Origin of the sequence: Brenneria sp. L3-3C-1, from assembly GCF_016456245.1 — a bacterium.
Taxonomy (GTDB): domain Bacteria; phylum Pseudomonadota; class Gammaproteobacteria; order Enterobacterales; family Enterobacteriaceae; genus Brenneria.
Genome location: NZ_JAEMHF010000006.1, coordinates 1 through 57671, shown reverse-complemented (window position 1 = coordinate 57671; position 57671 = coordinate 1). Strand labels below are relative to the sequence as shown.

General features: G+C 54.2%; 50 protein-coding genes (1 of these 50 running past the window's edge). 17 read left to right on the top strand and 33 right to left on the bottom strand.

Features of this window, described 5'->3' with window-relative positions; genetic code table 11:
* Positions 1-123 carry the 5' portion of a trp operon repressor gene (gene trpR / locus JG725_RS13045; protein ID WP_172290806.1) on the bottom strand. It extends 219 nt beyond the left edge of the window, so 123 of the gene's 342 nt are visible here — the first part of the coding sequence; the start codon lies at positions 121-123; its stop codon lies off the left edge, out of view.
* Between the two features lie 67 nt (positions 124-190).
* Positions 191-2119 (bottom strand): murein transglycosylase, encoded by a 1929-nt coding sequence (gene sltY / locus JG725_RS13040; RefSeq protein WP_172290807.1) that lies wholly within the window; start codon positions 2117-2119, stop codon positions 191-193.
* Between the two features lie 391 nt (positions 2120-2510).
* Between sltY and ettA the strand changes: the two genes are divergently transcribed.
* Both ettA and JG725_RS13030 read left to right on the top strand, forming a co-directional pair.
* A complete protein-coding gene (gene ettA / locus JG725_RS13035) occupies positions 2511-4178 on the top strand; it encodes an energy-dependent translational throttle protein EttA (RefSeq protein ID WP_172290808.1) in 1668 nt (555 codons plus the stop codon).
* 132 nt (positions 4179-4310) lie between these two features.
* Positions 4311-5312, top strand: a complete 1002-nt coding sequence (locus JG725_RS13030) for a zinc-binding alcohol dehydrogenase family protein (protein ID WP_199378368.1) — start codon at positions 4311-4313, stop codon at positions 5310-5312.
* A gap of 41 nt (positions 5313-5353) precedes the next feature.
* Here the strand turns inward: JG725_RS13030 and serA are convergent, their stop codons facing one another.
* On the bottom strand, positions 5354-6586 hold the full coding sequence (gene serA / locus JG725_RS13025; protein ID WP_172290810.1) for a phosphoglycerate dehydrogenase: 1233 nt from the start codon (positions 6584-6586) through the stop codon (positions 5354-5356).
* Between the two features lie 298 nt (positions 6587-6884).
* Positions 6885-7541: a ribose-5-phosphate isomerase RpiA gene (gene rpiA / locus JG725_RS13020; RefSeq protein WP_199378367.1), complete on the bottom strand. Its 657-nt coding sequence runs from the start codon at positions 7539-7541 to the stop codon at positions 6885-6887.
* A 217-nt stretch (positions 7542-7758) separates the two neighbouring features.
* Here rpiA and JG725_RS13015 point away from each other — a divergent pair, with 217 nt between their 5' ends.
* A complete protein-coding gene (locus JG725_RS13015) occupies positions 7759-8652 on the top strand; it encodes a LysR family transcriptional regulator ArgP (RefSeq protein ID WP_172290812.1) in 894 nt (297 codons plus the stop codon).
* Positions 8653-8663: 11 nt separating this feature from the next.
* Here the strand turns inward: JG725_RS13015 and JG725_RS13010 are convergent, their stop codons facing one another.
* From JG725_RS13010 to tkt, 7 genes are all read right to left on the bottom strand, one after another.
* Complete coding sequence (locus JG725_RS13010) at positions 8664-9389, bottom strand: oxidative stress defense protein (RefSeq protein ID WP_172290813.1); 726 nt, start codon at positions 9387-9389, stop codon at positions 8664-8666.
* Between the two features lie 166 nt (positions 9390-9555).
* The gene (gene argO / locus JG725_RS13005; protein WP_199378365.1) at positions 9556-10170 is read right to left on the bottom strand and encodes an arginine exporter ArgO; all 615 of its coding nucleotides are present in this window, start codon (positions 10168-10170) and stop codon (positions 9556-9558) included.
* A gap of 174 nt (positions 10171-10344) precedes the next feature.
* The gene (gene mscS, locus JG725_RS13000; protein ID WP_172290815.1) at positions 10345-11199 is read right to left on the bottom strand and encodes a small-conductance mechanosensitive channel MscS; all 855 of its coding nucleotides are present in this window, start codon (positions 11197-11199) and stop codon (positions 10345-10347) included.
* A gap of 133 nt (positions 11200-11332) precedes the next feature.
* Positions 11333-12409, bottom strand: a complete 1077-nt coding sequence (gene fbaA, locus JG725_RS12995) for a class II fructose-bisphosphate aldolase (RefSeq protein WP_172290816.1) — start codon at positions 12407-12409, stop codon at positions 11333-11335.
* Positions 12410-12536: 127 nt separating this feature from the next.
* Positions 12537-13700, bottom strand: coding sequence for a phosphoglycerate kinase (gene pgk / locus JG725_RS12990; protein ID WP_172290817.1), 1164 nt, complete (start codon positions 13698-13700; stop codon positions 12537-12539).
* A 74-nt stretch (positions 13701-13774) separates the two neighbouring features.
* Positions 13775-14791: an erythrose-4-phosphate dehydrogenase gene (epd, locus tag JG725_RS12985; RefSeq protein WP_172290818.1), complete on the bottom strand. Its 1017-nt coding sequence runs from the start codon at positions 14789-14791 to the stop codon at positions 13775-13777.
* A gap of 362 nt (positions 14792-15153) precedes the next feature.
* Entirely contained in the window at positions 15154-17148 is a 1995-nt protein-coding gene (tkt, locus tag JG725_RS12980) for a transketolase (RefSeq protein ID WP_199378363.1), read from the bottom strand.
* Positions 17149-17512: 364 nt separating this feature from the next.
* On the opposite strand from tkt, the gene JG725_RS12975 reads away from it, so the two are divergent.
* Positions 17513-18265: a M48 family metallopeptidase gene (locus tag JG725_RS12975; protein ID WP_172290820.1), complete on the top strand. Its 753-nt coding sequence runs from the start codon at positions 17513-17515 to the stop codon at positions 18263-18265.
* 543 nt (positions 18266-18808) lie between these two features.
* Complete coding sequence (locus JG725_RS12970; RefSeq protein ID WP_172290860.1) at positions 18809-19357, top strand: LuxR C-terminal-related transcriptional regulator; 549 nt, start codon at positions 18809-18811, stop codon at positions 19355-19357.
* Positions 19358-19410: 53 nt separating this feature from the next.
* On the opposite strand, the gene speA is transcribed toward JG725_RS12970, so the two are convergent.
* On the bottom strand, positions 19411-21390 hold the full coding sequence (gene speA / locus JG725_RS12965; RefSeq protein ID WP_172290821.1) for a biosynthetic arginine decarboxylase: 1980 nt from the start codon (positions 21388-21390) through the stop codon (positions 19411-19413).
* The gene (locus JG725_RS12960) at positions 21383-21541 is read right to left on the bottom strand and encodes a hypothetical protein (protein ID WP_172290822.1); all 159 of its coding nucleotides are present in this window, start codon (positions 21539-21541) and stop codon (positions 21383-21385) included. Before JG725_RS12960 ends, speA begins: the two co-directional genes overlap by 8 nt.
* A gap of 552 nt (positions 21542-22093) precedes the next feature.
* Between JG725_RS12960 and metK the strand changes: the two genes are divergently transcribed.
* The 7 genes from metK (at position 22094) to ruvX (ending at position 27563) form a co-directional block, all read left to right on the top strand.
* On the top strand, positions 22094-23245 hold the full coding sequence (metK, locus tag JG725_RS12955; protein ID WP_172290823.1) for a methionine adenosyltransferase: 1152 nt from the start codon (positions 22094-22096) through the stop codon (positions 23243-23245).
* A gap of 104 nt (positions 23246-23349) precedes the next feature.
* Positions 23350-23862, top strand: a complete 513-nt coding sequence (locus JG725_RS12950) for a SprT family zinc-dependent metalloprotease (protein ID WP_172290824.1) — start codon at positions 23350-23352, stop codon at positions 23860-23862.
* 96 nt (positions 23863-23958) lie between these two features.
* Positions 23959-24657: a deoxyribonuclease I gene (gene endA, locus JG725_RS12945; protein WP_199378361.1), complete on the top strand. Its 699-nt coding sequence runs from the start codon at positions 23959-23961 to the stop codon at positions 24655-24657.
* Positions 24658-24788: 131 nt separating this feature from the next.
* A complete protein-coding gene (gene rsmE, locus JG725_RS12940) occupies positions 24789-25523 on the top strand; it encodes a 16S rRNA (uracil(1498)-N(3))-methyltransferase (RefSeq protein ID WP_199378358.1) in 735 nt (244 codons plus the stop codon).
* Positions 25524-25533: 10 nt separating this feature from the next.
* Positions 25534-26493, top strand: coding sequence for a glutathione synthase (gshB, locus tag JG725_RS12935; protein ID WP_172290827.1), 960 nt, complete (start codon positions 25534-25536; stop codon positions 26491-26493).
* A gap of 84 nt (positions 26494-26577) precedes the next feature.
* Positions 26578-27141 (top strand): YqgE/AlgH family protein, encoded by a 564-nt coding sequence (locus tag JG725_RS12930; protein WP_172290828.1) that lies wholly within the window; start codon positions 26578-26580, stop codon positions 27139-27141.
* A complete protein-coding gene (gene ruvX / locus JG725_RS12925) occupies positions 27141-27563 on the top strand; it encodes a Holliday junction resolvase RuvX (RefSeq protein WP_172290829.1) in 423 nt (140 codons plus the stop codon). Before JG725_RS12930 ends, ruvX begins: the two co-directional genes overlap by 1 nt.
* A 97-nt stretch (positions 27564-27660) precedes the next feature.
* Here the strand turns inward: ruvX and fbp are convergent, their stop codons facing one another.
* The gene (gene fbp / locus JG725_RS12920; RefSeq protein WP_172290830.1) at positions 27661-28665 is read right to left on the bottom strand and encodes a class 1 fructose-bisphosphatase; all 1005 of its coding nucleotides are present in this window, start codon (positions 28663-28665) and stop codon (positions 27661-27663) included.
* 168 nt (positions 28666-28833) lie between these two features.
* Here fbp and mpl point away from each other — a divergent pair, with 168 nt between their 5' ends.
* Positions 28834-30219 (top strand): UDP-N-acetylmuramate:L-alanyl-gamma-D-glutamyl-meso-diaminopimelate ligase, encoded by a 1386-nt coding sequence (gene mpl / locus JG725_RS12915; RefSeq protein ID WP_199378356.1) that lies wholly within the window; start codon positions 28834-28836, stop codon positions 30217-30219.
* Positions 30220-30315: 96 nt separating this feature from the next.
* Here the strand turns inward: mpl and JG725_RS12910 are convergent, their stop codons facing one another.
* The 11 genes from JG725_RS12910 to nnr form a co-directional block, all read right to left on the bottom strand.
* On the bottom strand, positions 30316-31614 hold the full coding sequence (locus tag JG725_RS12910; protein WP_172290832.1) for an adenylosuccinate synthase: 1299 nt from the start codon (positions 31612-31614) through the stop codon (positions 30316-30318).
* Between the two features lie 99 nt (positions 31615-31713).
* Positions 31714-31914 carry a DUF2065 domain-containing protein gene (locus JG725_RS12905; protein ID WP_172290833.1) on the bottom strand — a complete coding sequence of 67 codons (201 nt, stop codon included), beginning with the start codon at positions 31912-31914 and terminating at the stop codon, positions 31714-31716.
* A 207-nt stretch (positions 31915-32121) separates the two neighbouring features.
* Complete coding sequence (gene hflC, locus JG725_RS12900) at positions 32122-33111, bottom strand: protease modulator HflC (protein ID WP_172290834.1); 990 nt, start codon at positions 33109-33111, stop codon at positions 32122-32124.
* Between the two features lie 3 nt (positions 33112-33114).
* A complete protein-coding gene (gene hflK / locus JG725_RS12895) occupies positions 33115-34380 on the bottom strand; it encodes an FtsH protease activity modulator HflK (RefSeq protein WP_199378354.1) in 1266 nt (421 codons plus the stop codon).
* A gap of 91 nt (positions 34381-34471) precedes the next feature.
* The gene (gene hflX, locus JG725_RS12890; protein WP_172290836.1) at positions 34472-35752 is read right to left on the bottom strand and encodes a ribosome rescue GTPase HflX; all 1281 of its coding nucleotides are present in this window, start codon (positions 35750-35752) and stop codon (positions 34472-34474) included.
* A 92-nt stretch (positions 35753-35844) separates the two neighbouring features.
* On the bottom strand, positions 35845-36141 hold the full coding sequence (hfq, locus tag JG725_RS12885; RefSeq protein ID WP_048637380.1) for an RNA chaperone Hfq: 297 nt from the start codon (positions 36139-36141) through the stop codon (positions 35845-35847).
* 100 nt (positions 36142-36241) lie between these two features.
* Positions 36242-37183 carry a tRNA (adenosine(37)-N6)-dimethylallyltransferase MiaA gene (gene miaA, locus JG725_RS12880; protein WP_199378352.1) on the bottom strand — a complete coding sequence of 314 codons (942 nt, stop codon included), beginning with the start codon at positions 37181-37183 and terminating at the stop codon, positions 36242-36244.
* Entirely contained in the window at positions 37176-39107 is a 1932-nt protein-coding gene (gene mutL / locus JG725_RS12875; RefSeq protein ID WP_199378350.1) for a DNA mismatch repair endonuclease MutL, read from the bottom strand. The genes miaA and mutL overlap by 8 nt, the downstream gene beginning before the upstream one ends.
* 51 nt (positions 39108-39158) lie before the next feature.
* A complete protein-coding gene (amiB, locus tag JG725_RS12870; protein WP_199378348.1) occupies positions 39159-40847 on the bottom strand; it encodes an N-acetylmuramoyl-L-alanine amidase AmiB in 1689 nt (562 codons plus the stop codon).
* Positions 40844-41323 (bottom strand): tRNA (adenosine(37)-N6)-threonylcarbamoyltransferase complex ATPase subunit type 1 TsaE, encoded by a 480-nt coding sequence (gene tsaE / locus JG725_RS12865; protein WP_199378346.1) that lies wholly within the window; start codon positions 41321-41323, stop codon positions 40844-40846. Before tsaE ends, amiB begins: the two co-directional genes overlap by 4 nt.
* On the bottom strand, positions 41320-42846 hold the full coding sequence (gene nnr, locus JG725_RS12860) for a bifunctional ADP-dependent NAD(P)H-hydrate dehydratase/NAD(P)H-hydrate epimerase (protein WP_199378344.1): 1527 nt from the start codon (positions 42844-42846) through the stop codon (positions 41320-41322). Before nnr ends, tsaE begins: the two co-directional genes overlap by 4 nt.
* Positions 42847-43014: 168 nt before the next feature.
* Between nnr and queG the strand changes: the two genes are divergently transcribed.
* On the top strand, positions 43015-44154 hold the full coding sequence (gene queG, locus JG725_RS12855; protein ID WP_199378342.1) for a tRNA epoxyqueuosine(34) reductase QueG: 1140 nt from the start codon (positions 43015-43017) through the stop codon (positions 44152-44154).
* 575 nt (positions 44155-44729) lie between these two features.
* Here the strand turns inward: queG and ahpF are convergent.
* From ahpF to JG725_RS12825, 6 genes are all read right to left on the bottom strand, one after another.
* Complete coding sequence (gene ahpF / locus JG725_RS12850) at positions 44730-46298, bottom strand: alkyl hydroperoxide reductase subunit F (protein WP_172290843.1); 1569 nt, start codon at positions 46296-46298, stop codon at positions 44730-44732.
* A gap of 72 nt (positions 46299-46370) precedes the next feature.
* The gene (gene ahpC / locus JG725_RS12845; RefSeq protein ID WP_172290844.1) at positions 46371-46934 is read right to left on the bottom strand and encodes an alkyl hydroperoxide reductase subunit C; all 564 of its coding nucleotides are present in this window, start codon (positions 46932-46934) and stop codon (positions 46371-46373) included.
* 283 nt (positions 46935-47217) lie between these two features.
* Positions 47218-48345 (bottom strand): ABC transporter ATP-binding protein, encoded by a 1128-nt coding sequence (locus tag JG725_RS12840; protein ID WP_172290845.1) that lies wholly within the window; start codon positions 48343-48345, stop codon positions 47218-47220.
* A 69-nt stretch (positions 48346-48414) separates the two neighbouring features.
* Positions 48415-49785: an aminopeptidase P family N-terminal domain-containing protein gene (locus JG725_RS12835; protein ID WP_172290846.1), complete on the bottom strand. Its 1371-nt coding sequence runs from the start codon at positions 49783-49785 to the stop codon at positions 48415-48417.
* 13 nt (positions 49786-49798) lie between these two features.
* Positions 49799-51289, bottom strand: coding sequence for a M81 family metallopeptidase (locus tag JG725_RS12830; protein WP_199378340.1), 1491 nt, complete (start codon positions 51287-51289; stop codon positions 49799-49801).
* A gap of 34 nt (positions 51290-51323) precedes the next feature.
* Complete coding sequence (locus JG725_RS12825) at positions 51324-52487, bottom strand: ROK family transcriptional regulator (RefSeq protein WP_199378338.1); 1164 nt, start codon at positions 52485-52487, stop codon at positions 51324-51326.
* Positions 52488-52830: 343 nt separating this feature from the next.
* On the opposite strand from JG725_RS12825, the gene JG725_RS12820 reads away from it, so the two are divergent.
* The 3 genes from JG725_RS12820 to JG725_RS12810 all read left to right on the top strand — a co-directional run bounded on the left by JG725_RS12820 (position 52831) and on the right by JG725_RS12810 (position 56089).
* The gene (locus JG725_RS12820) at positions 52831-54117 is read left to right on the top strand and encodes an ABC transporter substrate-binding protein (RefSeq protein ID WP_199378336.1); all 1287 of its coding nucleotides are present in this window, start codon (positions 52831-52833) and stop codon (positions 54115-54117) included.
* 239 nt (positions 54118-54356) lie between these two features.
* Positions 54357-55265 (top strand): carbohydrate ABC transporter permease, encoded by a 909-nt coding sequence (locus JG725_RS12815; RefSeq protein ID WP_199378334.1) that lies wholly within the window; start codon positions 54357-54359, stop codon positions 55263-55265.
* Positions 55262-56089, top strand: a complete 828-nt coding sequence (locus JG725_RS12810) for a carbohydrate ABC transporter permease (protein ID WP_199378332.1) — start codon at positions 55262-55264, stop codon at positions 56087-56089. The genes JG725_RS12815 and JG725_RS12810 overlap by 4 nt, the downstream gene beginning before the upstream one ends.
* Positions 56090-56352: 263 nt before the next feature.
* On the opposite strand, the gene JG725_RS12805 is transcribed toward JG725_RS12810, so the two are convergent.
* Positions 56353-57294 carry a sugar phosphate isomerase/epimerase gene (locus JG725_RS12805; RefSeq protein ID WP_172290851.1) on the bottom strand — a complete coding sequence of 314 codons (942 nt, stop codon included), beginning with the start codon at positions 57292-57294 and terminating at the stop codon, positions 56353-56355.
* A gap of 174 nt (positions 57295-57468) precedes the next feature.
* The coding region (locus JG725_RS12800) for a Gfo/Idh/MocA family oxidoreductase (RefSeq protein WP_255556159.1) at positions 57469-57671 on the bottom strand (203 nt) is incomplete at its 5' end.

Sequence of the window (57671 nt, the reverse complement as noted above, 5' to 3'; positions counted from 1 at the left end):
TAGCTGCAATAACGGCTGCTGAAGATCTTCATTGATTGACTGTTGCAATAGCGCCACAAAGCGTAACCAGTCTTCATTGCCCTGTTCGGAGAGTGCGGGATCGGTGTGCGATAACGGGGTCATAACAGGCTGCCATACTATTTAACTAGTACAGCAGCATAACACAAGTTATGAAAAATGATCCGTAATCTCAATAACGCCGCAGCCATTCCTCATCAGTCAACACCGTGGCAGGCTGGTGCAGGAAATGACGATAAAAAACGTCATAAGCCAGAACATTTTTCACGTATCCGCGCGTTTCAGAGAATGGAATACTCTCGATAAACGCCACCGCGTCGATACGTCCGGCGCTGTTTCTCAACCAGGTATTTACCCGGGATGGCCCGGCATTATAAGCGGCTGAAGCCAAAATACGGTTGCGGCCGAACGTCTGATAAACATACTCCAGATAACTGGTTCCCAACTGGATGTTGGTCTGTGGGTCAAACAGTTGGCTGCTGTTGCTGTATCCCGTGATATTGCTCATCTGCGCCGTCTGTTGCGCCGTCGCCGGCATCAATTGCATTAGCCCCGAGGCCCCGACCGGCGAACGGGCCTGCGGATTCCAGGCGCTCTCCTGCCGGGCTATCGCCATCGCATAACTCTGGCTGATGCCTTTATCCTGAGTGGCGCGCAGGAATTCATCGTTCCAGGCCAGCGGGAAACGCTCTTCCAGATGATCCCATAGCTTGCCGACGATGGTGGCCTGCACGCTTAAATCCGGCCAGCGCTGTTCGAACGCATATCGGGCCAGCGCTTCCTGCTGTGGCTGACTGCTGTTGGCGACCAAGCCGACCCACTCGCTGCGCGCCAGATTGTCCATCTGCCAGAACATCAGTTCCCGAACCCGGACAACTTCCGGCAACTGTGATAATGCGCGCTCCGGCCTGACCGCCGTTTTTATCGTTATCGGATAGGGTTCATTCAGCTTGCGCGCCGCCGCCATGGGATAAAAACCACGTTCTTTCATCAGTTCGCGCAGCAGCGCTTCGCCTTCCTGACGTTGTCCCTGATCCAGCAGCAAAGCAGCCCGCCAATAACGCCATTCATCTTTCTGCCGCACCTCTGCCGGTAATCGCGCCAGCCAGGTCGCCAGCCCTTGCCGATCCCCGGCGCCCAGCGCCATACGCACCCGCCGCTCCAGCAACGTCGTCGAAGCGCTGCGCTGCACCACGGCATCACGCCAGTTCGCCTGTTCTGAAGTGGTATCGTTTCCCATCAGACGCCAGGCGATGGTTTCCTCCATCGTCTGACGTTCCGCCGCGCTCATCTTTTGCAGACGCACAATCACCGGCAGCATTGAGCGAGCGTTATCGGCGTCCTGACGGGCCACGCGGCTAAATGCCGACAGCGTAACCTTACGGGTAAAATCAGTCGGCCCCGCCGAGCGGGCGAAACTTTCCAGCGTATCGGGCGCATTTTGTAACGTCACCAGCGCCTCGCTGATGGTTTTATAATCGTCGGGAAGCTGTTTGGCCAGATAGGTCACCAACCCGGCGCTGCCTTCATTCATCGCCAGACGCATCCTCTCCAGCGTGGTCAACGGCGTTTGTTCGCCCGCCCGTTGCCAGACGGCAAACAGCTTGTCGCACGCCGAGGGGAGCGAGCGCCCGGTCAGCCAAATATCGCGCGTCGCCTCCCATACGCCCTCGCGCTGCCCGGTAGCCCATTGGGCGTAATAAAAATTGCAGCGCGCCGCTACCGGTTTCGGCGGCTGCGGGCTGAAAGCCAATAGCCCGTGCCAGTCCTGTCGCCGCGCCAGTTCATTAACAAAACTGGTGTTCAGATTTCGTGCCGGCGGCAGCGTGGGATGCGTCGCGATAAACTGTTTAACCTGCGACGCGCTGACCTGACGCAGATCCTGCGTCAACGCGCGGTATTCCAGATAAGGATAAAGCGGATAGTCGCGTAACGTAGGCATAAGCTGCGCCACGGTGTCCAACTGGTTACTATCCCATGCCTGCCTGACCTGTTGATAGCGCTGACGCTGTTCATCCAGAGAATCCGCCAGTACATGACCCGAAGCCCCTGCCAGACATACCGCCGCAATGGCGTACCACCAATGACCCGCTTTAACCATAACCTGCGTTAACCTCATCCATTATCGATTCTGCTAGCGACATGACGTAAACATATCGATAGCGCCGGACTGCCCTTGCCAAACATTATGACCCTGTTTTGCCTGATTAAGTGTGGCACATCATACAAGACAACGACATGCCAATCGGGACGAACGCCGAATCAGGCGCGCCTTTTCCCCAATAAAGGTATCGACGCCGCATCCTGACCAGGGCAAATAGCCGGATAGCTGGGATCGGGCACCGAAACCAGCTACACTCCGGGATCAGAACGATCGATCCGCCGGCGAGGGTTCGCCCTCTGCGCTAATCAGCCCCGGCGCGCCCACCACCGCGGGGTGCATAAATCATCGTGTCACTAACAACACAAACAGAAAGAGGCGAAGTCGCAACGTGGCTCAATATGTTTATACCATGCATCGCGTCGGTAAAGTCGTTCCGCCGAAGCGTCATATTCTGAAAAATATCTCCCTCAGTTTCTTCCCCGGCGCCAAAATCGGCGTACTGGGCCTGAACGGGGCCGGTAAATCTACGCTGCTGCGCATTATGGCCGGCATTGATAAAGACATTGAAGGGGAAGCGCGTCCGCAACCCGGCATTAAAATCGGCTACCTGCCGCAGGAGCCGAAGCTCAACCCGGAACACACCGTGCGCGAATCGGTTGAAGAAGCCGTTGCCGAGGTGGTCACGGCGCTGAAACGCCTTGATGAAGTGTATGCGCTGTACGCCGACCCGGACGCCGATTTCGATAAGCTGGCCGCTGAGCAGGGCAAATTGGAAGAGATCATCCAGGCTCACGACGGCCATAACCTGAACAACCAGTTAGAGCGTGCGGCGGATGCCCTGCGGCTGCCGGAATGGGACGCTAAAATCGCCAACCTTTCCGGTGGTGAACGCCGTCGCGTCGCGCTGTGCCGCCTGCTGCTGGAAAAACCGGACATGTTGCTGCTCGACGAACCCACCAACCACCTGGATGCTGAATCGGTGGCCTGGCTGGAACGCTTCCTGCACGACTTCGAGGGCACGGTAGTGGCGATCACCCACGACCGTTACTTCCTCGACAACGTCGCGGGCTGGATTCTGGAACTGGACCGTGGCGAAGGCATTCCGTGGGAAGGCAACTACTCTTCCTGGCTGGAGCAGAAAGATCAGCGTCTGGCGCAAGAAGCCTCTTCCGAAGCGGCGCGCCGCAAATCTATCGAGAAAGAGCTGGAATGGGTTCGTCAGGGAGCCAAAGGACGCCAATCCAAAGGCAAAGCGCGTCTGGCTCGCTTTGAAGAACTGAATAGCACCGAATACCAGAAACGTAACGAAACCAACGAACTGTTTATTCCACCGGGTCCGCGTCTCGGCGACAAGGTGGTCGACGTCGTCAACCTGAGCAAAGCCTATGGCGATCGGCAGTTGATCGACGGATTATCTTTCTCCGTACCGAAAGGGGCGATTGTCGGGATCATCGGCCCGAACGGCGCCGGTAAATCAACACTGTTCCGCATGATGTCGGGTCAGGAACAGCCGGATAGCGGCAGCATCGAGCTGGGCGAAACGGTGAAGCTGGCGTCGGTCGATCAGTTCCGCGATGCGATGGACAACAGCAAAACCGTGTGGGAAGAAGTTTCCGGCGGACAAGATATCATGCGCATCGGCAACACCGAGATGCCGAGCCGCGCCTATGTGGGCCGTTTCAACTTCAAAGGGGTCGATCAGGGCAAACGCGTGGGCGAGCTGTCCGGCGGCGAGCGTGGTCGTCTGCATCTGGCGAAACTGTTGCAGGTTGGCGGCAACGTGCTGCTGCTCGACGAACCCACCAACGACCTGGATATCGAAACGCTGCGCGCGCTGGAAAACGCCCTGCTGGAGTTTCCCGGCTGCGCCATGGTTATCTCGCACGACCGCTGGTTCCTTGACCGTATCGCCACCCACATTCTGGATTATCAGGATGAAGGTAAAGTGGAATTCTTCGAAGGTAACTTCACCGAGTATGAAGAGTACAAAAAACGCACTCTCGGCGCCGAAGCATTAGAACCACACCGTATCAAATACAAAAAGATGTCCAAGTAATACCCGCCGGCCCGCGCTCGCGGGCCGTTTTTGTTCTCCCTCCCCGCGAGTAGGCAAAAATGCGTTATCTCCTCGACAGAACGCTGTTCTAAACTGTGTAGTAGCAAAACAGACAATAAGAGGAACCACACCATGACCGTTCATGCGATAGCCGTAGACCCCCAACATCCTGAAAACTTCATTGCCGTCGATCAGGAAATGCCCGAGCCGGGGGAATACGATCTTCTCGTTGAGGTAAAAGCCGTTTCAGTGAACCCGGTGGATACCAAGGTACATGCGGGCTTGCGCAACAAGGGTTTGCAGCAGCCCCGCATTCTCGGCTGGGACGCCAGCGGCGTGGTACTGAAAGCGGGCCGCGCCGTCAGCAATTTCAGAGTAGGCGACGAAGTTTGGTATGCCGGAGACATTACCCGCCCCGGCAGCAACAGTACGCATCAGTTGGTCGATGCCCGTATCACGGCGCATAAGCCTGAATCGCTGGATTGGGCTGCCGCGGCGGCGCTTCCTCTTACCTCGCTGACCGCCTGGGAAGGGTTATTTGAACATCTGAAAATCCAGCAGGCGGATGATGAAAAAACGCTGTTGATCATCGGCGGCGCCGGCGGCGTAGGTTCACTGGCGATCTCACTTGCCGCCCTGCGCAGTCCGGTAAAAATCATTGCCACCGCATCGCAACCCGACTCCGCGCAATGGTGTCGCCAGCGTGGCGCGCATCTGGTCGTCGATTATCGCAATCTGGTTGCCGAGTTGGAAAAAGAAGGCATCAAACAGGTGGATTATATTTTTTGCCTGAATGATACCGACGGCCACTGGCCGGCAATCGGCAAACTGATTGCTCCGCTGGGGCACGTCTGCACGATTGTGGAGAATCAGCATCCGCTCGATCAAAATGAGTTAAAGCTCAAAAGCGCCGCCCTGCATTGGGAGTTTATGTTTACCCGCAGCATGTTCAGCACGCCGGATATCGGCCAGCAGGGAAAAATTCTGCATGAAGTCGCCCAGTTGGTTGATACCGGAAAATTACAGGGAACGGCAAGCGAAACCCTACAAGGATTGAGCGTCGAAACGCTACGGCAGGCGCACAAAAAAGTGCTGGACGGCCACATGCGCGGTAAGGTGGTTATCGCTTTCTGAGAACGGGAAACACCAGCCCCAACAAAGGGGCTGGTCACCGATCAATACAGCAGGCGGGCACGGATCGTGCCGGGGATCGCCTTCATCAGTTGTAATGCGGTGTGCGCGCCGTCGGTTTCAACATCAATCACCACATAACCAATCTCCGGCGTGGTTTGCAAATACTGCGCCGCAATATTGATGCCTTGCTCGGCAAAAATCTGGTTCAGACGAGTCAGCACGCCAGGACGATTTTCATGAATATGCAGCAAGCGGCTGGCGCGTTCGCCATGCACTGGCAGCGAAACCTCAGGGAAATTGACCGCAGACAGCGTAGAGCCATTATCCGAGTATTTCGCCAGTTTTCCCGCCACTTCATCGCCGATGTTTTCCTGCGCTTCCTGCGTTGAACCACCAATATGCGGCGTCAGCAACACGTTATCAAACTCACATAGCGGTGACAGGAACGGATCGCTGTTGGATGCGGGCTCCTGAGGGAAAACGTCAATCGCCGCGCCCACAAGATGCTTACTGGCTAATGCATCGGATAAAGCGGGGATATCAACCACCGTGCCGCGTGATGCGTTAATCAGAATAGAACCCGGCTTCATCAGCGCCAGCTCTTCAGCCCCCATCATATTCTGGGTGCTGACCGTCTCCGGCACATGCAGACTGACCACATCACTCATATTCAACAGATCTGAAAGGTGGCGAACCTGCTGAGCGTTCCCCAGCGGGAGCTTGCTTTCAATATCGTAGAAATAAACATGCATCCCCAGGCTTTCCGCCAGAATGCCCAGTTGAGTACCGATATGACCATAACCAATGATGCCGAGCTTCTTACCGCGCGCTTCAAAAGAGCCGACGGCCAGTTTGTGCCAGACGCCGCGGTGTGCTTTGGCATTCGCCGCCGGAATGCCGCGCAGCAACAACAGCATTTCACCGAGCACCATTTCTGCGACGGAACGTGTATTGGAAAAAGGTGCGTTGAATACCGGGATCCCGCGTTTTGTCGCAGAGGGTAATTCAACCTGATTAGTACCGATACAAAAACAGCCGACCGCAATCAGTTTTTCAGCGGCGGCAAAAATTTCTTCCGTCAGGTGCGTGCGCGAACGAATACCCACGAAATGCGCATCACGGATGGAGGCTTTTAACGCTTCCGGATCCAGTGCGCCTTTGTGATATTCAATGTTGGTGTAACCTGCGGCACGCAGATTTTCCAGTGCGCTTTGATGCACGCCTTCAACTAACAGAAATTTAATCTTATCTTTTTCTAATGATACCTTTGCCATTTCACGACCTTATTTTCAGACTTCAGATGCGACAGTTTGCTAAACAGCCTCTGCCAACATAACAAAAATTACGCAGTCAGCAATACAAACGATTGCTCCGTCTGTATTACGCATTAGAGATGAACTCAAGATTTCTGGCGAAAAATATTGCTAAATAAACGCATCGCCATATCGACGACAAACAAAATAAGAAAATGTGATATTAAGTACCAAAAATGAGCCGTTAACGACAAACGTTTTTTTATACAAAAAATTTTCAGGCGCGGCAATCCGCTCGCGCCCGGGACGATGCTATATCTTACTTGACCGTTTTCACCCCTTCAGGCGTACCGATCAGCGCCACATCCGCGCCACGGTTGGCGAACAGCCCCACGGTCACGACACCAGCAATACCGTTAATGCGATTTTCAACGGCTATCGCATCCATAATGTTCAGATTGTGGACATCCAGAATGATATTGCCGTTGTCGGTGATGACGCCCTGACGATATTCCGGTTGCCCGCCCATTTTCGCCAGTTCCCGGGCGACATAAGCCCGAGCCATGGGGATCACTTCAACCGGCAGAGGAAACCGCCCCAGCACATCAACCTGTTTTGACGCGTCAACAATGCAGATAAACTGACGGGCGATGGCGGCAATGATTTTTTCACGAGTCAGCGCCGCGCCGCCGCCTTTTATCATCTGCATATGTCCGTTGATCTCGTCTGCGCCATCGACGTACACATCCAGAGAATCCACCTCATTACAGTCAAAAACCGGGATGCCCAGGCTTTTCAGCTTTGCCGTTGAGGCATCAGAACTGGATACCGCCCCAGTAATCTGATGTTTGATCGAACCCAGCGCATCGATAAAATGGGCCGCCGTCGACCCCGTCCCGACCCCAACAATGGTATCGGGGCGAACGTAGTCAAGCGCCGCCCAGCCAACCGCTTTTTTCAGTTCATCTTGTGTCATAGTCTGTTTCAGGCCCATAAATACGAAAACGTGTGCGTATTATAGAACATGCATTCAGAGAAATGGCGCAAATTCACTGCGCCGCCCGCGCATTATTTCATGCTCTGCCAACGCTTTTCATGAACAATAAAACGGGGAATAAGATTTCTGCATGGTAAAACGGCAAAATGTGGCATAGTGAAAAAAACCGACTTCGTTCAGAGGAATTTTTACTTTCATGAAACGCCCGGACTATCGAACGCTTCAGGCTTTGGATGCCGTCATCCGTGAGCGGGGTTTTGAACGTGCCGCCCAGAAATTATGCATTACGCAATCAGCCGTATCGCAGCGAATCAAACAACTCGAAAACCTGTTCGGTCAGCCGTTGTTAGTCAGGACGATCCCTCCCCGCCCGACAGAGCAAGGGCAGAAATTACTGGCGCTGCTGCATCAGGTTGAGCTGCTGGAAGAAGAGTGGCTGGGTAATGAAACCAGCAGCGATATTCCGCTGCTGCTGTCGCTGGCGGTTAACGCCGACAGTCTGGCGACCTGGCTGCTGCCGGCCCTGCAACCGGTGCTGGCGGACTCGCCTATTCGTTTGAACTTACAGGTGGAAGACGAAACCCGCACTCAGGAAAGACTGCGGCGCGGTGAAGTCGTGGGCGCGGTGAGTATTCAGCCGCAGCCGTTGCCAAGCTGTCTGGTGGACAAACTGGGGGCGCTGGACTATCTGTTTGTCGCGTCGCCGGCCTTTGCCGAGCGCTATTTTCCCAACGGCGTGACACGTTCGGCGCTATTGCGCGCGCCGGCGGTGGCTTTCGATCATCTTGATGATATGCATCAGGCGTTTTTACAGCAAAACTTCGATTTATCGCCCGGCAGCGTGCCGTGCCATATTGTGAATTCTTCCGAGGCGTTCGTGCAGTTGGCCCGACAAGGCACCACCTGCTGCATGATCCCGCATCTGCAAATCGAAAAAGAGTTGGCCAACAACGAACTGATTGATTTGACGCCGGGGCTGCTTCAGCGCCGGATGCTTTACTGGCACCGCTTCGCCCCGGAAAGCCGGATGATGAGGAAAGTCACTGATGCCCTGCTGGCGCACGGACATCAGGTACTGCGGCAATCTTAAACGCCGCTCGCTCAGGGATTGCGCTGAAGTTCAAATACCACGTCGACCTGATCGTCAAAGTGAATAGTTTGCTGCTCATACGTTTGCGCGGCTTCACTTTGTGCCGCCACATCCGCCGTTTTAAACATTCGTGCCACCGGCATTGGCTGATAGTTTGCGACGTGATAACGAATACTGTAGATCGGCCCCAGTTTGGCATTGAACCCTTGCGCTAAGGATGCAGCCTGGCTGGTTGCCTGTTCAATGGCCTTTTTACGCGCTTCGTCACGGTAGGTCTCCGGGTTGGCAACGCCCAAATCGACGGTACGAATTTCATTCAGACCTGATTTCAATGCGCCATCAAGCAGTTCGTTCAGCTTATCCAACTGACGCAGCGTCACCTCGACCTGACGCACCGCGCGATACCCTTTCAGCACCGAGCCGCCGGTTTTCAGGTAATCATATTCCGGCTGAGTACGCAGATTAGCCGCGTTGATATCTTTTTTCTCAATGCCATTTTTGCCCAGAAAATCAAAATATTGAGCAACCCGGGCATCTACCTGCTTTTTCGCGTCCGCAGCATCTTTGGATGACACGCTAACCTCAATCGCTAAACGCGCAATATCAGGCGTCGCATCCACACTGGCGGTTCCCGACGTCACAATATGCGGGCCGTCCGGTAATTCCGCGGCCAGCCCAATCGTCGGTAAGGCACTTAAACCCACCATAGCGGCTAATGCCAATACTTTTAGCTTCACAATGTCTCCTTTATTGATGTCTTGTCGCCGAGGCGGAAACCGGAACGGCCTACCACTGCCCTCTTTCCCGCACCGGCGATAAATTCTGTATGCCGGCTAACATAACGCATTGCCGACACAACAAAATATAGGTGAATTTCTGAAACCAGGTGTAAAGCTGCGTAATTTATTGCGAGCCATGCTGCGCCAACTGTAATGCAATCCCCCACATCACCGTCCCGACGAACAGGTTAATCACACGCTGTACGCGCGACGTATTCAGCCACGGCGCCAGCCAGGCCGCCAGCAGGGCCAGGGCGAAGAACCAGATAAACGAGGCGGTAATCGTGCCCAGCGCAAACCATCCGCGATCCCGATCGGCAAACTGACTGCCCAGACTGCCCAACACCACAAAGGTATCCAGATAGACATGCGGATTAAGCCAGGTGACGGCCAGCATGGCGGCAATAATGCGCCAGCGGCTCTGCTTCATCACCTCAGCCCTGGCCCGCGCCACATCCTGACTGAACGCCGTCCTAAACGCGCCCCAGCCGTACCACAGCAGGAATGCGACGCCCCCCCAGGTCATCAACCCCATAAGTAACGAAGATTGGCTGAGCAAAGCGCTGCCGCCGAAGATCCCCGCGCAAATCAGCGCGACATCGCTGAGCGCGCATAGCAACGCAATCATCAAGTGATACTGCCGACGAATCCCCTGATTCATCACAAAAGTGTTTTGCGGCCCCAATGGTAAGATCATTGCCGCGCCAAGGATAAATCCCTGTAAATATACCGCCAACATTACCGTCTCCCTGCATACACGATGGTTGCGATAGGCGGCAGTGTATGAACAGCGCATCATTAATGGAAATTTAACTTTCTAATAAATCATTAGGAGATCTAATAATGATGAGGGTAGAACGCAGAAAGGAAATCAGGCCCGGAGAACGACGCCGGGCCCGGTAGTGATAATGTATTACGCTTTCTCTGGCTGTGATGCCTGATACAGATGCACGTCCATCTGCGGATAGGGGATACCGATACGGTTCTCATCCAGTACCCGCTTGATGTTTTCCAGCAGATCCCAGTAAACCGCCTGCGCATCGCCATTGCTCGTCCACACCCACACCACGAAATTCAGCGAGGACGCCGCCATCTCATTCAAACGAATGGTTACGCCTTTATCGTGATCGATACGGGTGTCCGCGGCGACGATATCGCCCAGCAGCTTTTTAACCACATCGATATCCGCATCATAGGCCACGCCGACGACGATCTCGGTGCGACGATCCGGCTCACGCGAGCTGTTGATGATATTCCCGGCGATGATCTTGCCGTTCGGCACGACAATCATCTTGCCGTCTCCGGTACGCAGCGTGGTGGAGAAAATCTGAACCTGCGTCACCGTGCCGGCAATGCCGCCCAGATCGACCGACTCGCCGATCCGGAAAGGCCGGAAAGTCACCAACAACACCCCGGCGGCAAAGTTCGCCAGCGATCCCTGCAAGGCCAGACCAACGGCTAAACCCGCGGCGCCCAGCACGGCGATGACCGATGCCGTTTGTACGCCCACCCGGCTCAATACGGCAATCAGCGTAAACGCAATAACGCCGTAACGCACTATCGCCGCCAGGAAATCCGCCACTGTTGAATCAATGGAACGGCTCACCAGCAGGCGATTCAGCGTTCCGGACACGATACGGGCGATAATCAGACCAACGATAAGAATCAGTAACGCGGCAACAATATTAACAACGTACTGCAATAATACATCCTGGTGACTGACCAGCCAGCCCGTCGCCTGTTCTACACCAACATTCAGTTCTTCCATTTAACGACTCCTGTTTCTTACGCTCTCTAATCAGAGCATCACTTTCACACCAAAAACCGCAATCTGCGGCGAAATCTGTATAAAATTAAGGCTCCCGAAGGAGCCTTGGCAAATAAACCTTTACGAATCTGGCTTAGAGAACGTCGACCGCGTTCAGTTCTTTAAAGGCTTGTTCTAAGCGCGCAACCATCGTGGCTTGTGCGGCACGCAACCAGGCGCGCGGATCATAGTATTTCTTGTTAGGCTTATCGGCGCCTTCCGGGTTACCCAGTTGGGCTTGCAGATAGCCTTCATTTTTCTGGTAGTAGTGCAGAATACCTTCCCAGGTTGCCCATTGGGTATCGGTATCGATATTCATCTTAACCACACCGTAGCCTACCGCTTCTTCAATCTCAGCGGCAGAAGAACCAGAACCGCCGTGGAACACGAAATTCAGGCTGTTGTGCGGCAGGCTGTATTTTTCAGAAACGTAGTCCTGAGAATTACGCAGGATTTTTGGCGTCAACTGTACGTTGCCTGGCTTGTAAACGCCGTGCACGTTACCGAATGAAGCCGCGATAGTGAAACGCGGGCTGATGGCATTCAGTTTTTCGTAGGCATAAGCCACATCTTCAGGCTGAGTGTACAGCGCGGAGTTATCCAGATGGCTGTTGTCCACGCCATCTTCTTCACCGCCGGTGCAGCCCAGTTCGATTTCCAACGTCATATCCAGTTTCGCCATGCGAACCAGATACTTGCTGCAAATCTCAATATTTTCTTCCAGCGACTCTTCAGACAGATCGATCATGTGAGAAGAGAACAGCGGCTTACCGGTCGCGGCGAAATGCTTTTCACCGGCATCCAGCAGCCCGTCCAGCCATGGCAGCAGTTTTTTAGCACAGTGGTCGGTGTGCAGAATAACCGGCACGCCGTAGTGTTCCGCCATCTGATGAACGTGATGCGCACCAGAAATCGCACCCAGAATAGCCGCCTGCTGACCTTCTGCTTTCAGACCCTTACCAGCGATAAATGCAGCGCCGCCGTTAGAGAATTGAACGATCACCGGCGCACGTACTTTGGCTGCGGCTTCCAGCACAGCATTAATTGAGTCGGTACCGACGCAGTTAACAGCTGGCAGGGCGAATTTGTTTTCTTTTGCTACTGCGAAAACTTTCTGAACGTCATCACCAGTGATGACACCAGGTTTTACGAAATCAAAAATTTTAGACATGTTACGTGTCCTGTTTCGTTGGCCGTGGGGGTTAAAAAACTCTTATTTCATCAACGGCTGTCCGCCACAGACGGGCGGGACAGCCAAGGCAGAGGCAGCGAACGACAGCTACGCTCCGCCTAAAGCATTACTGCTTGGCGCGTTCTTCCAGCATCACCACCGCAGGCAGTTTTTTCCCTTCGACGAATTCCAGGAAAGCGCCGCCGCCGGTAGAAATGTAGGAGATTTTGTCAGCAATGCCGAACAGGTCGATCGCCGCCAGCGTATCGCCGCCGCCGGCGATAGAGAATGCATCGCTTTCCGCAATGGCTTTGGCTACGATCTCAGTGCCTTTACGGAAATTCGGGAATTCAAATACGCCGACCGGACCATTCCACAGAATAGTTTTGGCGCTTTTCAGGATTTCCGCCAGGCGCTCGGCAGAAACATCGCCCAGATCCAGAATCTGCTCGTCATCTTTAATCGCGGTGACGGATTTCAGGGTTGCTGCGGCGGTTTCAGAAAATTCAGTCGCCACGCGGACGTCGCTCGGCACAGGAATATCGCAGGTTTCCAGCAGTTTCTTCGCTTCAGGGATCAGATCCGCTTCGTACAGGGATTTACCTACGTTATGGCCTTGCGCCGCCACGAAAGTATTGGCGATGCCGCCGCCCACAATCAGCTTGTCGGCAATTTTGGACAGCGAGTCAAGCACCGTCAGTTTGGTGGAAACTTTTGAACCGCCGACGATGGCGACCATCGGGCGAGCCGGGTTGCCCAGCGCTTTACCTAATGCTTCCAGTTCGTTGGACAGCAGCGGGCCGGCGCAAGCGACAGGGGCGAATTTACCCACGCCGTGGGTGGAAGCCTGAGCGCGGTGCGCCGTACCGAACGCATCCATGACATAGACATCACACAGTGCGGCGTACTTCTTGGACAGCACCTCGTCGTCTTTCTTCTCGCCTTTGTTGAAGCGCACATTTTCCAGCACAACCAGTTCGCCTTCGGCGACGTCTACGCCATCCAGGTAATCTTTTGCTAAACGAACCGGAGAAGACAATTTTTCTTTCAGGTAGTTAACCACCGGCAGCAGAGAAAACTCTTCGTTGTATTCTCCTTCGGTCGGACGCCCCAGGTGGGAAGTCACCATCACCCGGGCTCCCTGTTTCAGGGCCGTTTCGATGGTCGGCAGAGAAGCGCGGATACGCGCATCAGACGTCACTTTACCTTCTTTTACCGGCACGTTCAGATCCGAACGGATCAGTACGCGTTTGCCAGCCAGATCCAGATCGGTCATCTTAATTACAGACATGGTGAATCCTCTTGGTTGATTCTCTTTTTAAAGTTGCTTGAGCGAGGTATCGATCGCCGACCAATACCGTCGTACTAGAAACCGCAGGCCGCCATCGCCCGTGTTGTATCCAACATTCGGTTGGCGAAACCCCATTCGTTATCGCACCAGACCAGTGTTTTAATCAGATGCTGACCACTGACCCGCGTCTGCGTGCCATCAACAATAGCGCTGTGCGGATCGTGGTTAAAATCGGCCGAAACTAGCGGCAATTCGGTGTAGTCAACTATACCACGAAATGCCCCATGCGCTGATTTTTGCAAAAGTGCGTTAATTTCATTCACATTTACGGCTTGTTTCACGCTAACGCTTAGGTCAATCGCCGTGACGTTAATCGTCGGCACCCGAACCGATATCGCTTCAAAACGATCGACAAACTGCGGGAAAATCCGGGTTATCCCTACCGCCAGTTTGGTATCCACCGGAATGATGGACTGGCTGGCGGCCCGGGTGCGCCGCAAATCGTGGTGGTACGCATCGATCACCGGCTGATCGTTCATTGATGAATGGATCGTGGTTACCGTGCCATTTTCAATGCCGAATGCATCATCCAGCAGCTTAATTATAGGAATAATGCAATTGGTTGTGCAGGAGGCATTGGAAACGATGCGATGTTCGGCTTTTAATTGTTGATGATTGACGCCAAACACTACGGTCGCATCCAGATCCGCGGCGCCCGGATGCGAAAAAAGCACTTTCTTGGCCCCCGCCGCCAGATGCGCCTCGCCGTCTGCGCGGCTGCCGTATATCCCACTGCAATCCAGCACCACGTCGACGTTGAGTTCACGCCAGGGCAACTGTTGAATATCGGCCTGATGCAACAGCCGAATGCAATCGTCGCCGACATACAGTTGATCGCATTCCTGACGAACATCCCAGGAGAAGCGACCGTGGCTGGAATCATATTTGAGCAGGTGGGCGATCCCTTCCGCACTCGCCAGCTCATTGATCGCCACGACAGCAACCTCGGCCCGGCGGCCCGACTCATACAGTGCGCGTAGAACACTGCGACCAATACGGCCGAAACCGTTTATCGCAATACGGATTGTCATGGAGTTCCCTGTATCATGGTAAGCATGTCATCCTCATAGAATAATCAGTACACTCTAAGGAATAAACCGCTTCTTATGCGTACTGCTTTTCCGTCTGCCCTTCATGCAGAAACCATCTCAGAAAACGATAGCCTAAATGCTGTGCACGTCACAACTGAAACGCTTCAGCTAGCATAAACGAATTAGTGTACAAAAGAAATATTCTCGCTCGACACACCTCAGAAGAGTGACCTGCGTCATAAAAAAGCGTCACCGGCAGGGAACGTCCGCCAAAAAAAAGCCGCCTGATAACCCAGGCGGCTGCGACGGTTGGCCCTAACCCGCTCCTCCCCGAAAAAGAGGGGTGGAGAGAGAGGCGCGGCTTACTTTAACAACGCTTTGGCCTTCGCCACCACGTTATCCACGGTAAAGCCGAATTCTTCGAACAGCAGTTCGGCCGGGGCGGATTCCCCAAAGCTGGTCATCCCCACTATCGCGCCGTTCAGGCCGACATACTTGTACCAGTAGTCCGCGATGCCCGCTTCAATCGCCACCCGCGCCGCTACCGCTTTCGGCAGCACCGCTTCACGATAGGCCGCATCCTGTTTGTCGAACGCATCCGTCGACGGCATCGACACCACGCGCACCTTGTGGCCCGCGGCGGTCAATTGGTCATACGCGCCAACCGCCAGCTCGACTTCGGAGCCGGTGGCGATCAGGATAACATCCGGCTGGCCGCCGCTGTCTTTCAGCACATAGGCGCCTTTCGCCACGTCAGCCAACTGCTGGCCGCTGCGCTCCTGCTGCGCCAGATTCTGGCGGGACAGTATCAGCGCCGTCGGGCCGTCCTGACGCTCAATAGCGTATTTCCACGCCACCGCCGTTTCCACCTGATCCGCCGGACGCCAGGTACTCATGTTCGGCGTCACCCGCAGGCTGGCCAACTGTTCAACCGGCTGGTGGGTCGGACCGTCTTCGCCCAAACCGATGGAGTCGTGGGTATAGACGTAAATGCTGCGGATTTTCATCAGCGCCGCCATACGAACCGCATTACGGGCGTATTCCACGAACATCAGGAACGTGGCGGTATAAGGGATAAATCCGCCGTGCAGCGCGATACCGTTGGCAATCGCCGTCATGCCGAATTCACGCACCCCATAGTGGATATAGTTGCCGGCATGGTCTTTATCCAACGACACGGAGCCAGACCAAACGGTCAGGTTGCTCGGCGCCAGGTCGGCGGAGCCGCCCAGGAATTCCGGCAGCAGTTTACCGTAGGCTTCCAGTGCGTTCTGCGAGGCTTTGCGGCTGGCGATTTTCGCCGGATTGGCCTGCAACTGTTCAATGAACTTCTGAGCGTCGGCCTGCCAGTTAGCCGGCAGGTCGCCGGCGGTGCGGCGTTTGAATTCGGCGGCCAGTTCGGGGTAGGCGCTGGCATAGGCGGCAAACGCTTCATCCCAGGCGGCTTCTTTACGCTGACCGGCGGCTTTCGCATCCCATTCGGCGTAAATCTCGGCGGGAATATCAAACGGCGGGTACTTCCATCCCAACTGCTCGCGGGACGCCGCCACTTCCGCGTCGCCCAGCGGCGCGCCGTGGGCATCGTGCGTACCGGCCTTGTTCGGCGAGCCGAAACCAATCACCGTTTTGCACATCAGCAGCGACGGTTTGTCGGTAACAAGCCGGGCTTCGCTGATGGCGCGTTTGATAGCGTCCGCGTCGTGGCCGTCCACGCCGCGTATCACGTGCCAGCCGTAGGCCTCAAAACGCCCGGCGGTATCGTCGGTAAACCAGCCTTCCACGTGACCGTCGATGGAAATGCCGTTGTCGTCATAAAACGCGGTCAGTTTGCCAAGCTTCATGGTGCCGGCCAGCGAACAGACTTCGTGGGAAATCCCTTCCATCATGCAGCCGTCGCCCAGGAACGCGTAGGTATGGTGGTCGATGATTTCATGACCGGGGCGGTTAAACTGCGCCGCCAGCGTGCGTTCGGCAATCGCCATCCCGACGGCGTTGGCGATACCCTGCCCCAGCGGGCCGGTGGTGGTTTCCACGCCGGCGGTGTAGCCGTATTCCGGGTGCCCCGGCGTTTTGGAGTGCAGTTGACGGAAGTTTTTCAGCTCTTCAATGGGCAGGTCATAGCCGGTCAGATGCAGCAGGCTGTAAATCAGCATTGAAGCATGGCCGTTGGACAGCACAAAGCGGTCGCGGTTAGCCCAGTTCGGGTTGGTCGGATTGTGGTTCAGGTAATCACGCCACAGGACTTCGGCGATATCCGCCATGCCCATCGGGGCGCCCGGATGACCGGATTTGGCTTTTTGCACCGCATCCATGCTTAGCGCACGAATGGCATTGGCAAGTTCTTTACGAGAGGACATGCTTTACTCCAGATCGGATTGAACAGATGTCTTGTCAGACATACGATATATAAATCAACACGTTAGGCAAGAAAGACAACGAAAATATGACTATAAATGTACATGAAAATCAAGGTGAATGCACTTGGAACCGTGAGCAAAAAAGAGGATTTAACGATTCGCAAATTCACCGCGCTTCTTCAGTCTATTCCTGCGCGAATCGATACCTGATGGGCGATGCTCAATAACCGTCTCATAAAGGGGGAAAAATCAGACTTCTTGTCTGTTTATTTACACGGTTTTCAGTTACGTTTATGCGGCTTTTTGAACCAATATAATGAGCAACCTTATACTTTCCACCAATCAATCGTAGGGAGATGATGTTATGACAATCCGCACTTCCTTGCTCGTTCTGTGCACCGCGGCATTACTGAGTGGCTGTCAGAACCTTAATACCGGTACGTTAATGCAATCCGGTGCTCAGGCTTTTCAGGCGGCCACATTGAGTGACGAACAGGTGAAAACGCTCAGCAACCAATCCTGTGAACAAATGGATAAAGAGGCCCAAATTGCGCCCGCCGATAATAAATATGCGCAGCGCCTGAAAAAAATCGCCGATGCATTAGGTCATGACATTAACGGCACCCCCGCCAACTATAAGGTATACCTGACAAAAGACGTAAACGCCTGGGCGATGGCCAACGGCTGCATCCGTGTTTACAGCGGCCTGATGGATATGATGACGGATAACGAAGTCGAGGGCGTGCTGGGTCATGAAATGGGCCACGTTGCTCTGGGCCACACCCGTAAAGCCATGCAGGTCGCCTATGCCACCACGGCGGCACGGACGGCGATCGCCTCTACTGGCGGTGTCGCGGCCACTTTATCGCAGTCACAGCTTGCCGATCTGGGAGAAAAACTGGTCAATGCGCAATTCTCACAGACACAGGAGCGCGAAGCCGATGATTACTCATTCGATCTGCTGAAGAAGCGCGGACTCAAACTTGAGGGACTGGCAACCAGCTTTGAGAAACTGGCCAAGTTGGATGAAGGACGTCAAAGCAGCATGTTCGATTCTCACCCCGCATCCGACGAACGCGCCAAACATATTCGTGAGCGTATTGCGTCCGGGAAGTAATGGTTTCGGCATTTAATAACCATTTCCGATAAAAACAATTCGTTCATCCGGCACCTGAATCTCTTAGGTGCCGGAAAAGCCTGATTAACGTAAGACGAGCTTGCGGCCGGGCATGAATAGCCAAATTGATAGCATTAACCAATCAAAAAAACAAAAAACAATAGATTTTTATACTTATGAATCTCTTTTGGCATCCGCTGCCCGCAGGATAAATCGATATGTTTTAAACATAGCAATGATTTTATAAATCAAGCATACTATATTCATGAGTAAAAAATAACTTTCCTAGAATAATCATAATGATATAGATTAAATGTTTAGCTACTTTAACGTTTTTCAAGATATCCATCTTATAAAGATTTAAAATCACTTTAGAGCAACATTTTTTAACGGTTGAATAACACGAACAATATCAGTAGCCATTGTTGGTTTACGTTCTTTTTAAAAATAAACTCTTATGTGTCAAAAATAATGGATGTCAGAATTTTCAGCAAATGCAACTTTACCATCGTCGGCTTACGAGAAATCCTGTCAAGCACGCCTATGCTATATGTAAGGCCGACTAATAGGTTTACGCTGCCTCAAGGAAAGACAAAGTGTATTTTTATCATCGATGGTAGCAGTGAAGGATTTGAGGAATATTATGAGTCTGTGAGAAGCGCTTTTTACAATATGGCCGCTTCGTTCATCATCATCAATAACTCTCCCTATCATCCCCCGGTGTGTATTGATGAAAAAACGGTTCTTATCTCTAAATCATCGCCGATAGAATCCTTCTACAAATTGCTGGACGTCATCCCTCCCTATGGCGGAAATTCATTCAACCCTGTCAGGCTGTCCAAATCAGAGTATGCCGTTTTTCAATATTGGAGTTCGGGCTATAGCGCAGAATCAATCTCGGAAATCATTGGGTTAAATAAAAAATCCGTATTGAACAGTAAATCAAGATTACTGAATAAATACGGCGTTCAGGACAAGAATTCATTACTGCTCATTGCTAAAATTCTCTTCAAAGAGAAGGTTGCCGGCAAGCCGCCCTACTCATCTGAGTCAACACAAGATATGGGTACAGCGGGGTCGTTGTTGGCGTAAGGTAAAAAGAATTAAAAAAGGATGTGCATAAGCACATCCTCTGCTGAAAAACGCTATTCGTCTTCTAAATAGGTATAGCCATAAAGACCGGTTTCAAACTCTTCCAGGAACTGCGCCTGAAGATCCACATCAAGTTCGGTGGCTTTTACCTGATCGCGGAAACGGGCCATCAACACTTCAGGATCGAGCTGAACATATTCCAGCATATCAGCCACCGTATTCCCTTCGTCCGATTCCTCAATCTCAATGGAGCCATCCTGGAACACGAATACGTCGACCGTCGCCGTGTCGCCGAACAGGTTATGCATATTTCCCAGAATTTCCTGATAGGCGCCCACCATGAAAAAGCCCAATAACGGCGGGTTGTCGGGATCATATGGCGGCATAGGCATGGTGGTAGCAATACCATCGCCATCGACATAGTGATCGATAGAGCCGTCTGAATCACAGGTAATATCCAACAACACGGCACGGCGCTCAGGCGGTTTATCCAGCCCTTCCAGCGGCATAACCGGGAACAGCTGATCGATGCCCCATGCATCCGGCATCGACTGGAAAAGCGAGAAATTCACGTACAGCTTGTCGGCCATACGCTCCTGTAACTCATCAATAATCGGCCGGTGGGCGCGGTTGCTGGGATCCAACTGCTGTTGAATTTCCTGGCAGATGCTCAGATACAATTGTTCCGCTTTCGCTCGCTGGGTCAAGTCCAGCATACCGTGCGTATATTGGGTATGCACATCGTGCAAATCCATCTGGCTGTCATGCAGCCATTCACGCAGCGAGCGACGTTTGCCAGGCTGCTTAATTTCCTGCCAGGTCGACCACAGGCTTTCCAGCGCGCGCGGAGCGTCTTCTTCAGGCGCGGTAGGCTCGCTGAATTCATTGCGCTCCACCCCGATAATATTGGAAACCAATACGGTATGATGTGCGGTCACCGCCCGGCCTGACTCCGTAATTACCGTGGGGTGCGGCAAGCCATGCTCATTACAGGCATCGCCGATGCCCCAAATGACGTTGTTGGCATATTCGTTCAGACCATAGTTCACCGAACAGTCTGACTGAGAACGGGTTCCTTCATAATCGACGCCCAGACCGCCGCCTACGTCGAAGCACTGAATATTGACGCCCAGCTTATGCAGTTCAACGTAGAAACGGGCGGACTCACGCACCCCGGTGGCGATATCGCGGATATTCGCCAATTGGGAGCCAAGATGGAAATGCAACAGCTGTAGACTGTCCAGTCGTCCGGCGGTACGCAGCATTTCAACCAATTGCAGCACCTGAACCGCCGCCAGACCGAATTTGGATTTTTCGCCGCCGCTGGACTGCCATTTACCCGATCCCTGGGAAGCCAGTCGGGCGCGTACGCCAAGACGCGGCACCACGTTCAGACGCTCGGCTTCTTCCAATACCAGCTTAATCTCGGTCATTTTTTCAATGACCAGATAAACCTTGTGCCCCAGTTTTTCACCGATCAATGCCAGACGGATATACTCGCGGTCTTTATAACCGTTGCAGACAATCACCGTGCGCGTCATTCCGGCATGGCCCAACACCGCCATTAACTCCGCTTTTGAACCGGCTTCCAGCCCCATTGGCTCCCCGGAATTGACCAGCGATTCAATGACGCGGCGATGCTGATTAACTTTGATGGGGTAAACCAGGAAATAGCCGCCCTCATAGCCGAACGATTCGCGAGCCTGTTTGAACGCCGCATTAATAGAGCGCAGGCGGTGCTGGAGGATTTGCGGAAAGCAGAACAACGCCGGCAAACGTTGATGGTTTTCTTCCTGCAACTCTTTAACCAATCTGGCCAGATCGACGCGGGCTTCCGGAACATCCGGATCCGGGCAGACGCTGATATGCCCTAACTCATTGACGTCGTAATAATTATTACCCCACCAGGCAATATTATAGGTACGAAGCATTTCGCTGGCATTCCGGTCATTCATGGCAACCTCCTGCATAGAGCGCAAATTTTCAGATTTACCCGTCGCTGACGAGCCGTGATGAATCATGTCGTCAGACATAACGGACCTCTTCTTTTTTTATACTGCTGATCACATCAGTACCTGCATAAACAACCCGCATGCGCATGCCTGCAACATGCAGCACCGGCAGTGAAAAAACCGGCTCAACACAGTATGTCGCCGTTTTATTACTCTTATTAGTGTAAGACACGTTGTCAGACTCCGTGGTACGGGTCAGTAAAAACTCGTGGTGAAATCACTGCCGGGAGAACGTCATAGGTTTCCGGCTCAGGGAAAAAAGAGACGGGTTAACCGGCCCTGGAGTCCTGCGTCGAATTCAAAGACAGGCAACTTCGGGCAAACGAAAAGAAGGGTTGAGCAACTGACGCTATCGCGTCAAAAGAACAGCGTTGCGAGCGCAACACACTCAGTAAACAACGGCTCATTAATCCTATCACCTCCACGCGCTCCGCAAGGTTTGCGGTCAGCCACAATCACAGGGTCAATATACCACATCGCGGACAACAAACCGCTCGCCGTTTATACCGATATGCCAAGGGAAAAGCAAAATGAAAATATTCTGGCCGCCTGCTGTCACAGAAGAAAAAAAGTGCCGATGAATGAAAACGATGGACGGCGATAACCAAAAACTGCTGGTAATGGGGCTAAAATGTGACCTAGAATAGCCATCCAGATGTTAATCCATCTATACCGATTAACTGATACACTGCTTAACGGCTTTGATTTGAAGGTAAAGAAACTCATGGCTAAACACCTTTTTACGTCCGAGTCCGTCTCTGAGGGACATCCTGACAAAATTGCCGACCAGATTTCTGATGCGGTCCTTGACGCTATTCTGGAGCAAGATCCTAAGGCTCGGGTCGCATGCGAAACTTACGTAAAAACCGGTATGGTGTTAGTCGGTGGTGAGATCACGACCAGCGCCTGGGTAGATATTGAAGAAATTACGCGCCGCACCATACGCGATATTGGTTACGTCAATTCCGAAATGGGATTTGACGCCAATTCCTGCGCGGTGCTGAGCGCCATTGGCAAACAGTCTCCCGATATTAATCAGGGCGTCGATCGCAGCGATCCGCTGGAACAAGGCGCAGGCGATCAGGGCCTGATGTTTGGTTACGCGACCAACGAGACCGAGGTGCTGATGCCCGCACCGATCACTTACGCCCATCGTCTGGTCCAACGCCAGTCTGAAGTGCGTAAAAACGGCACGCTGTCGTGGCTGCGCCCGGACGCGAAAAGTCAGGTCACCTTCCTGTATGACGATGGCAAAATTGCCGGTATTGACGCCGTCGTTTTGTCAACGCAGCATTCCGAAGATATTGCACAGAAAGATCTGCATGAAGCGGTGATGGAAGAGATCATCAAGCCCGTCCTGCCGGCTGAATGGTTGTCCGCCAGCACCAAATTCTTTATCAACCCAACCGGACGCTTTGTCATCGGCGGCCCAATGGGCGACTGCGGTCTGACCGGGCGCAAAATTATCGTCGATACCTACGGCGGCGCCGCCCGTCACGGCGGCGGCGCATTCTCCGGCAAGGATCCATCAAAAGTGGACCGCTCCGCCGCTTACGCCGCGCGCTATGTGGCCAAAAACATTGTTGCCGCCGGTCTGGCCGATCGCTGCGAGATCCAGGTGTCTTACGCTATCGGCGTGGCGGAACCGACCTCCATCATGATAGAAACGTTCGGCACGGAAAAAATCTCCACCGAGCAGCTTACTCTGCTGGTGCGTGAATTCTTCGATCTGCGTCCGTACGGTTTAATCCAGATGCTGGATCTGCTGCATCCGATCTATCAGGACACCGCCGCTTACGGTCACTTCGGTCGCGAACACTTCCCGTGGGAAAAAACCGATAAAGCCGCACAGCTGCGTGAAGCAGCCGGCTTGTAATAACCGGTTCTGAACAGTCTGCAACGGCGAACCACGGTTCGCCGTTTTTTCTTCTGTCCGCCAGCCTCTTGCGCTACTGCGCCACTCGTTTTATGCTCCCCCGCATGAACACACCAAGAATTCCCATCGCTCACCATCAGGCGGTGATGCGCTGCCTGCGTGACAAACTCCGGTTGGCTAATCTTGCCCTGAACACACATTATCCCGAACCTGCCGTAAACTATCAGCAGCGCGGCTCCACCGCGGGAAGCGCCTGGCTGCAACACTGGGAAATCCGGCTGAATCCGGTTTTGTTACAGGAAAATCAGCAGAGTTTTGTTGATGAAGTCGTGCCCCATGAGCTGGCCCATCTGCTGGTCTTCGCCCGCTTTGGAAAAGTCGCGCCGCACGGAAAAGAATGGCGATGGATGATGGAAGAGGTGTTGCAGACTCCCGCCAGACGAACCCATCGCTTTGCCGTGAAATCCGTCCAGGGGAAAACCTTCCCTTACCAGTGCGGTTGTCGGCAGCATGAATTAAGCGTACGCCGTCATAATCGTGTGCTGCGGGGCGAAACAGAATATCGCTGTCGACACTGCGGAAGAATGTTACATTTCATCGTAACAAACTCTATTTAAAAGAAAATTCTCAGTTTAAAAAACTGCTTTTGCATTTGCCTGCCGAAGTGACATCCGGTAGTCTGCCAGCTTTATTGCTGTGGGTAATTTTGGAATATGCTACGCAAAACACTCGTTATCATATCTGTGGGGCTTGGTCTGGTTTCCGCCACGGCCTTTAGTCAGAATATCAATAATTTCACTCAGGCCAAGGCGGCGGCGGCGGCGGTGAACCAGGGCGCTCCGGGTTCATTTTACTGCGGCTGTGAAATCAAATGGCAGGGGAAAAAAGGGATTCCCGATCTCGCTTCCTGCGGTTATCAGGTAAGAAAAAACGAGCTGCGCGCCAACCGCATTGAATGGGAGCATGTCGTTCCCGCCTGGCAGTTCGGCCACCAGCGTCAGTGTTGGCAAAATGGCGGAAGAAAAAACTGTAGTAAAGATCCGGTATACCGTGAAATGGAAATCGACTTGCATAACCTGCAACCCGCCATCGGCGAGGTGAACGGCGATCGCGGCAATTTCATGTACAGTCAATGGAATAGCCCGGCGACGCAGTACGGCCAATGTGAGATGAAAATCGACTTTAAAAACAAGTTGGCGGAGCCGCCTGCCCGCGCCCGCGGCGCCATCGCCCGTACCTATTTTTACATGCGCGACCGCTACCAGTTGCGTTTATCCAGCCAGCAAACCCGACTGTTTGAAGCATGGAATAAACAATTCCCGGTCACGCAATGGGAGTGCACCCGCGACCGGCGCATCGCCGCTAAACAGGGGAATCACAATCCTTACGTTCAACAGGCTTGCCAGCAATAGCCTGTCTACCTACTATAGCCATTATCGTTGTTTATCTATAAGACCACCGTTGGACAGACGGTGGTTTGCCTTTATTGGACCCCACGCGAGTCCGATTCAGATTAAAATAGGATTAAGGTCAGAACACCAGTATGCGAATACCGCGCATTTTTCATCCCGAAACGCTGCCGCTCGCCGGTGGTGAAGTTGAACTGAGCGAAGACGCCGCCAATCATACCGGGCGAGTTTTGCGAATGAACAACGGCCAGCCGCTGCAATTATTCGACGGCAGTAATCACGTCTTTGACGCCGAAATTGTTCAGGCGGGCAAAAAAAGTGTGCGCGTTCGCTTCACAGCAGGTAAGTTGGAAAATAAAGAGTCGCCGTTGCACCTGCATCTTGGGCAAGTCATGTCCCGTGGCGAAAAAATGGAATTCACCATTCAGAAATCCATTGAGCTGGGAGTGAATATCATTACTCCTCTGCTTTCTGAACGCTGCGGTGTAAAATTAGACGCCGACCGTCTGGAAAAGAAGATCGGTCAGTGGCAAAAAATTGCGATTGCGGCCTGCGAACAATGCGGTCGTAACCGCCTGCCGGAAGTGCGTCCTGTCATGACGTTGGAAAACTGGTGTGCGGAACAGGATGCGGGGTTAAAACTCAACCTGCACCCGCGGGCGACGCAGAGCATTAACACCCTACCGTTGCCGGTAAATCAGGTTCGGCTTTTGATTGGCCCGGAGGGGGGGCTTTCCTCCAATGAAATTTCGATGACCTCAGAATACGGATTTACCGACATCCTTCTGGGGCCGCGCGTCTTGCGTACAGAAACCACCGCACTCACCGCCATTACCGCCTTACAGGTACGTTTCGGCGATCTGGGGTAAAGGAGAAATAATGATCAAACTCGGTATCGTGATGGATCCTATTGACGCCATCAATATCAAGAAAGACACCAGCTTCGCCATGCTGCTGGAAGCACAGCGCCGCGGCTGGGAGCTGCATTATATGGAGATGAACGACCTCTATCTTCATGCGGGCGTTGCTCGCGCCACCACCCGTCGTCTGAACGTCCAGTACGACTATGATGGCTGGTATGATTTCTCCGGCGAGCAGGACATCGCGCTGGAAGAACTGGATGTGATCCTGATGCGCAAAGATCCGCCGTTCGATACGGAGTTCATTTATGCCACCTATATCCTGGAACGCGCGGAAGAGAAAGGCACGCTGATCGTCAATAAACCGCAGAGCCTGCGCGACTGCAACGAAAAGCTGTTCACCGCCTGGTTCCCGCATCTGACCCCGGATACCCTGGTTACCCGCAGTGCGGACAAGCTGCGTCAATTCCACCAGAAACACGGCGACGTGATCCTGAAGCCGCTGGACGGCATGGGCGGCGCGTCTATTTTCCGGCTGAAACAGGATGACGCCAACGTTTCGGTGATCATTGAAACGCTGACCGAACACGCCAGCCGTTACTGCATGGCGCAAAATTATCTGCCGGCGATTAAAGAGGGCGATAAGCGCGTACTGGTCGTCGACGGCGAGCCGGTTCCTTACTGCCTGGCGCGAATTCCCAAGAGTGGAGAAACCCGAGGCAATCTGGCCGCCGGAGGCCGGGGCGAAGCCCGTCCGCTGAGCGAAAGCGACTGGCAAATCGCCCGCGACGTTGCGCCGACGCTCAAGCGGAAAGGCCTGATTTTCGTTGGTCTGGATATCATCGGCGATCGGCTGACGGAAATTAACGTCACCAGCCCGACCTGTGTACGGGAGATCGAAGCCGCCTACCCGGATGTTTCCATCACCGGCATGCTGATGAATGCGATTGAAAAACGTCTGGCTGCGCGCAATAGCTGATAGGCTTTCAACGCCCCCATCTCCGGTTCGTCTTTTCCTGGCGAGCCGATTATCAAACGCTGACAGGATCGATAAAAATACATAATGAATTTACAGCATCACTTTCTCATTGCCATGCCAGCACTTCAGGACCCGGTATTTAAACGTTCGGTGGTCTATATATGCGAACATAATGAAGACGGTGCCATGGGGTTGATCATCAACAAACCCATGGAACAGTTTACTGTGGAAAATGTGCTGAAAAAGCTAAAGATAGATCCAGCGCCGCGCGATCCGTCAATCCGGCTGGACAAACCGGTTTTTGCCGGCGGACCGCTGGCGGACGATCGCGGATTTATCCTGCATACGCCCTGCCCCGGTTTCGCCTCAAGCATCGCGATTTCGGAGGACACCATGATCACCACCTCGAAAGATGTGCTGGAGACATTGGGAACCGCCGATCAGCCGAAAAATACATTGGTCGCGCTGGGCTATTCCGCCTGGGACAAAGGCCAGCTCGAAAACGAACTGCTGGACAATGCCTGGCTGACCACGTCGGCGGACAAAGCGATCCTGTTTCACACGCCCATTGCTGAACGCTGGCGGGCGGCGGCGAAAAAACTGGGGGTGGATATCCATAATATCGCCGCTGAAGCAGGACACGCCTGATGGCCAGTCGGACCATTCTGGCCTTTGATTTCGGCACCAAAAGCATCGGCGTTGCTATCGGACAGGAAATCACCCGCACGGCTCGTCCGCTGACGTCATTTAAAGCGCAGGACGGCATACCCGACTGGCAAAAAGTCGAAAAGCTGTTGTCAGAGTGGCAACCGGCGCTGGTTGTGGTGGGTTTGCCGCTGAATATGGATGGTACGGAGCAGCCGCTTACCGCCAGGGCGCGAAAATTCGCCAATCGTCTGCACGGCCGTTTCGGCGTACAAATTGCCCTGCATGACGAACGACTGAGCACGGTAGAAGCCCGTGCCGGCCTGTTTGAACGCGGCGGTTTCCGCGCGTTGGATAAAGGCAGCGTGGATGCGGCGTCCGCCGTCATTATTCTGGAAAGCTGGTTCGAAGGGCAAAGTCAGTAAAGGAATAACGGTTTGGCATCAGTGCGCCTCTGATTGCGGGGCACACTGACGAACGCTCGGTCTTTCTCAGTTAAGCTAAATCAGACGACAACGCCAGTTACTCATCCGGGAACTCACGGATAAAACGCTCAACGTCATTGACCATCGATTCCGTCCCCACAAAGAAAGGCGAACGCTGGTGCAGCTTCTGCGGCATGATGTCCAGAATACGGTTTTTGCCGTCGCTGGCTTTACCGCCCGCCTGCTCCGCCAGAAACGCCATCGGGTTGCATTCATACAGCAAACGCAGCTTGCCTTTCGGGTAGCTCGCCGTGCTCGGATAGAGATAAATCCCGCCTTTCAACAGGTTACGATGAAAATCAGCGACCAGCGAACCAATATAACGTGAGGTATAAGGGCGCAGCGTCGATTCGTCCTGTTCCTGACAGTATTTAATGTATTTCTTCACGCCCAGAGGAAACTTGATGTAATTCCCCTCGTTAATCGAGTACATGTTCCCTTTTTCCGGGAAATGAACTCTTTCATGCGACAGGCAGAACACGCCAAGAGACGGATCGTAGGTAAACGCATGCACGCCGTGCCCCGTGGTGTACACCAGCATGGTGGACGATCCATAAACAATGTAGCCTGCGGCGACTTGCTTATTACCCGGTTGCAGGAAGTCGTCTTCCGTTACCGAGCTTCCCAGGGGGGTAATACGGCGGTAGATAGAGAAGATGGTGCCGACGGAGACGTTAACATCAATATTGGAAGAGCCATCCAGCGGATCCATCAACACGACATATTTCGCGTTTTCCGCCCGATCGCCTTCAAAGATAACTATTTCATCCTCTTCTTCAGAGGCTATGCCCGCAACCTCACCGCGCGCTTTTAAAGCGGCTTTCAATTTTTCATTGGCATACAGATCAAGCTTCATCTGTACTTCGCCCTGAATATTGGAAATGCCGCTGGTTCCCAGGATATCAACCAGACCCGCTTTGTTAATATCGCGGTGGATGATTTTGGCACCCAGTTTAATCGCTGACAGCAGCGCGGTAAGCTCACCGGTGGCATGAGAGAAATCGTGCTGTTTTTCGACGATAAATTCGCCTAACGTTTTCATAACACTATTCCAGAGTCTACGGATGAAAAGCGGTTCCATTTATACACCGCCAACGTTTTCGCATGCAGTGTAGCCCAAAGAGAAAGTGAGTACCTAGTCAAATCCATTTCTTATGATGGTTTCATAGGGTTAGAATGTGCGCAGACTCACTGTATAGATGGAAACTGTATGCGCATTCATATTTTAGGCATCTGCGGCACCTTTATGGGCGGCCTGGCGATGTTGGCCCGTTCATTAGGGCATCAGGTAACGGGTTCAGATGCGAACGTCTATCCCCCCATGAGCACTTTACTGGAAGAACAGGGGATCACGTTGATTCAGGGATATGATCCTGCGCAGCTCGATCCCGCCCCCGATCTGATTATTGTGGGCAATGCGATGACGCGCGGAAATCCTTGCGTTGAAACCATGCTGGAACAAGGGCTGCCGTATGTGTCCGGTCCGCAATGGCTGCATGATTATGTCTTGCGCGATCGTTGGGTGATCGCGGTCGCCGGTACGCACGGCAAAACCACCACGGCGGGAATGGTCGCCTGGATCCTGGAGGATTGCGGCTACCAGCCCGGTTTCGTGATTGGCGGCGTCCCCGGAAACTTTACGGTCTCGGCCCGTTTAGGCGACAGCCCGTTTATGGTGGTCGAAGCAGACGAATATGACTGCGCCTTTTTTGATAAACGATCTAAATTCGTCCATTACAGCCCGCGCACGCTCATTCTCAACAATCTTGAATTCGATCACGCCGATATCTTCGATGATCTGAAAGCCATCCAGAAACAGTTCCATCATCTTGTCCGTTTGGTTCCCGGCAGTGGGAAAATTATCCTGCCCGCCAATGATATTCACCTCAAGCAAACCATGGCGATGGGGTGCTGGAGCGAGCAGGAACTGGTGGGCGAAGATGGTGTCTGGAACGCCAGGAAAGTCTCGACGGATGCCAGTCAGTATCAGGTTTACCTGAATGGCGAGCAGGTTGGTGAAGTGCAATGGAGTCTGGTTGGCGAACACAATATGCACAACGGCTTGATGGCTATTGCCGCGGCCCATCACGTTGGGGTTCTGCCCGCCGATGCCTGCCGTGCGCTGGGGGGATTTATCAATGCCCGCCGCCGTCTTGAATTACGCGGTACGGCACACGGCGTCGCCGTCTACGACGATTTCGCTCACCACCCTACGGCGATCCTGGCGACACTGGCCGCGTTACGCAGCAAAGTCGGCGGAACCGCCCGCATTCTGGCGGTACTCGAACCGCGCTCCAACACCATGAAGATGGGGATGTGCAAAAACGAACTTGCGCCGTCACTGGGTCGCGCCGACGAAGTCTTTCTATTCCAGCCGCAGCATATTCCCTGGCAGGTTGCCGAAGTCGCAGAATCCTGCGTACAGCCGGCACACTGGAACGCCGACATCGACACGCTGGTCGATATGATTGTGAAAGCGGCGCAGCCGGGCGATCATATACTGGTGATGAGTAACGGCGGGTTCAGCAACATCCATAATAAGCTACTGGATGCATTGCAGAATAAAGCCCGTGCGGAAATTGCCGCGGGCGAATGAGAAACAGCAAAAAGGACGGAAACCCGTCCTTTTTTATGCTTTGCCTTCCAGCTCGTTAAAATCGCTCAGCGACTTATGAACCGGGGCTAAGTCCGTTCAAGCGTCAAACGGATCGCGCAGGATAATCGTTTCACTGCGGTCCGGGCCGGTAGAAATAATGTCCACCGGGACGCCGGTCACTTCTTCCACACGTTTAATGTAGTTCAGCGCAGCCTGCGGCAATTTGTCGCGCTCTTGCACGCCAAACGTGCTTTCGGTCCAGCCTGGCAAGGTTTCATAAATCGGCTCAATACCTTCCCAGCCTTCCGCAGCCAGCGGAGTCGTATCCACCTCGCTGCCATCAGGCATACGGTAGCCGACACAGATTTTGACTTCTTCCAGGCCGTCCAGCACGTCCAGTTTGGTCATGCAGAAACCAGACAGTGAGTTGATCTGTACTGCGCGGCGAACCGCAACGGTATCCAGCCAGCCGGTACGGCGACGGCGACCGGTCGTCGCGCCGAATTCATTCCCTTTCTGGGAAAGATACTCGCCGACATCATCAAACAGCTCGGTCGGGAACGGGCCGGCGCCAACGCGAGTAGAATAGGCTTTAACGATACCCAGCACATAGTCAACGTAGCGCGGGCCAAGGCCAGAGCCGGTCGCCACACCGCCTGCCGTGGTATTGGAAGAGGTGACATACGGATAAGTGCCGTGGTCGATATCCAGCAGCGTACCCTGCGCCCCTTCAAACATAACGAAATCGCCGCGCAGGTGCGCTTTATACAGCAGGTCGGCAACATCAACCACCATGCCGGTCAGGATGTCGGCGACCGCCAGGACATCATCCAGCACTTTCTGGTAGTCAACCGCGTCGACTTTGTAGTAGTTGACCAGTTGGAAGTTATGGTATTCAACGATTTCTTTCAACTTAACGGCAAAGGCTTGTTTGTCGAACAGATCGCCGACGCGCAGCCCGCGGCGGGCGACTTTATCTTCGTAGGCCGGGCCGATACCGCGCCCCGTGGTGCCGATTGCCTTCGCGCCACGTGCTTTTTCGCGCGCGTTGTCCAATGCGACATGATAAGGAAGAATCAACGGACAGGCTTCAGAAAGCAGCAGACGTTCGCGTACCGGGACGCCGCGCGCTTCAAGATCCGTCATTTCCTTCATCAGCGCATCCGGCGCCAGCACCACGCCGTTAGCGATGATGCTGACAACATTTTCACGCAAAATGCCAGAGGGAATTAAATGAAGAACGGTTTTTTCACCGTTGATAACCAGAGTATGGCCAGCATTGTGGCCACCTTGGTAGCGCACAACATATTTAGCCCGTTCAGTCAGCAGGTCGACGACCTTGCCTTTACCTTCGTCACCCCATTGGGTGCCCAGTACGACGACGTTCTTACCCATCTCAAGAATCACCAGGTTGCTTAAAAAAGGATTCTAACATCTCATCTGCTCGCTTTCAGTACTTTTAGCATACGTTTGCGCACATTTTTCAGATGAATTTTAACTGCCTATCCGGCTACGCAACATATAGTAGATCACGCATCCGGCAACCACTATTCCGCCCCCGAAACGCCGTAATGTGTTATCAGGCAACTGCGCCATTGCCAGAATCATACGCCGCCAGATACGGGGAAACAGTAACGGCCCCAACCCTTCGATAATCAACACCAGCCCCAAAGCTATCCACACGGTTGTATTCATAAGAACTCCATAAAAAATCGCCGGGAGCGATTTTAAACGTCGCTTTCGACGACCCAAAGGGTGACGGGCAGGATAGCCCGTCATAAAAAATCGCCGGGAGCGATTTTCAACGTCGCTTGCGACGGCCCAAAGGGTGACGGGCTGGAAGCCCGTCATAAAAAAAGCCCGTAAGATACGGGCTTGAAGTCAGCTTGATCAAGCTAATGATTAACGACGGAGAGTTGTATCCGGCGATTTCATATAGCGGAAGAAATCGCTGTCCGGACTCAACACCATGACATCCTGATTAGAGCTGAAGCTGCTTTCATACGCACGCAGGCTACGAATGAAGGAGTAGAAATCAGGATCCTCGCTAAAGGCCTGGGCAAACAGTTTCGCTGCTTCCGCATCGCCTTCACCACGGGAAATACGTCCCTGGCGCTCAGCTTCCGCCAGCGTACGGGTTACCTCGTAGTCCGCCGTCGCTTTTAACTTCTCAGCCTCTTCCTGGCCTTGCGAACGGTGACGACGCGCTACCGCTTCACGCTCTGCACGCATACGTTGATAGATGGCGTCAGACACTTCGGTCGGCAGGTTGATCTGCTTGATCCGCACATCGATAACTTCGATACCCAGCGCAGCCATGCTGTTCGGGTTAACGTGCGGCTGGGCGCCGGTCGTTTCCTCTGCAACACGCGCCGCGGCCGAAGCAATCGCGTTATCCGCTTCCGTCGTCTCACCCGTCCCGGTATTCAATGCTTCACGCACATCGGTCATTAACTGCCCGCGGGAATCGGTAACGATACCTTTCAAATCCAGACGACCAATCTCAGAACGCAGACGGTCGCTGAATTTACGTTTCAACAGGACTTCCGCCTGAGAAACATCACCACCGCCGGTCGCCAGATAATAGCGGCTGAAATCGCTAATCCGCCATTTGATATAGGAATCAATGATCAGGTCTTTCTGCTCTTTGGTGATAAAGCGATCGGCCTGGTTTTCCATGGTCTGAATACGCGCATCCAGCATCTTCACCGAATCTATGAACGGAATTTTAAACTGCAATCCCGGAGCATAAATCAGCGGTTTGTTTTCATCATCGCGCAACACTTTGCCAAAACGCATAACGATGCCACGCTGGCCTTCCTGCACCACGAACAGTGACGCATAGACCACCATCAGTACCAGGATCAGGATAAATAGTAAGGGCTTACGCATTGATTATTCTCTCCCTACTCGAGTGATGTCATCACGCTGCGCATTTGCTCTGCGCTGATCCATGATATTTCCGTTGTTGCTGCTTCGCGTCTGATTGGTGTTAGCGCCGCTGTTGCCCGATGTGGCAGGCAAACGCAGTGGGTTGGCGCTACTGCTGTTGTTGCTTTGCGGATTTTCGCCGCTGTTTGATCCGCGCAACATTTGATCCAACGGCAATACCATCAGGTTGCCGCCTTTATCATTAACCAGCACCTTACGGGTATGGCTCAGCACTCGCTCCATGGTTTCGATATACAGACGCTCACGCGTGATCTCAGGCGCGGCTTTATATTCCGGCAACACTCTGGCAAAACGGGCGACTTCACCCTGAGCTTCCAGAACGGTACGAGTTTTATAAGCGCGAGCCTCTTCCAGAATACGCTGAGCCTGACCGTTGGCGCGCGGCTGAACCTCGTTGGCATAGGCTTCCGCTTCACGAATATATTGCTGCTCGTTTTCACGCGCGGCAATGGCGTCGTCGAACGCCGCCTTCACCTCTTCCGGCGGACGCGCCGCCTGGAAGTTGACGTCCAGCAAGGTGATACCCATATTGTACGGACGCACCGTTTCTTCCAGTACGCGCTGGGTGTCGGTACGCACGATGGTCCGGCCTTCAGTCAGGATCTTATCCATCGTGTACTTACCGATCACGCCGCGCAACGCGCTGTCCGTCGCCTGACGCAAGCTATCATCCGCATTGGTCACGCTGAACAGATAACGTTCCGGTTCCGTCACACGATACTGGACGTTCATTTCGACGCGAACCACGTTCTCATCCGATGTCAACATCACGCCAGACGTTGCCAGTTCACGCACCGACTCCACGTTAACGGCTCTGACAGAGTCGATAAACGTCGGCTTCCAGTTAAGGCCGGGCTCAACCTGATGGCTGAATTTACCAAAGCGTGTTACCACGCCGCGTTCCGCCTCTTTGATGGTATAGAAACCGCTGGCGGCCCAGATGACGACAGCCGCAACCGCGACAATACCGACCACCCGCCCGCCAAGGCTGGAACCGCCCGAAGTCCCGCTGTTGCCGGAACCCGTGCCCTTTCCTCCTCCCAGATCGCTGAGTTTTTTGCTCAGTTTACGGAAGATATCGTCCAAATCCGGTGGCCCCTGATCTCGGCCGCCTTTATTATTACTTCCGCCAGAGTTGCCGCTATTGTTATTGCTGCTCCCCCACGGGTCGCGGTCCTGTCCGTTATTACCGGGCTGATTCCACGCCATGTTTTAGCTCCATTCTTTATGATAGGTGTTCTTCAGGTTCAATATCCCAGAGTCCGTCAGACTATTTCGCCATTCAGACAATATCTGCCAGTCAGACAATATAATCCGCCAGTTCCTGCTCTTGTTTACAGAGGCGGCGCCAGTCGGCAATCGGCATGCGAATCGTTAAACCGATATGCCCGTCCTCTTCAATCCATTCTTTTTCTATTGCCTGAAGCTGGTAAAAACGGCTGCGCAAACGTCCGGCCTGCGGAGGAAGACTCAATGAATATTGTGCGATTTCCCCAGATAGCCGCTCGGTCAACGCTTGAAATAGCAACGGAATACCTTCACCGGTTTGAGCTGAAAGCCAGATTCTGACCGGTAAATTTTCTTCGTTGCGATCGATACGCGGTATGAAATCTTCCAGCATATCAATCTTGTTCATTACTAACAGCGTAGGAATCTCATCGGCTTCGATTTCTGCCAATACCGTATCTACCGCATCGATATTCTCGTCAAGACGAGGATCGGCGGCGTCCACAACATGCAATAACAGAGAAGCCTGACGCGTTTCCTGTAACGTAGCCTTAAACGCAGCCACCAAATCGTGCGGCAACTGCCGGATAAAACCTACGGTATCCGCCAACACCGTATCACCGACATCATCCACCTCAATACGGCGCAATGTGGGATCCAGCGTGGCAAATAACTGATCGGCCGCATACACGCCTGCCGATGTTATCTTATTAAACAGCGTGGATTTGCCGGCATTGGTATAACCCACCAGCGAAACCGTCGGCACATCAGCGCGAACGCGCGCCCTGCGCCCTTGTTCGCGCTGTTTTTCCACCCGTTCGAGACGGGACAAAATCTGGCTGATGCGGTTACGCAGCAGACGGCGGTCGGTTTCCAACTGGGTTTCCCCGGGGCCACGCAAACCGATGCCCCCTTTTTGCCGCTCAAGGTGCGTCCAGCCGCGAACCAGCCGAGTGGCAAGATGACGCAGCTGCGCCAGCTCTACCTGTAACTTCCCTTCGTGGGTACGCGCACGCTGGGCAAAAATATCCAGAATCAACCCGGTGCGATCGATAACGCGACACTCGCATAAGCGCTCAAGATTACGTTCCTGAGCCGGTGTCAAAGCATGATCGAACAACACCACAAAAGCGTTGGTATCTTTTACCGCCTGAGCAATTTCCTCGGCTTTGCCTTCGCCAACAAAATACTTGGGGTGAGGCGCCTTACGGCTGCCGGTAATTACCTGCAATGACTCAACGCCGGCAGAAGAAACCAGAGACTCAAACTCCAGCAGGTCTTCCGTATCTTTATCTTGCGAGAAGTAAATATGAACTAGTATGGCTCGTTCACCAGCTTCATAACGGTCAAACAAGCGAGTAACCTCTCAAACGATCAAAAAGCACCAGAGCGGAGGAAACAGGCGATGTATTCCGGCCCCCCGCCATGGTGAATTGACAATACGCTTTATTCAGCGTCATCACTTTCCTGCGGCTGTTGCTGACCAGCCGGATTGCTACCATGATAATTGCTGGTGCCTGGATTATTGCTGTGATGAGACACCGGACGGGATGGAACCACGGTAGAAATGGCGTGCTTATACACCATCTGGCTAACCGTATTCTTTAACAAAATGACAAACTGATCAAAAGACTCAATCTGACCTTGCAATTTAATACCATTCACCAAATAAATCGAAACCGGAACACGTTCGCGACGCAATGCGTTCAGGAACGGATCTTGCAAAGATTGCCCCTTAGCCATTCTATATTTTCCTTATTTGTTTGTTGTTTGTAACAAAGAACCCTATGGCTCTAAAAAATTTGTGCGCTGAGACCTAGCCAATTGTACACAATCACCCAACCTATGCACTAACAACCTGTATTACCTTGTCCAGTGCTTCTTTTGGCTTTTCACTATCCAGCCAGCAAACATCATCCCAACCGCGCAACCAGGTCATCTGTCGCTTGGCAAGCTGCCTCGTCGCACAAACTCCCCGATAAACCATTTCATCATAATCAATTTCACCGGATAAATATGACCACATCTGGCGATAACCGACACAACGAATGGAAGGCAAATCCCTGTGCAAGTCATTGCGGGCAAACAGCGCCCGGGCCTCCGCCTCAAAACCTGCCGCCAACATCTGATGAAAACGCAGTTCAATACGCTGATGCAACAACTCACGCGTCGCCGGGGCGATGGCGAACTGCTGAACCTTATATGGCAACGCTTCACCGGACATTTTTGTCAGTTCAGTTAAAGTGTTACCTGAAACGAAAAAAACTTCCAGTGCCCGAGAAAGTCTCTGCGGATCATTTGGATGAATCCGAGCCGCGGCAACCGGATCTATCTCACATAAGTGACGATGCATGGCTTCCCAACCGACGTCTTTCGCCTGTTCTTCTATACGCTGCCGCACCACGGCGTCGGCAGAAGGCAATGGCGACAATCCTTCAAGCAGGGCCTTAAAGTAAAGCATGGTGCCCCCCACCAGCAGGGGGATACGCCCGGCGGCGCTGATTTCCGCCATTTCCCGCAACGCATCGCGGCGAAAATCAGCCGCGGAATACGATTCCGCCGGGTCGAGAATATCGATCAGGCGGTGCGGCGCCTGAGCCAACTCTTCCGCCCCCGGTTTCGCGGTCCCGATATCCATTCCCTTGTAGATGAGGGCTGAATCAACACTAATCAACTCTACGGGTAAATGTTGGCGCAACGCCATTGCCAGCGCCGTTTTACCCGATGCCGTCGGCCCCATAATAAAAATGGCCGGGGGAAGCGACGCCTTTTCAAAATCACTCATGCTTCAAAGCCCTGATGGCGCTATTGATGTCCATCATATATAAAAGTTCGGGCGGCGGAGCCTTTACCAACTGAGGGCAAAGCCGCTCGACATCCGTCAAAAGTTGTATCGCCTGGGAATGGCTCCAGCTTTGCTGCTCGCTCTTCAACCGGGTCGCCAGCCACCCGGCCAGAGCGTCCGGTTCCGTGGTTTGAGAATCGGCCAGATAGCCTAACAGTTCAGAGATCAAGTTTTGTAAATTTTGTTGGCGCAATGGTAAAGGTACGGCGCGTAACGTGGCGCGTTGTGACTCAACCACAATATCAATACCAAAAAGCGCCAACAGGGTCTGATATTCTGCCACTACCGCCCTCTCTGATTTATTCAGCGTCAGGCGCTGAGGAATCAATAACGGCTGCGGGCGCAGCCCGCTTTCGGGCGGCGTCAACTGCACCTGCTTCAGGAAACGTTCCGCGACCGGCAAAGACAGTAACGCTAATCCCTTATGGTATTCCAGCAAAGCATAACAAGGCGGATAAACGGTAAGCACGCGGCCAAATCCCGCGGCGTTGCTTTCGAGCGGAGAGGCGATGGACGCACGTATTTTTTCGCCTTGCGTATCCGCTATCGGCGCCGTTTTATCAGGCTGCGGCACCGCTCCGGCGTCGGAACGGGGTTGCGCCGGCGCGGCAACCGGCTGGCGGGATGACGACTCACTGACATCTTCGGCTTGCAGCAGTTTTCGGTACAGTTCGCCTTGTTTCTTCTGATAGGCAGGCGCCGTGGGATAATGGGGTTCACGGGCCTTCCCCGCATGACCGGCAGATTTTTCCGCCGCTGTGGATGTCGGCTGGGCAAAATGGTTTTCACCGGCGGCGGTGCGATTTTCCTGTCGCCAACGAATTGGCTGCTCCGTTCCCGGTTCAGAGAGGGCAAGCGCAGGCGCAGAGGCCTTCTGTAGTACCGTCATCACCGCCTGATAAATAAAATCATGCACCAGCCGAGCCTGATGAAACCGGACTTCGTGTTTGGCCGGATGCACGTTGACATCCACCTGGTGGGGATCGATTTCCAGATACAGCACATAGGCCGGTTGCCGATCGTCGCTAAGCCGATCCTGATACGCCTGCCGGATAGCATGGTTGATTAACCGATCGCGCATCATCCGTTGGTTCACATAGCAGTACTGCATCTCGGGCAGTGGTTTCTCCCCAGCGGGATCGGCCACCCAGCCATGAATGGTCAAATCGTCATGCTGCCATGACACCGCCAGCGCTTGCTGTAAAAACACGCTGCCGCAGATGCTGCCGAGGCGTCGCTCATGCTGCGACGGATCGGTTACAGGCCGGTACTGCCGGATCAACTTCCCGTTGTGGTGCAACGTGATGGCGACATCAAACCGCGCCAGCGCAATTCGGCGAACGACCTCATCGATATGGGTGAACTCGGTTTTCTCCGTACGCATAAATTTGCGGCGGGCCGGCGTATTGTAAAACAGATCCAGCACTTCCAGCGTGGTGCCGACCGGGTGAGCGGCCGGCTTGACCGTTACCGACATATCGCGCCCTTCGGCATAGGCCTGCCAGGCTTCGGACTGCTGGGCGGTACGCGAGGTTAGCGTCAGACGGGAAACCGAACTGATGCTGGCCAGCGCCTCGCCGCGAAATCCCATACTAACGATGGCTTCCAGATCGTCGAGCGTGGCAATCTTGCTGGTCGCATGACGCGCCAACGCCAGCGTCAGTTCATCTTTGCCGATGCCCGCGCCATTGTCGCGGATACGAATCAGCTTGGCGCCGCCGCGTTCTATGTCGATATCAATACGCGTCGCGCCGGCATCCAGACTGTTTTCCACCAGTTCTTTGACCACGGAAGCAGGACGCTCCACCACTTCCCCGGCCGCAATCTGATTGGCCAATTGCGGCGGCAGAACCTGAATCGGCATGGCGTTTCCCTCTTACATTATCCAGATGAAAAATCAGCGTAAAACATCAGCTCATGCGGACGGAATAATCAACGTCTGGCCCAGTTGTACATTGCCCGAGTTCATCGCATTGACCTGCTGGATCTCTTTCATGCTGACACCATAACGAGCGGCAATCGCACTCAGGCTATCGCCCCGCACCACTTTATGCTTCACGGGCGCGGCTTTTTTCGCGCTGGCCGTCGAAACCGGCGACGGCGATTTGGCGCCTGCCGCCGGGATGGTTAAACGTTGCCCGATCCAAACGATATCCTTGTTCAGCTTATTCAGTTCGCGGATCGATGCCATGCTCACGCCGTAGCGCGTTGCGATAGCTGACAGCGTTTCGCCGCGCACCACGGTATGGCGGGTGGTTGCGGTGCTATTACTCCCGCTTTTCTTTTCAGTCGCGGCGCCGGTCGCGCTTTTATTCGTCGCTGACGACTGAACCGAGCGACTTTCCGGCTTTGGGACAGATTGCAGCGGGTGCGTCTGGAAATAACTTCTCAGCCCCTGATAAATCGCGTTGGCGATTTTCTCCTGATAATCATTGCTGCCCAGCAACCGCTCTTCCGCCGCGTTACTGATAAACCCGGTTTCAACCAGCAATGAAGGAATATCGGGCGAACGCAACACGCCCAGACTGGCGTGCTCCGGACGGCGCTTATGCAGTCCGCCGACGCGCTGAAGCTCTTGCAATACCTTGGTGGCGACGTCATAACCGACGCGCTGCGAGTGCCCGAATTGCAGATCCAGCACCGCCTGGCTCAGATAGGGATCGGCATTGTTGTTTGCCAATAAATCGCCGGCGCCGCCCAACAGTTCGGATTGTTTCTCATGCTGTTCCAGCCAGGTCGCCATTTCGCTGTTTGCCCGGCGATTGGACAATACCCATACCGACGCCCCGGTCGCGCTACGATTCGGCGCGGCGTCCGCATGAATTGAGACCAGAATATTGGCGCCCTGTTTACGCGCGACATCCGAGCGCCCCATCACCGAGATAAAATAATCACCGTCGCGGGTCAACACCGGCTTAAAGGCAGGGTCGCGATTCAGCAACGCCTGCAACTTACGTGAAATCGCAATGGTGACGTTTTTCTCGCGCAGCCCATTCTGGCCGATGGCGCCGGGATCCTGTCCGCCGTGTCCGGCATCAATGGCCACCACCACGCGTTCACTGTTCCCCGTCGCCCGCGCGGGCGTTCGGGCTGAGGCGTTGCTATTCACCACGACCGTCGTTTTATTATTAAACGGATTCTTCTTCGGCTCGCTCGTCGCCGGCCGCGGCTGACTGGGCGCCGCCGGCGCGCTTTTCTGCGCCACCGCTCTGGGTTTATCGCCGCTGACCGTAAAGACCACGCTATACCCCGAGCCGGTCTTCTGCGTGACCGCCCGCGTCCTGGCGGGCTGCGTCAAATCCAGCACCAAACGTATGCTTTGCGCATCCTGCGCATTGCTGGTGCGAATGCGCTTAATCAGATTTTGCCCGCTGAAATCCAGCGGCAGTCCTTGAATCAGCGCCGTCTGGCGAATATCAATCACTACCCGCTCAGGATTATTGAGCGGGAAGAATGCATAGATAGGCTGCTCGCTAAAAGTCAGGCTGACCGTTGCCTGAGCGGCGGCATTATCCACTTTAATATCAGACAGATTGGCCGCCCAACCGGTTCCCGCCAGCATCAGCCAGACGCAGGCGAACAGCGTGAGAATGCGATTCATCATGGCGTTGTCCCTGTCCGCTCGGCCAGCCGTTGCAGAATGGCCTCTCCCTGCGCCGATACGGCGGAGAGATCCGCCTGCCGCCCTTGTTCCCGATAGCGCAGATGCAGTTCAAGATCGGCTGAAGGCAATACGCCCGCCCCCTGCTGGGGCCATTCAATCAGGCAGATAGCATCCTGAACCAGATAATCACGAATACCCATAAATTCCAGCTCTTCCGGATCGGCAAGGCGATAAAGATCGAAATGATATACCGCCAGCGGCGATAACGCATAAGGTTCGACTAAGGTATACGTCGGGCTTTTCACATTTCCCTGATGACCCAACGCCTGCACAAAACCACGGCTGAACGTCGTTTTTCCGGCGCCGAGATCGCCATATAAATGCACAACGCAGGCAGATTCACAGACTTTAGCCAACGCGGCGCCTAATGCGAGGGTTGCTGCCTCATCCGGCAGAGGGAACGCAATTTTTTTCATTCTGTCTTTTCTACGGGTATCCATTCGGGATTGACATACTGAGACAACACCGGCATCAAATCGGTTGCCAGCATACCTCGGGTTCCTCGCTGTACCGCCAACTGGTCAGCCGCCGCACCGTGTATCACACACCCCGCACAGGCGGCATCATACAGCGAGAGCTTCTGCGCCAGCAAACCGCCGATAATTCCCGACAACACATCTCCCATGCCGCCGGTCGCCATACCGGGGTTTCCCACATCCGCAATCGCCAATTGGCCCTGTTCATCGGCAATCACCGTACCTGCGCCTTTTAATACCACGATGCCGCCATAGCGTTTTACCAGTTTTTGAGCCGCAAGTAAGCGATCGCTTTCAATTTCAGACACACGGCAATTCAATAAACGGGCCGCCTCTCCGGGATGCGGGGTTAACACGCGATTTTGCCGTTTATGCGGATTGATTGCCAGCAGGTTAAGCGCATCAGCATCCCATAACATGGGTTTGTTACAATTTTCTGCTAATCGCAGCGCATTTTTCCCCCATTCATCCTGCCCCAGTCCCGGCCCAATCACCACGACATCCGCCCATTCCAGCCCGTGTCGTAAGCTCTCCCCCGTCAGTTCCTGCACCATCAGTTCAGGGCGCGCCGTCAGCAACGCCGCCAGGTATTGTTTGTGAGTAAGCACTCGCACCAAGCCGGCCCCGCTGCGCAGAGCGGCCTCTCCCGCCATAAACATCGCGCCGCCCATGCCGTAATTACCGCCGACAATCAGCAATCGGCCGTTATCGCCTTTGTGTGCGCCCGGACGCCGGGGTTTTAACCATTCGCTCAACAACGTGCCTGATAGCCGCCGGATCGGCGCAGTTTTTCCGCTTATCCACGCAGATAACCCTAACGCATTATAGTGTAGCCGCCCTACGCAATCGCGGGCGTTTCCCGTCAACAATCCCGGCTTCAGGGCGATAAACGTCACCGTGTGCGCCGCACGAATAGCCTCGCCCGCGCATCCCCCGGTTTCCGCGTTTAATCCGGAAGGAATATCCAGCGCGACAACCGGGGCGGAATGAACGTTTGCCTGAGTAATTAACCTGTCATAGGGCGAACGCGGCGCGGCGGTCAGGCCGGTGCCCAGCAATCCGTCAATAATCAGATCGACGCTTTCCGGCCATACTTCGTCAGCGTCATGAACATCCCCGCCCTGAGCCAGCCACGCCTGACGCGCGGCCTGCGCTTCCTCGGGCAAAGGGCGTTGCCCGGTACAGACGATCACATGCGGCGTGATCCCCGCGGCCAGCGCCAGCGAGGCGACCACGTAACCGTCACCGCCGTTATTTCCGTGTCCGGCGAGAATCAACCAGTGCCGGGCAGAAGGATAATAGCGACGCGCGACCTGAAAAGCCGCCTCTCCCGCACGCTGCATTAATGTATTCAATGATACTCCGGCTTCGCCGGCCGCGGCGGCTTCTTCAGCGCGCACCCATTCGGCCCGGAAAACTGAATGTGGTAAAGCGTCTGTTCGATACTTTTTTTGCTCAGACATCGCTTCCCCCTTAGGGTTTTACTGGATGCTTCCAACTTAGCAAGCAACCGGAGCAACTACCAGACTTAGCGCCGGCCTCACGCGGGATGTTGTCAAATCAGCAGAACGGCGATGGATAAAAAGGAATGTGGTAAAATAAACACGTCTTTATTCCTTTTACGGTTCGTCATGACATACCCCTACGATCTCAGTGAATTAGCACAACTTATCAAGCAATGGGGTCAAGATCTGGGCTTCCAGCAGGTGGGGATTTGCGACACCGACTTGTCTGCTGAAGAAGTAAAATTACAGGCCTGGCTGGATAAGCAATATCACGGCGAAATGGAATGGATGGCGCGTCACGGCATGCTGCGGGCGCGTCCGCATGAACTTCTTCCCGGTACGCTGCGGGTGATCAGCGTGCGCATGAATTATCTCCCGGCTAAAGCGGCGTTCGCCAGTACATTGAAAAACCCTCAGTTGGGGTATGTCAGCCGCTATGCGCTGGGTCGCGATTACCACAAATTGCTGCGCCAGCGTCTGAAAAAGCTCGGCGAGCAGATTCAGCAGTATTGCGGGGAGCTGAACTTCCGTCCGTTCGTCGACTCCGCGCCGATTATGGAACGCCCGCTGGCGGCTAAAGCCGGGCTTGGATGGGTTGGTAAACACTCACTTTTATTAAACAGGGAATCAGGCTCCTGGTTCTTTCTCGGCGAATTGCTGATTGACTTGCCGTTGCCTGTCGACCAACCGCAGGAAGAGCAGTGCGGCCGCTGCGTCGCCTGCATGACCACCTGCCCTACCGGGGCGATTGTCGCGCCCTATACCGTGGATGCCCGGCGCTGTATTTCCTACCTGACGATCGAACTGGAAGGCCCGATCCCGGAACAATTTCGCCCGCTGATGGGCAACCGCATATACGGTTGCGATGACTGCCAGTTAATTTGCCCGTGGAACCGTTTTTCGCAGTTGACCGACGAAGCGGATTTCAGCCCGCGGGCCGCGCTGCATACCCCGGAATTACTGGATTTGTTCAGTTGGAATGAGGAAGAATTCCTGCGCATTACCGAAGGTTCGGCTATTCGGCGTATCGGCCATATTCGATGGCTGCGGAATATTGCCGTGGCATTGGGCAATGCGCCTTATCTGGATCGGATCGTCCTGACGCTGCAAAGCCGGCTCGGGGAGAGCGAGCTTTTGGATGAACATATCCTTTGGGCCATTCAGCAGCAGTTGATGCGCCGTGCATCACAGGAAATTGAGGTGCAATCATCTCAGAAAAAAAGACTGGTTCGTGCGGTAGAGAAAGGATTGCCGCGCGATGCATAAGCCATCAGACGTTATGTATCAATTTGTCGCCCAGCCTGTGCATAAATATAAAAAGTCTTTGACAATCAACTGCCACAAAAAGTACAAGCGATCGTGATAACGTTTTATAAGTAATTTTTATCTATAAATATCAATGCAATAGAAAATGAAGCGTTGTCCGCCGGATAAGCGCGCGAATGCAGAACCCATCGGCAACCTGTGGATAAGTCTGTTCAAAAAAATATGATTTTTTATGTGGATTAATGAAAAAAGAGTAGTAACCGATGAAAAAAATAACCACAAAAGCAAATACAGCGAGGGGTCTAAGCATTAACAGTTGAACGCTTCGATTAAAACAATTTCCCTGCCTGATGCGAAGAGTGGACAGCATTATGAATTTGTTATCGTCCTTTGGCAAGCCCTGCATCACATTTTTTAGCAACCCAGAACGGCAAAAAACCCATTCAGCATCGCTCAATGGGTTGGTACGGAAAAGTCTGATTATTCGGAAGATACGGCGGGAATATCTTATCCCGCCGTATCTGGATATGACGGTGAAAAACCCTACCGGCGGTACTCCGCCGCCAGGGTCGAACTCATGCGGTCGGCTGAGTTCTGATCAGATAATCAAACGCGCTCAGTGAAGCTTTCGCGCCTTCCCCGGTGGCGATGATGATCTGTTTGTACGGCACCGTGGTGCAGTCGCCGGCGGCAAATACGCCTTTGACGCTGGTTTCGCACTTGGCGTCAATTTCAATTTCACCGATCCGGTTTCTGGCTACCGTGCCTTCCAGCCAGTGGGTATTCGGCAACAGACCGATCTGGACGAAGATCCCTTCCAGCGGCAACTCGTGCTGCGTATCGCTGACGCGATCCTTGTAGCTCAACCCGGTCACTTTCTGGCCGTCGCCCTTCACTTCCGTGGTCTGCGCGTTCAGAATGATATCGACATTCGGCAGGCTGCGTACTTTCTCCTGCAATACCGAGTCCGCCTTCAATTCTGGCGCAAACTCAAGCAGAGTCACATGTTTCACCACACCGGCTAAATCAATGGCCGCTTCCACGCCGGAGTTGCCGCCGCCAATCACCGCCACATGCTTGCCTTTGAACAGCGGGCCGTCACAGTGCGGGCAGTAGGTGACGCCGCGCGTACGGTACTGATCTTCACCGGGCACGTTCATGTTTCTCCAGCGTGCGCCGGTGGCGATAATCACGCTACGTGATTTGAGCGTGGCGCCGGATACCGTAATGACCTGGTGCGGCTTGCCCGGTTCGCTGGCCGGGATCAGCGCTTCCGCGCTCTGCGCGTCGATAACGTCTACGTCGTAGTCGTCAACGTGGCTCTTCAACGCGGTCGCCAGTTTGGCGCCTTCGGTTTTCGGCACGGAAATGTAGTTTTCGATGTCCACGGTATCCAGTACCTGGCCGCCGAAACGCTCGCCCATCAATCCGGTGCGAATCCCCTTGCGCGCTGAATATACCGCCGCCGCCGCGCCTGCCGGGCCGCTGCCGATAATCAACACATCATATACGTCGCGCTGGTTCAGTTTCTCAACCTGTTTGGCGCCAGCGCCGGTATCAATCCTGGTGACGATCTCGCCGAGAGTCATGCGGCCCTGGCTGAAATGTTCGCCGTTAAGGAATATGGTCGGCACGCCCATGACGTTACGACTTTGGATCTCGTCCTGAAACACGCCGCCGTCAATCGCGGTGTGGCTAATGTTCGGGTTCAGAACGGCCATTAAATTCAGCGCCTGCACCACATCCGGACAGTTGTGGCAGGACAGCGAGTAATAGGTTTCAAACTGGAACTTACCATCAAGATGGCGAATTTGATCGAGTAATTCTTTCGCTTCTTTCGACGGATGACCGCCCACCTGCAACAGCGCCAGAATCAGCGAGGTAAACTCGTGACCCATCGGTGCGCCGGCAAAACGCGGGCCGCTTTGAGAACCTGGGTTGGTTATCAGGAATGAGGGTTTACGCACTGCCAGGTCATTGTTTTCAACAAAGCTAACCTGTTCGGATAACCCAGCGATCTCGGTCAGTAACTCTCTTACTTCAGACGATTTAGCTGATTCATCCAGAGTCGCAATCAACTCAACAGGTTTGGTTAATTTTTCCAGATAGGCTTTTAACTGGACTTTCATTGTATTGTCGAGCATCGGTAATCCTTAGTGCAAAAAATCGGGTGCCTGGCACCCGATATAAACATCACTATCTCAGCGGGGCCGGACTTAGATTTTACCGACCAGATCCAGAGACGGCGCCAGCGTCGCTTCACCTTCTTTCCATTTGGCCGGGCAAACTTCACCGGGGTGAGCGGCAACATACTGAGCGGCTTTCACCTTACGCAGCAGGTCGGATGCATCGCGGCCGATGCCTTCGGCAGTGATTTCCACCGCCTGAATGATGCCCTGCGGGTCAACGATGAACGTTCCGCGGTCAGCCAGACCTTCCGCTTCACGCAGGTTGTCAAAGTTGCGGGTCAGTTGGCCGGTCGGGTCGCCAATCATGGTGTATTTGATTTTGGCGATGGTTTCAGAACTGCTGTGCCACGCTTTGTGCGTAAAGTGGGTGTCGGTGGAAACAGAGTAGATCTCCACGCCACGCGCCTGGAATTCGTCGTAGTAGTCAGCCACATCGCCCAGTTCGGTCGGGCAGACAAACGTAAAGTCAGCTGGATAAAAGAAGAACACGCTCCATTTGCCTTCAATGTCCTTTTCGGTCACTTCGATGAATTTACCGTCTTTAAAGGCCATGTTTTTGAATGGTTTAACTTGGGTATTGATTACTGACATCACTTTATCCTCATATGTGTTGGCTTGGGGAATAAGGTATAGAAGTGTGACCTTGATCACCAATCTGTTGTCTTTATCGAATCGATAAGTAATACCTTACTTGGCGATAGGTAAAATTGTGGCATCGGCATAGTGCGGCGCTAAGCGATTGAGGGAGAACGGGGGGATTTCAATGCAGAGAAGATGCTCGCGGCAGGGACGGCAAGCTACTTCAAGGCTACGGCATCTATTTCGCCATTCAGTTGATGACCGAACACCGACAAGTCTGGGGATACCGGTTCGTTTAATTGCCCGATGTATTAAAGACGTTTTTGAGCCGAAAATAATCCCCCGCCACACGCCGTCCACTCTCCTGTTCAAATAGGTGGATCTTATCCAGACAGGGATAAAGCTTCAGCATCTCTCCCGGTGCACCGCTGAAGCTGGCGTCCAGCCGCACACAGTAATCTTCGCCAGTATGACGGAAATAAACCAGCGTCTCCTGACCGAGCGGTTCAACCACATCAATAGTCACCGGCAGGCAGGCCGCCTCGTCACCGCTCAGCGCCCAGTGCTCAGGGCGAATGCCTACCGTCAGTTTCTCCCCGGCAAGGGAGGCTGCCGCCAGAGTTCGCGGCAACGGCAACGTGATGTCGCCCGGAAGCGACAGAGTCGGCGTTTCATCGCGGAAGGTCAACGTGGCCGGAAAGAAATTCATCGCCGGAGAGCCGATAAAACCGGCCACAAAGCGGGTATCGGGAAAATGATACAGGTGCTGCGGCGGGCCGGATTGCTCAATGCGGCCGCCGTTCATCACCACGACGATATCAGCCAGGGTCATCGCCTCCGTCTGATCATGGGTCACATAAATGGTGGTGGTCGGTACGGCCTGGTGCAGCCTCTTGATTTCGGTACGCATACGCACCCGCAGGCTGGCATCCAGATTGGAGAGCGGCTCGTCGAACAAGAACAGCGCCGGATTGCGCACCATCGCCCGGCCCATCGCCACCCGTTGACGTTGTCCGCCGGACAACGCGCGCGGTTTGCGATCGAGTAAGGTTTCAATCTTCAATATGGCGGCGATTTCATCAATACGTCTGGCGATCTCCAATGCCGGCAGACGCCGCTGTTTCAGACCGAAAGCAATATTTTGACGCACCGTCATATGAGGATATAGCGCATAGTTCTGGAACACCATCGCGATGTCCCGCTCTCCCGGCGGTAATTGATTGACCGCCCGATCGCCGATGCGGATCTCACCCGAGCTTATCTCTTCCAGTCCGGCGATCATCCTGAGCGTGGTGGACTTACCGCAACCGGAAGGCCCCACCAGCACCACAAAGGCGTGATCGGGAATGTCCAGGCTGATACCGCGCACAGCATGATAACCCTCATAGTGCTTTTCTACCTGGTGGAGTGATACTTTCGCCATAAAAACCGTTCCCGTAAAGTTATTTCATTTGATACGCCGTCCCGTAACCGGGCCGGCAACAAAGCGAACCTACTCACATACCAGCAGTTGGTCGGCGGCCAACCAACAGGGCGCCAGACACAGCGGCGTGTTGGACAAAGGCAGTATCGAAGGCCGCAGGCTGACACCCAGCTCATGCCGCATAAAGTGGCGTCGCGCTTCAATACGTTGCCATACGGCAGGATAGTGCTGACTGAGCTCACGGCACAGCTCGGCGTCAGCGAAAGTGACGGCGTCCTCGCAGTTAAGCGCCCAGCCTTCTGGCACCGGTGTCGGAATCACATCTACCTGAAACGGCATACCAGAATGGATGCGCTCTGTCGAACCCAACCGAACCGGGGTGTTGACCCATTCGTCATGCCCCACCAGATGGCCGGGATTCAACGCCGAACTCAGTCCCCCCTGCGCCAGCGCGTCAGTAACCCGGCCGAACAGTTCATCACCACTGACGCCAATATCCGCAGTTTCATACCAGGTCAGCAGTCCGTGGAAATAGGCCTTGGCGATACCGGTAAACATGTCGTTCTCGGTTGCCAGCAGACCGGCGCGGGACGACAGGCCGCCCCAGTAACTCACCGCCGTGGTCACGCCGTCGCCCTCGGCCAGCCGCCGCCCGCCGGGGCTGGCCAACCCTACCACCGGTCCCTCTCCGGGACGACTGGAGGAGAACATGACATGGGCGCTCAGCACTTCTCCGGCATAGCCCATGCGCGCGGCGGCGGACAACTCACTCTCACCCGGACGTGCGCCGCTGACCATACGCCATACGGCGGCCGAAGCCCGGGCCGCCCCCCATTCCTGAGCGGCTATCTGGTGCACATCCACCACAGCTCGCAAGCCGGTTTCCGGGTGCATCAGCACCGGCGTGACGTCAGTCAACGCCTGGGCATCCCCCAGAACCGCTCTCAGTGCATCCACCACCAGCGCCGAAGCGTGAAACGTGGGCAGCGGCGCCTGCCATTCCTCTGCCAGCAGATATTTCCAGCCCACCAGCCCGGCACGTTGACCCGGCGTCAGTCCAGCCTGACGCAGTACCGCCACCAGGTCTGGCTGTTGGCTACGATCCTGACCCAGCAGACTCATGGACTGACACAACAGCACCTCTATGTTGGTCAAGCCGGCGCGGGATACATAGCTCTGACTCTCATTGCCGGTAATAACGATGCGACGTTCACCAGGACCGAGCAACAACAGCGCCTCCTCGAAACGCGGCTCGAAGCCGGATAAGAACGCGATATTGGCCAGATGCTCACGATCGGCATACACCACCAGCCAGTCGCAGCCGGCTGCGTGCCAGGCCTTCTGGCAACGTGCCGCATAAATCTCAGGGGGGATCGCCGGCGCCGTTTCCGGCAGACCAAAATCCGGCAAGGTGACGGTACGCAAATTCAGTTTACGCATAAGGGATGCTTCCTCAGTCTGGGGTGGTGTAGGTATTGGCGGCGGCGGACCACTGCCCTTCGGGGTCCAGCGGCCAAACCGGGCGCGGCACCTGGCTGAAAGGCAATCGGCACACATCCAGATTGGCGGCACCGTCGCTCATCAGCAGAATATGGCGGGCGGAGATGTCCTCTAACTGCGGATGCAGATAACCCAGTTTGACCACATAAGCCTGATGAGCCAGAGGATCGATTCCCATCATGGTGAAATGAGCCGGCGTAGTGATACCGATGGACGCGGCATGGAACGTGACCAGTACATGGTCGATACGCACCCGTGCCCATGCAGCGCTTTCACGTAAATAAGGCTGGAAGCCGTCGGGTCGTAACTCGTCATCTACCGCCTCCACCACCGCGCTGACCTGCCGTGCGGTTTTGGGCGCCGATCGATGTTCCGCCCCGAGCGTTAGTTGTACGATGGCTCCGATCCCAGCCTGACGGCATTGCTGCACAATGCCGGGCGCCGTGATACCCGCGACCACCACATCGGTAAGTGCTGGTTCGGCCAGCACCGCCTGTAGCACGGTGGTCAAATCCCCGTAAGCGCCGGCGGTGGTGTTGTCGCCGGAATCAGATAGAAACAACGGACGTTCACGGGCTTCGGCAGCACGGCGGAGTCCCTCCACCACTCCGGCGGTTTCCATACGCAGGATAAAATCCCGCCGACGCGCCCAGATATCTTCGGCCAACTGTTGCGCCTGACGGGTAGCCAGCGCCAGATCCCCTTGTGCGGTCACATAAGCGGTCATGCCCACCCATGGACGATCGTTCCAGGCGAAGCCAACCAGTATATTCGCGTCCATGATGCCCGGCAGCGCATTGATTTCCGGCAGGCGAGCATACAGTTCTTTGCCCGGGGAGGTAGTGGTCACCGATTGCTCGCCAGGGATCAGCATCGGGATGCGCACTGCGGCGATTTTAGGCCGCCGACCGCTTTGCAGAATTTGTATCAGTTGGTGAGCGGCGCGATAACCGGTTTCCTGATCGTCACGGTGCGGTGCGGTTCGCAGGGCGCTAATAGCATCCACCACCGCCAGCATCTGCTGTGTGATATGACCATGCAGATCCAGTGCTACCGTAATGATCGCTTGCGGGCCGACCGCTTCACGCACCGCCATCGCAAAATCAGTATCGGCATGGCAACTCAGGCCGTGTACCTCCATTGCCCCGTGGTTCGCCAGCACCACACCATCCAATGGTCCGGCATTACGCAATCCTTGCAGACATTCCGCTTTTACCTGCTGGTAAATCTCCGCGGTAAAACCGCCGCCGGGCAGCGCGGTGGCCCACAGAATCGGCACTATTTCCACGTCGCTCTCTTCATTCAGGCGCTGCTCTATACCACGCACCAGCCACAAACCGGCGCCAAGCATATCTCGCCCACGCTGGATCTCCATGGTCTCGGTCGGCACCGGAGAGCGCAGTAACGCCTCATAAGAGATACCCAGTACAGCAATGCGTTTCATAAATCCTGTTTCCTTTTGGTCAGTAGTGACGGTATTAACCGAACAGAGCATCGGGAGCATCCAGGCTGGTGAAGCCCTCCAGCGCCAGCGCAACCCCGCCTAACGGCACCGGAGCGGCGCTAAGGCGGGAGATAACGATATCGACCTGAGCGAGCGGCGCCGGCAGGGCGTTTTCACTCAGCGAGCGGCGCACGCCGGCTTCTAGCCAGGGCCATAGACGCGCCAGCGTACCGCTCAGCACCACCGCCGGCGGGTTCATAGCATTAATCAGATTCGACAATACCAAACCGACATAACCGCCAGACTCATCCAGCAATCCCAGTATCCCGCGGTTACCGGCGGCGGCGGCCTCCTGTAAATCCTCTAACGAAGCAATGCCCGGTACGCAATGTGCGGCGCGCGTCAACAGCCCACCCTGCGACACATAGGCGGCCAGGCAGCCCATTGCTCCGCAGCTACAGGGGTGTCCGTTGGCTATCACTTTCTGGTGACCCAGTTCACCGGCAAAGCCGTTTTTGCCGCGATAGACCCTGCCATCCATGAATAGTCCGCCACCAATGCCTGCACCGCCTTCAATCAGCAGAAAGTCGTCAATGCCGGCACAGTCGCCAAACAGATGCTCAGCCAAGGTGGCGGCATTGGTGTCGTTGTCCGCCTGTACCGGCGCCGGCAGATGGGACGCCAGCAGCGCAACTACATCTACATCACGCCATCCCAGATTGGGGGAATAGATTAGTCCTCCGCCCATCCCCACCAGTCCGGGCAGGCACACCCCGATGCTGCGGATCTCTGAGGCCGGCCGCTGCTGACGCCGCATCATGACCGAGACGCCCTCGGCCAACTGCGGCCTCAACTCTTCGGGAACAGCAGGCAATGGTCCTTGCCAACTGTCCAACGGTTGGCCATCCAGAGTCGCCAGCACCAACATCAGCTGTTCAAATTCCAGGTGCACACCGAGCAGGAACCCGCTATTCATGGAAATGCGCAAGCACTCCTGGGGACGACCACGCGTGCCCTGGGGTTGCCCTTGCGTCCGCTCAATCAGTCCTACTGCCTCGAAGCGTTTGATGATCACCGATACGGTGGATTTATCGCATCCGGTCAGGGCGCACAGTTCGCGCTGAGAAATATTCGGATGCGCGCGCAAAGCGTGAAAGACCTGCGAAGCATGAAACTGACGCAGATAAGTAGGATTCATGATTCCCCGCTTGAGTGGTATTTAAGTTTGAATATCAAACAAAATAAAAAGCCATTGTCGATAAGTCAACATGTACAGAAAGCACTCACAATCATCAATAAGAATTAAATGCTGATTTTTATATTCATAATGGATTTAAGCTCCAGGTTATTATCTAAAAACCCAAATACATCACTATCACTTGCTGATAAAAAATTCTGCTCACCACTCTTTAACCGAAAATAAGCAAACGCTATGGTCCGTCAATTGACTCTTCGAGCTTCGATTGCATACTTTATGTTTGTGACTAAGAATTATTAATTCAGCGCTTGTCCATCGATTGTTAACTCAGGAGATCTCTATCATGAAGTCTGGCATCACTCTGGCCACGGCCACCCTGATTACCACTTGCGCGTTTACCGCCGCCCCGGCACAGGCTGCTCCCGCCAGCGAGATCTGGACCTACTGGGGCGCAGGGACAGAGTTGACGGCCATCGAGGGATTAATGGAGGTATCCAATCAACACTACCCGGATACGCCCATCAAACAGCGAGTCATCTCCGGCAACACCACCGAAATGCGCCAGGCATTGCAGGTGGGCTTTATGGGCGGCAACATTCCGGTTGCCTGGCAAAGTGCGCTGGGACAGGAACTGAAAAATTTTGTCGATAGCGACCGGCTGACGCCGATAGACGATATCTGGCAGCAGGTGAATGGCGATAAGATATTTCCTGAAGGACTCGCTCGGGTGGTGACCTTTAATGGCAAGCATTATGGTATTCCGCTCAATATGCACACTGTCAGCAACGTTTTCTATAACAAGCAAATTTTTGACAAACTCAAACTGGCGCCGCCCAAAAACTGGGAAGAATTTGCCGCCGTCAGCAAAGTATTGCAAGACGCCGGCTATGAGGCGCTGGCCAACGCCTCAGGCAACAACTGGACCACCTATAACCTGTACGCACCGCTGATTTCCACGCTGGGTACCGATGGCTACTACCGATTGGCCAGCGGCGACATACCATTTAACAGCCCCGAAGTACATAAGGCTTTTGCCCTGTTTACAGAGATGTATGCCAAGAATTACATGAAAAGCTGGAGCGGTTACACATGGCCCAGCGCCGCCGACCGCTTGGCCCAGGGTAAGGTTGCCATGTATCAGATGGGGGACTGGGTTGCTTCCTATCTGAAAGACAAGGGGATGAAGCCGGGGATTGATTTCGACTTTTTCCCGGCACCGGGACTCGATGGCGCCACCGTGGTACAAGTGGACGTGATGACTCACGCCGATACCGGCGACGAGGCCAAGAACCGGGCCGGGAAAAACTTCCTGCTGGCGGCCGCCAGCGCCGAAGGCCAGCGGGCCTTCAACGCCCCCAAAGGCTCGATTACCGCCAACATGGCGGTGGATGACAGTATCTACGACACCATCGGCAAGAAAACCTGGCGAGAAGTGCAACAGTCCAACCAGCAGAATAAAGTACTGCCCAACTTCAAGTTTCTCCTACCGGTGGAGTTGGGGGAAGAACTGGGCAATCAGATAGCCGCTTATGCGCAAAATCCCAGCCCGCGAGCGCTGGATACCATGTTGGACACGCTGGAGCAGCAACGAAAAATGCTTAAGGAAGAAGGCCGGTTCGTTAAGTGGTAACCCATAGGGCCGACGGGTGTCTCTACCATCGGTCAAAAAGAAAGTAAGGGAGAGGCGGACTGAACCGTAATAGCGGCGCCGATCGCATCACTCCCTGCCAAAGGAAACACACGAAAGACCAAAAGGCCGAGGCCTGTTTTTAGAATCGGCATAGGGGCGGTCATCTGACTGCGCCCACGCCGGGCGCATAACACCAGGGGGCTTATCAGTCCGCCCTGTCGAGGAGCTGCGATAACACCATGCCATTTTTACACAGCCTTTCCGCCCGGCGGCGACGCAATCTGACCTACAGCCTGTTTTTATTGCTGCCGGTCGTGTTATTTGTCGCCTCCTATATATACCCCACTATTTATACGCTTAATTTATCGTTGCACGACTGGGACGGCCTGTCCCCACGCCAGCGTTTCGTCGGGCTGGATAATTACGCCACCCTGCTGGCTCAAACGCGTTTTCATAACGCCGTGTTGAACAACATTGCCTGGTTGGCCTTCTACCTGATAGTGCCCAGTTTGTTAGGACTCGGACTCGCCTTATTGGTGGATGGCAAACTGCGTGGCGAAAGCCTGTTTAAGCTAGCGTTCTTTATTCCCTATATTTTTACGCCAGTGGCGGTGGCCGCCATCTGGCGCTGGCTATACCTGCCGGATGGCGGACTGTTCAACGCGGTGATTGCCGGCCTGGGTTTCCCCGACCAAATACAGAACTGGCTCGGGGATCCGGCTATCGTCAATCTGTCGGTGATGCTGGCCGCGCTGTGGTCCGGTACTGGCTTTGCCTTTATCGTTTTTCTAGCCGGATTGCGCAATATTCCCTATGAATACCTGGAGGCGGCACGAGTGGATGGCGCGTCGCACTGGGGGATTTTCTGGCACATCATTGTTCCGCAGCTGTGGCCTTCGACTATTCTGGTGATGGGCATTTTCGGCATCGATGCCATGCGGCTGTTTGATATTATCTGGTCGGTGACCGGCGGCGGACCGGCACGCGCCTCCGAGGTGCTGGCCACTCAACTCTACGATGTCGCTTTCGGCCAGTTCAAGATGGGCATGGCCAGCGCTATTGGCGTGTGCCAACTGCTGTTGGCCGCTTTACTGATCCTGCCCTATATCATCTATATCACCCGTCGGGTGGAGGATTTGAGCGAATGACATCGATAATGTTTTCGATCAAACCGCTGCGTCTGTTGCGCTATACCGCGGCGACGCTGCTGGCGCTGCTTTTTGCACTGCCGCTGATGCTGGCAGTAAGCGCGGCGTTGAAAACTCCGGCTGAGCTGATGGACGTATTGGCTCTCCCCGCCTCCTGGTATAGCGGCAACTTTTCCACTGGCTGGCAGCAGATCAGCGGTAGCCTGTTTAATAGCATCAAGATCACCCTACCGGCGATTCTGTTGTCGGTACTGATAGGCTGTATCGCCGCCTTCCCCTTATCGATGCTGCCAATAAAAAGCAGCCGCTGGATTTATCTGTTTTTACTAAGCGGCATGTTCGTGCCTTACCAGATTGTGCAAATCCCGGTATTTTTCATGATGCGTCAACTCGGCCTGTATAACCAAATTGCCGGACTGTGGCTGGTGCATACTGCCTATGGCGTACCGATCTGCACATTTTTTATGCGCAATTTCTTTGCCACTGTCCCGCGTTCAATTTTTGAAGCGGCGCAGTTGGATGGCTGCGGACCGACCGGCTATTTTTTCAAGATCTTGCTACCGGCCTCCCTGTCGGGCATCGCCGCGCTGACCATAGTGCAAAGCCGCTCTATCTGGAACGATCTGCTGTTTGCCATGACGCTGACCAACAACGACAGCACCATGCCGGTAACCGCAAAGCTCAATGGTTTTGTCAGCGCCATTCAGGTGGATTACGGCGCACTGATGGCATCAGCGCTGATTTCAGTATTGCCGATACTGCTAGTGTTTCTCTGTTTCCAGAAAGCGTTCGTGCGGGGGTTACTGGGGGGCAATTCCAAATAACCTCATTCCCTGAAGTTTTTTACCCGGACTATCAGCTTCTTGGTTATACCCTGTTCCATAAAGCAGACGCCGGACGATGGAATAACACCTGTCGGAATATCATCAGATGAAAGTAATGAGGGGAAAATGCAATAACTTGGGTAAGCTTCCTTGCTTAAAAATCAAGATAGCCCTCCCGCATGATGCGTGATTGCAGATGAAAACAGTCTGCAATCACGCCTGAGAATCAAAGCGGGTGGGTAAGCTTGCGCTATCCCAACAATTTATCGACTGATGGATTGTTGCAGAGCCTGGATTGAGGTCTCAATACCAGCCTCGACGGACATGGTCAGATCCTCCATTTCCAACGATACCCAGTCGTTATAGCCGGTCATGCTCAATACGGAAAAGAACTCCTTCCACCACAGTAAATCCTTGCCGCAGCCGACAGCCACATAGTTCCAGGTACGGGTTTTTGATTCGGTCACCGGCTGGTATTCCATCAATCCGTCAATATCGGCCAGACCTCTCTCGATACGCGCATCTTTCCCATGCACGTGGAAAACGGCCCCTTCCAGTTTTCGCGCTGCCGCAATAGGATCGGCTCCCATGGCGATCAGGTGCGACGGATCCAGATTCATGCCGATAATGTCGCCGACCGCATCGCGCAGCCGTAACAATGTCGAGGGGTTGTAAACCAACTGGCATGGAAACTCTTCCAGAGCGATTTTCTCTACGCCATGTTGTTTTGCATGCTCGGCAAACTTCTTCCACCAGGGAATGGCAACTTCATTCCACTGATACTCGATCACGCCCGGCATGTAATCCGGCCAGGAAATCGTCGAGGTGATCCAGTTCGGAATTTTGTCATCGGGCCCGCCACCGGGCAGACCGCTCATCATGACTATTTTTTTCACCCCCAGCTTGCCAGCCAGCTCAACCGCCTTATAGCTGCTCGCGGTATGTGTTTCACCCAGCTTACCCGGCGCAAGCGGATTACCGGAACAGTTCAGCGCGGCAATTTCCATATCCCGCTTTTCCAGTTCCTTACGGAAAGCGGCAAGTTTTTCCGGAGACTCCAGCAATTCATTGGTTTTGACATGCGGGCAAGATGCCCAGCCCCCCGCCGTCATTTCAACCCCGGTAAGACCATAGCCTTTCACCCGATCCAGCATCTCCGTGAAAGACAAATTCGCCAAAACGTCGGTACACAATGCAAGTTTCATAATCAATCCTTTATGCGATGAATCATGTTTACGTCTGGCAGACCTGAGTCAGCCAGGCTCTTGAACGAACAAAATGGTGTTATGTTTTTTCAAACTGCCGATAAGTTCTTTCATTTCGGCCACTACGGAAAATGCCCGGATTTGCCGGTGCGGAAAGAACGTTTCCTTTTGTTTTTATTCAAAATTCACCCAGGTTGAACCGTCATTGGCGGAACGTACGCAATTCTCAATCCAGCGCACCCCTTCCAGACCGGCATCGATATTGGGATAGATTAATTTCTCCAGCGTCGCGGTATCGCCCGTCCGTTTAGCGTGGATGGCGATGGCGCATTGCAGGTAGATATTCGCCCAGGATTCCGCCAACCCTTCGGTATGCA

Excerpts from the sequence above, each read along its gene's own strand:
- sltY (WP_172290807.1), bottom strand. The coding sequence starts at position 2,119 with ATGGTTAAAGCGGGTCATTGGTGGTACGCCATTGCGGCGGTATGTCTG.
- JG725_RS13030 (WP_199378368.1), top strand. The coding sequence starts at position 4,311 with ATGACCGTTCATGCGATAGCCGTAGACCCCCAACATCCTGAAAACTTC.
- serA (WP_172290810.1), bottom strand. The coding sequence starts at position 6,586 with ATGGCAAAGGTATCATTAGAAAAAGATAAGATTAAATTTCTGTTAGTT.
- rpiA (WP_199378367.1), bottom strand. The coding sequence starts at position 7,541 with ATGACACAAGATGAACTGAAAAAAGCGGTTGGCTGGGCGGCGCTTGAC.
- JG725_RS13015 (WP_172290812.1), top strand. The coding sequence starts at position 7,759 with ATGAAACGCCCGGACTATCGAACGCTTCAGGCTTTGGATGCCGTCATC.
- argO (WP_199378365.1), bottom strand. The coding sequence starts at position 10,170 with ATGTTGGCGGTATATTTACAGGGATTTATCCTTGGCGCGGCAATGATC.
- mscS (WP_172290815.1), bottom strand. The coding sequence starts at position 11,199 with ATGGAAGAACTGAATGTTGGTGTAGAACAGGCGACGGGCTGGCTGGTC.
- fbaA (WP_172290816.1), bottom strand. The coding sequence starts at position 12,409 with ATGTCTAAAATTTTTGATTTCGTAAAACCTGGTGTCATCACTGGTGAT.
- pgk (WP_172290817.1), bottom strand. The coding sequence starts at position 13,700 with ATGTCTGTAATTAAGATGACCGATCTGGATCTGGCTGGCAAACGCGTA.
- epd (WP_172290818.1), bottom strand. The coding sequence starts at position 14,791 with ATGACAATCCGTATTGCGATAAACGGTTTCGGCCGTATTGGTCGCAGT.
- tkt (WP_199378363.1), bottom strand. The coding sequence starts at position 17,148 with ATGTCCTCTCGTAAAGAACTTGCCAATGCCATTCGTGCGCTAAGCATG.
- JG725_RS12975 (WP_172290820.1), top strand. The coding sequence starts at position 17,513 with ATGACAATCCGCACTTCCTTGCTCGTTCTGTGCACCGCGGCATTACTG.
- JG725_RS12970 (WP_172290860.1), top strand. The coding sequence starts at position 18,809 with ATGCTATATGTAAGGCCGACTAATAGGTTTACGCTGCCTCAAGGAAAG.
- speA (WP_172290821.1), bottom strand. The coding sequence starts at position 21,390 with ATGTCTGACGACATGATTCATCACGGCTCGTCAGCGACGGGTAAATCT.
- metK (WP_172290823.1), top strand. The coding sequence starts at position 22,094 with ATGGCTAAACACCTTTTTACGTCCGAGTCCGTCTCTGAGGGACATCCT.
- JG725_RS12950 (WP_172290824.1), top strand. The coding sequence starts at position 23,350 with ATGAACACACCAAGAATTCCCATCGCTCACCATCAGGCGGTGATGCGC.
- endA (WP_199378361.1), top strand. The coding sequence starts at position 23,959 with ATGCTACGCAAAACACTCGTTATCATATCTGTGGGGCTTGGTCTGGTT.
- rsmE (WP_199378358.1), top strand. The coding sequence starts at position 24,789 with ATGCGAATACCGCGCATTTTTCATCCCGAAACGCTGCCGCTCGCCGGT.
- gshB (WP_172290827.1), top strand. The coding sequence starts at position 25,534 with ATGATCAAACTCGGTATCGTGATGGATCCTATTGACGCCATCAATATC.
- JG725_RS12930 (WP_172290828.1), top strand. The coding sequence starts at position 26,578 with ATGAATTTACAGCATCACTTTCTCATTGCCATGCCAGCACTTCAGGAC.
- ruvX (WP_172290829.1), top strand. The coding sequence starts at position 27,141 with ATGGCCAGTCGGACCATTCTGGCCTTTGATTTCGGCACCAAAAGCATC.
- fbp (WP_172290830.1), bottom strand. The coding sequence starts at position 28,665 with ATGAAAACGTTAGGCGAATTTATCGTCGAAAAACAGCACGATTTCTCT.
- mpl (WP_199378356.1), top strand. The coding sequence starts at position 28,834 with ATGCGCATTCATATTTTAGGCATCTGCGGCACCTTTATGGGCGGCCTG.
- JG725_RS12910 (WP_172290832.1), bottom strand. The coding sequence starts at position 31,614 with ATGGGTAAGAACGTCGTCGTACTGGGCACCCAATGGGGTGACGAAGGT.
- JG725_RS12905 (WP_172290833.1), bottom strand. The coding sequence starts at position 31,914 with ATGAATACAACCGTGTGGATAGCTTTGGGGCTGGTGTTGATTATCGAA.
- hflC (WP_172290834.1), bottom strand. The coding sequence starts at position 33,111 with ATGCGTAAGCCCTTACTATTTATCCTGATCCTGGTACTGATGGTGGTC.
- hflK (WP_199378354.1), bottom strand. The coding sequence starts at position 34,380 with ATGGCGTGGAATCAGCCCGGTAATAACGGACAGGACCGCGACCCGTGG.
- hfq (WP_048637380.1), bottom strand. The coding sequence starts at position 36,141 with ATGGCTAAGGGGCAATCTTTGCAAGATCCGTTCCTGAACGCATTGCGT.
- miaA (WP_199378352.1), bottom strand. The coding sequence starts at position 37,183 with ATGAGTGATTTTGAAAAGGCGTCGCTTCCCCCGGCCATTTTTATTATG.
- mutL (WP_199378350.1), bottom strand. The coding sequence starts at position 39,107 with ATGCCGATTCAGGTTCTGCCGCCGCAATTGGCCAATCAGATTGCGGCC.
- amiB (WP_199378348.1), bottom strand. The coding sequence starts at position 40,847 with ATGATGAATCGCATTCTCACGCTGTTCGCCTGCGTCTGGCTGATGCTG.
- tsaE (WP_199378346.1), bottom strand. The coding sequence starts at position 41,323 with ATGAAAAAAATTGCGTTCCCTCTGCCGGATGAGGCAGCAACCCTCGCA.
- nnr (WP_199378344.1), bottom strand. The coding sequence starts at position 42,846 with ATGTCTGAGCAAAAAAAGTATCGAACAGACGCTTTACCACATTCAGTT.
- queG (WP_199378342.1), top strand. The coding sequence starts at position 43,015 with ATGACATACCCCTACGATCTCAGTGAATTAGCACAACTTATCAAGCAA.
- ahpF (WP_172290843.1), bottom strand. The coding sequence starts at position 46,298 with ATGCTCGACAATACAATGAAAGTCCAGTTAAAAGCCTATCTGGAAAAA.
- ahpC (WP_172290844.1), bottom strand. The coding sequence starts at position 46,934 with ATGTCAGTAATCAATACCCAAGTTAAACCATTCAAAAACATGGCCTTT.
- JG725_RS12840 (WP_172290845.1), bottom strand. The coding sequence starts at position 48,345 with ATGGCGAAAGTATCACTCCACCAGGTAGAAAAGCACTATGAGGGTTAT.
- JG725_RS12835 (WP_172290846.1), bottom strand. The coding sequence starts at position 49,785 with ATGCGTAAACTGAATTTGCGTACCGTCACCTTGCCGGATTTTGGTCTG.
- JG725_RS12830 (WP_199378340.1), bottom strand. The coding sequence starts at position 51,289 with ATGAAACGCATTGCTGTACTGGGTATCTCTTATGAGGCGTTACTGCGC.
- JG725_RS12825 (WP_199378338.1), bottom strand. The coding sequence starts at position 52,487 with ATGAATCCTACTTATCTGCGTCAGTTTCATGCTTCGCAGGTCTTTCAC.
- JG725_RS12820 (WP_199378336.1), top strand. The coding sequence starts at position 52,831 with ATGAAGTCTGGCATCACTCTGGCCACGGCCACCCTGATTACCACTTGC.
- JG725_RS12815 (WP_199378334.1), top strand. The coding sequence starts at position 54,357 with ATGCCATTTTTACACAGCCTTTCCGCCCGGCGGCGACGCAATCTGACC.
- JG725_RS12810 (WP_199378332.1), top strand. The coding sequence starts at position 55,262 with ATGACATCGATAATGTTTTCGATCAAACCGCTGCGTCTGTTGCGCTAT.
- JG725_RS12805 (WP_172290851.1), bottom strand. The coding sequence starts at position 57,294 with ATGAAACTTGCATTGTGTACCGACGTTTTGGCGAATTTGTCTTTCACG.